This window comes from Serratia sp. 2880STDY5682894, assembly GCF_001537385.1.
Taxonomy (GTDB): domain Bacteria; phylum Pseudomonadota; class Gammaproteobacteria; order Enterobacterales; family Enterobacteriaceae; genus Serratia; species Serratia nevei.
In genome coordinates this window covers 219,157-276,827 of record NZ_FCJA01000005.1, presented here as the reverse complement: position 1 = coordinate 276,827, position 57,671 = coordinate 219,157, and the positions used below count along the sequence as shown (strand labels likewise).

At 56.0% G+C, this 57,671-nt stretch carries 50 protein-coding genes and 2 pseudogenes (1 of these 52 running past the window's edge); 18 read left to right on the top strand and 34 right to left on the bottom strand.

What is annotated here, in order from left to right:
- Positions 1–428, bottom strand: the 5' portion of a protein-coding gene (locus AWX27_RS13905) for a hypothetical protein (protein ID WP_060422980.1). The gene continues 280 nt to the left of window position 1, outside the view; the window shows 428 of its 708 coding nt (coding positions 1–428); the start codon lies at positions 426–428; the stop codon falls past the left edge of the window.
- 205 nt (positions 429–633) lie between these two features.
- Between AWX27_RS13905 and AWX27_RS13900 the strand changes: the two genes are divergently transcribed.
- The gene (locus AWX27_RS13900) at positions 634–2,361 is read left to right on the top strand and encodes an ABC transporter ATP-binding protein/permease (RefSeq protein ID WP_060422974.1); all 1,728 of its coding nucleotides are present in this window, start codon (positions 634–636) and stop codon (positions 2,359–2,361) included.
- A gap of 22 nt (positions 2,362–2,383) precedes the next feature.
- Here the strand turns inward: AWX27_RS13900 and agaF are convergent, their stop codons facing one another.
- From agaF to agaR, 6 genes are read right to left on the bottom strand one after another with little or no spacing between them, the layout of a single operon-like run.
- Entirely contained in the window at positions 2,384–2,818 is a 435-nt protein-coding gene (gene agaF / locus AWX27_RS13895; RefSeq protein WP_060422970.1) for a PTS galactosamine/N-acetylgalactosamine transporter subunit IIA, read from the bottom strand.
- A 10-nt stretch (positions 2,819–2,828) separates the two neighbouring features.
- On the bottom strand, positions 2,829–3,722 hold the full coding sequence (locus tag AWX27_RS13890; protein WP_016929936.1) for a PTS system mannose/fructose/sorbose family transporter subunit IID: 894 nt from the start codon (positions 3,720–3,722) through the stop codon (positions 2,829–2,831).
- Positions 3,712–4,491 (bottom strand): PTS N-acetylgalactosamine transporter subunit IIC, encoded by a 780-nt coding sequence (gene agaW, locus AWX27_RS13885; RefSeq protein ID WP_019455697.1) that lies wholly within the window; start codon positions 4,489–4,491, stop codon positions 3,712–3,714. Before agaW ends, AWX27_RS13890 begins: the two co-directional genes overlap by 11 nt.
- A gap of 14 nt (positions 4,492–4,505) precedes the next feature.
- Complete coding sequence (gene agaV / locus AWX27_RS13880; RefSeq protein ID WP_019455696.1) at positions 4,506–4,982, bottom strand: PTS N-acetylgalactosamine transporter subunit IIB; 477 nt, start codon at positions 4,980–4,982, stop codon at positions 4,506–4,508.
- A gap of 1 nt (position 4,983) precedes the next feature.
- Positions 4,984–6,267, bottom strand: coding sequence for a D-tagatose-bisphosphate aldolase, class II, non-catalytic subunit (locus AWX27_RS13875; RefSeq protein ID WP_060422965.1), 1,284 nt, complete (start codon positions 6,265–6,267; stop codon positions 4,984–4,986).
- Between the two features lie 23 nt (positions 6,268–6,290).
- Entirely contained in the window at positions 6,291–7,064 is a 774-nt protein-coding gene (gene agaR, locus AWX27_RS13870; protein WP_004931804.1) for a transcriptional repressor AgaR, read from the bottom strand.
- A gap of 503 nt (positions 7,065–7,567) precedes the next feature.
- Here agaR and AWX27_RS13865 point away from each other — a divergent pair.
- On the top strand, positions 7,568–8,788 hold the full coding sequence (locus AWX27_RS13865) for a CynX/NimT family MFS transporter (protein WP_060422961.1): 1,221 nt from the start codon (positions 7,568–7,570) through the stop codon (positions 8,786–8,788).
- 182 nt (positions 8,789–8,970) lie between these two features.
- Here AWX27_RS13865 and AWX27_RS24595 read toward each other — a convergent pair whose 3' ends face one another.
- The gene (locus AWX27_RS24595) at positions 8,971–9,084 is read right to left on the bottom strand and encodes a YmiA family putative membrane protein (RefSeq protein WP_072265486.1); all 114 of its coding nucleotides are present in this window, start codon (positions 9,082–9,084) and stop codon (positions 8,971–8,973) included.
- A 386-nt stretch (positions 9,085–9,470) separates the two neighbouring features.
- Positions 9,471–11,123, bottom strand: coding sequence for a multidrug ABC transporter permease/ATP-binding protein (locus AWX27_RS13860; protein ID WP_055313802.1), 1,653 nt, complete (start codon positions 11,121–11,123; stop codon positions 9,471–9,473).
- A gap of 376 nt (positions 11,124–11,499) precedes the next feature.
- On the opposite strand from AWX27_RS13860, the gene AWX27_RS13855 reads away from it, so the two are divergent.
- Entirely contained in the window at positions 11,500–12,051 is a 552-nt protein-coding gene (locus tag AWX27_RS13855; protein ID WP_055313679.1) for a tyrosine-type DNA invertase, read from the top strand.
- Positions 12,052–12,282: 231 nt separating this feature from the next.
- Here AWX27_RS13855 and AWX27_RS13850 read toward each other — a convergent pair whose 3' ends face one another.
- From AWX27_RS13850 to AWX27_RS24590, 17 genes are all read right to left on the bottom strand, one after another.
- On the bottom strand, positions 12,283–12,966 hold the full coding sequence (locus tag AWX27_RS13850; RefSeq protein ID WP_055313678.1) for a LuxR C-terminal-related transcriptional regulator: 684 nt from the start codon (positions 12,964–12,966) through the stop codon (positions 12,283–12,285).
- Positions 12,967–13,011: 45 nt separating this feature from the next.
- Positions 13,012–13,707 carry a LuxR C-terminal-related transcriptional regulator gene (locus AWX27_RS13845; RefSeq protein WP_055313677.1) on the bottom strand — a complete coding sequence of 232 codons (696 nt, stop codon included), beginning with the start codon at positions 13,705–13,707 and terminating at the stop codon, positions 13,012–13,014.
- A gap of 51 nt (positions 13,708–13,758) precedes the next feature.
- Positions 13,759–14,286 (bottom strand): fimbrial protein, encoded by a 528-nt coding sequence (locus AWX27_RS13840; RefSeq protein ID WP_055313676.1) that lies wholly within the window; start codon positions 14,284–14,286, stop codon positions 13,759–13,761.
- A gap of 56 nt (positions 14,287–14,342) precedes the next feature.
- Entirely contained in the window at positions 14,343–15,404 is a 1,062-nt protein-coding gene (locus AWX27_RS13835; protein WP_080432965.1) for a fimbrial protein, read from the bottom strand.
- 7 nt (positions 15,405–15,411) lie between these two features.
- Complete coding sequence (locus AWX27_RS13830; RefSeq protein ID WP_055315562.1) at positions 15,412–17,961, bottom strand: fimbria/pilus outer membrane usher protein; 2,550 nt, start codon at positions 17,959–17,961, stop codon at positions 15,412–15,414.
- Positions 17,962–18,067: 106 nt separating this feature from the next.
- Positions 18,068–18,745 (bottom strand): fimbrial biogenesis chaperone, encoded by a 678-nt coding sequence (locus tag AWX27_RS13825; RefSeq protein WP_060422955.1) that lies wholly within the window; start codon positions 18,743–18,745, stop codon positions 18,068–18,070.
- A 96-nt stretch (positions 18,746–18,841) separates the two neighbouring features.
- Entirely contained in the window at positions 18,842–19,363 is a 522-nt protein-coding gene (locus tag AWX27_RS13820) for a fimbrial protein (RefSeq protein WP_060422953.1), read from the bottom strand.
- Positions 19,364–19,843: 480 nt separating this feature from the next.
- Positions 19,844–20,392, bottom strand: a complete 549-nt coding sequence (locus AWX27_RS13815) for a tyrosine-type DNA invertase (RefSeq protein WP_044030581.1) — start codon at positions 20,390–20,392, stop codon at positions 19,844–19,846.
- 545 nt (positions 20,393–20,937) lie between these two features.
- Complete coding sequence (locus AWX27_RS13810) at positions 20,938–21,180, bottom strand: acyl carrier protein (protein ID WP_060422950.1); 243 nt, start codon at positions 21,178–21,180, stop codon at positions 20,938–20,940.
- An 11-nt stretch (positions 21,181–21,191) separates the two neighbouring features.
- Positions 21,192–22,445, bottom strand: coding sequence for a beta-ketoacyl-[acyl-carrier-protein] synthase family protein (locus AWX27_RS13805; RefSeq protein WP_060422947.1), 1,254 nt, complete (start codon positions 22,443–22,445; stop codon positions 21,192–21,194).
- A 2-nt stretch (positions 22,446–22,447) separates the two neighbouring features.
- On the bottom strand, positions 22,448–23,827 hold the full coding sequence (locus AWX27_RS13800; RefSeq protein ID WP_060422943.1) for an efflux transporter outer membrane subunit: 1,380 nt from the start codon (positions 23,825–23,827) through the stop codon (positions 22,448–22,450).
- Positions 23,824–25,782, bottom strand: a complete 1,959-nt coding sequence (locus tag AWX27_RS13795; RefSeq protein WP_080432963.1) for an ABC transporter permease — start codon at positions 25,780–25,782, stop codon at positions 23,824–23,826. Before AWX27_RS13795 ends, AWX27_RS13800 begins: the two co-directional genes overlap by 4 nt.
- The gene (locus AWX27_RS13790; RefSeq protein WP_369819316.1) at positions 25,772–26,959 is read right to left on the bottom strand and encodes an efflux RND transporter periplasmic adaptor subunit; all 1,188 of its coding nucleotides are present in this window, start codon (positions 26,957–26,959) and stop codon (positions 25,772–25,774) included. Before AWX27_RS13790 ends, AWX27_RS13795 begins: the two co-directional genes overlap by 11 nt.
- Positions 26,937–29,060 (bottom strand): peptidase domain-containing ABC transporter, encoded by a 2,124-nt coding sequence (locus AWX27_RS13785; RefSeq protein ID WP_060422938.1) that lies wholly within the window; start codon positions 29,058–29,060, stop codon positions 26,937–26,939. The genes AWX27_RS13790 and AWX27_RS13785 overlap by 23 nt, the downstream gene beginning before the upstream one ends.
- A gap of 19 nt (positions 29,061–29,079) precedes the next feature.
- On the bottom strand, positions 29,080–30,024 hold the full coding sequence (locus tag AWX27_RS13780; RefSeq protein WP_060422935.1) for a lysophospholipid acyltransferase family protein: 945 nt from the start codon (positions 30,022–30,024) through the stop codon (positions 29,080–29,082).
- Positions 30,024–30,689, bottom strand: coding sequence for a DsbA family protein (locus tag AWX27_RS13775; RefSeq protein ID WP_060422932.1), 666 nt, complete (start codon positions 30,687–30,689; stop codon positions 30,024–30,026). Before AWX27_RS13775 ends, AWX27_RS13780 begins: the two co-directional genes overlap by 1 nt.
- 176 nt (positions 30,690–30,865) lie before the next feature.
- Positions 30,866–31,069, bottom strand: a complete 204-nt coding sequence (locus tag AWX27_RS24590; protein ID WP_072265485.1) for a DUF4762 family protein — start codon at positions 31,067–31,069, stop codon at positions 30,866–30,868.
- Positions 31,070–31,495: 426 nt separating this feature from the next.
- Between AWX27_RS24590 and AWX27_RS13770 the strand changes: the two genes are divergently transcribed.
- The 3 genes from AWX27_RS13770 (at position 31,496) to lldD (ending at position 35,505) form a co-directional block, all read left to right on the top strand.
- Positions 31,496–32,416, top strand: coding sequence for a LysR family transcriptional regulator (locus AWX27_RS13770; RefSeq protein ID WP_033649471.1), 921 nt, complete (start codon positions 31,496–31,498; stop codon positions 32,414–32,416).
- Between the two features lie 323 nt (positions 32,417–32,739).
- Positions 32,740–34,323 (top strand): L-lactate permease, encoded by a 1,584-nt coding sequence (locus tag AWX27_RS13765; protein ID WP_060422929.1) that lies wholly within the window; start codon positions 32,740–32,742, stop codon positions 34,321–34,323.
- 42 nt (positions 34,324–34,365) lie between these two features.
- The gene (lldD, locus tag AWX27_RS13760; protein ID WP_047570674.1) at positions 34,366–35,505 is read left to right on the top strand and encodes an FMN-dependent L-lactate dehydrogenase LldD; all 1,140 of its coding nucleotides are present in this window, start codon (positions 34,366–34,368) and stop codon (positions 35,503–35,505) included.
- Position 35,506: 1 nt separating this feature from the next.
- Here lldD and AWX27_RS13755 read toward each other — a convergent pair whose 3' ends face one another.
- Together AWX27_RS13755 and AWX27_RS13750 are read right to left on the bottom strand one after the other, a co-directional pair.
- Positions 35,507–36,316 (bottom strand): MoaF C-terminal domain-containing protein, encoded by an 810-nt coding sequence (locus AWX27_RS13755; RefSeq protein WP_049273488.1) that lies wholly within the window; start codon positions 36,314–36,316, stop codon positions 35,507–35,509.
- Positions 36,317–36,352: 36 nt separating this feature from the next.
- Complete coding sequence (locus AWX27_RS13750) at positions 36,353–37,618, bottom strand: MFS transporter (protein WP_047729954.1); 1,266 nt, start codon at positions 37,616–37,618, stop codon at positions 36,353–36,355.
- 654 nt (positions 37,619–38,272) lie between these two features.
- Between AWX27_RS13750 and AWX27_RS13745 the strand changes: the two genes are divergently transcribed.
- Positions 38,273–38,704 (top strand): VOC family protein, encoded by a 432-nt coding sequence (locus tag AWX27_RS13745; protein WP_048234779.1) that lies wholly within the window; start codon positions 38,273–38,275, stop codon positions 38,702–38,704.
- Positions 38,705–38,710: 6 nt separating this feature from the next.
- On the opposite strand, the gene AWX27_RS13740 is transcribed toward AWX27_RS13745, so the two are convergent.
- Positions 38,711–40,255, bottom strand: coding sequence for a BCCT family transporter (locus tag AWX27_RS13740; RefSeq protein ID WP_060422926.1), 1,545 nt, complete (start codon positions 40,253–40,255; stop codon positions 38,711–38,713).
- A gap of 158 nt (positions 40,256–40,413) precedes the next feature.
- On the opposite strand from AWX27_RS13740, the gene betI reads away from it, so the two are divergent.
- Positions 40,414–41,010, top strand: coding sequence for a transcriptional regulator BetI (gene betI, locus AWX27_RS13735; protein ID WP_060422923.1), 597 nt, complete (start codon positions 40,414–40,416; stop codon positions 41,008–41,010).
- 9 nt (positions 41,011–41,019) lie between these two features.
- Here betI and AWX27_RS13730 read toward each other — a convergent pair whose 3' ends face one another.
- Positions 41,020–42,789: an ABCB family ABC transporter ATP-binding protein/permease gene (locus AWX27_RS13730; protein ID WP_060423122.1), complete on the bottom strand. Its 1,770-nt coding sequence runs from the start codon at positions 42,787–42,789 to the stop codon at positions 41,020–41,022.
- 181 nt (positions 42,790–42,970) lie between these two features.
- Here AWX27_RS13730 and AWX27_RS13725 point away from each other — a divergent pair, with 181 nt between their 5' ends.
- On the top strand, positions 42,971–43,828 hold the full coding sequence (locus AWX27_RS13725; protein ID WP_047729951.1) for an AraC family transcriptional regulator: 858 nt from the start codon (positions 42,971–42,973) through the stop codon (positions 43,826–43,828).
- Positions 43,829–43,862: 34 nt separating this feature from the next.
- On the opposite strand, the gene actS is transcribed toward AWX27_RS13725, so the two are convergent.
- Positions 43,863–44,618 (bottom strand): amidase activator ActS, encoded by a 756-nt coding sequence (actS, locus tag AWX27_RS13720; protein ID WP_048234629.1) that lies wholly within the window; start codon positions 44,616–44,618, stop codon positions 43,863–43,865.
- A gap of 149 nt (positions 44,619–44,767) precedes the next feature.
- Between actS and AWX27_RS13715 the strand changes: the two genes are divergently transcribed.
- The gene (locus AWX27_RS13715) at positions 44,768–45,337 is read left to right on the top strand and encodes an HdeD family acid-resistance protein (protein WP_033644791.1); all 570 of its coding nucleotides are present in this window, start codon (positions 44,768–44,770) and stop codon (positions 45,335–45,337) included.
- 135 nt (positions 45,338–45,472) lie between these two features.
- Positions 45,473–45,811 (top strand): hypothetical protein, encoded by a 339-nt coding sequence (locus AWX27_RS13710; RefSeq protein WP_049194795.1) that lies wholly within the window; start codon positions 45,473–45,475, stop codon positions 45,809–45,811.
- A gap of 20 nt (positions 45,812–45,831) precedes the next feature.
- On the opposite strand, the gene AWX27_RS13705 is transcribed toward AWX27_RS13710, so the two are convergent.
- Positions 45,832–46,320 (bottom strand): GNAT family N-acetyltransferase, encoded by a 489-nt coding sequence (locus tag AWX27_RS13705; protein WP_060422919.1) that lies wholly within the window; start codon positions 46,318–46,320, stop codon positions 45,832–45,834.
- A 232-nt stretch (positions 46,321–46,552) separates the two neighbouring features.
- Between AWX27_RS13705 and AWX27_RS13700 the strand changes: the two genes are divergently transcribed.
- The 4 genes from AWX27_RS13700 (at position 46,553) to AWX27_RS13685 (ending at position 50,992) form a co-directional block, all read left to right on the top strand.
- Positions 46,553–47,167 (top strand): 2OG-Fe dioxygenase family protein, encoded by a 615-nt coding sequence (locus AWX27_RS13700; protein ID WP_224217742.1) that lies wholly within the window; start codon positions 46,553–46,555, stop codon positions 47,165–47,167.
- Positions 47,164–48,396: a cysteine desulfurase-like protein gene (locus AWX27_RS13695; protein WP_060422916.1), complete on the top strand. Its 1,233-nt coding sequence runs from the start codon at positions 47,164–47,166 to the stop codon at positions 48,394–48,396. Before AWX27_RS13700 ends, AWX27_RS13695 begins: the two co-directional genes overlap by 4 nt.
- A gap of 95 nt (positions 48,397–48,491) precedes the next feature.
- Positions 48,492–48,839 (top strand): hypothetical protein, encoded by a 348-nt coding sequence (locus AWX27_RS13690; protein WP_230201007.1) that lies wholly within the window; start codon positions 48,492–48,494, stop codon positions 48,837–48,839.
- Positions 48,840–48,994: 155 nt separating this feature from the next.
- The gene (locus AWX27_RS13685; RefSeq protein ID WP_047729946.1) at positions 48,995–50,992 is read left to right on the top strand and encodes a BCCT family transporter; all 1,998 of its coding nucleotides are present in this window, start codon (positions 48,995–48,997) and stop codon (positions 50,990–50,992) included.
- A gap of 474 nt (positions 50,993–51,466) precedes the next feature.
- Here AWX27_RS13685 and arsC read toward each other — a convergent pair.
- Positions 51,467–51,802, bottom strand: a pseudogene (arsC, locus tag AWX27_RS13680) (arsenate reductase (glutaredoxin)); the annotation flags it as partial.
- 12 nt (positions 51,803–51,814) lie between these two features.
- Positions 51,815–52,046: pseudogene (locus AWX27_RS24585) on the bottom strand (ArsB/NhaD family transporter); the annotation flags it as partial.
- 297 nt (positions 52,047–52,343) lie between these two features.
- Between AWX27_RS24585 and AWX27_RS25115 the strand changes: the two are divergent.
- The 3 genes from AWX27_RS25115 to AWX27_RS25110 are packed head-to-tail and all read left to right on the top strand — an operon-like array spanning position 52,344 to position 57,376.
- On the top strand, positions 52,344–55,799 hold the full coding sequence (locus AWX27_RS25115) for a tetratricopeptide repeat protein (protein WP_154618194.1): 3,456 nt from the start codon (positions 52,344–52,346) through the stop codon (positions 55,797–55,799).
- Positions 55,774–56,238, top strand: coding sequence for a response regulator (locus AWX27_RS24580; RefSeq protein WP_072265483.1), 465 nt, complete (start codon positions 55,774–55,776; stop codon positions 56,236–56,238). Before AWX27_RS25115 ends, AWX27_RS24580 begins: the two co-directional genes overlap by 26 nt.
- Positions 56,231–57,376, top strand: coding sequence for a response regulator (locus AWX27_RS25110; protein ID WP_072265482.1), 1,146 nt, complete (start codon positions 56,231–56,233; stop codon positions 57,374–57,376). Before AWX27_RS24580 ends, AWX27_RS25110 begins: the two co-directional genes overlap by 8 nt.
- Positions 57,377–57,671 lie beyond the last annotated feature (295 nt).

Genomic DNA, 57,671 nt, shown 5'->3' with positions numbered 1-57,671 from the left:
TCGCTCCACACGCCGCGCCCGGCGTATTGCCAATACACGCCGCCCGGCCCCTGCGGCTGCGGCCGCTGCGCCAGCCGTTGGCGCAACAGGCTCATGTTGTGCTGCGATTTGTCATCGTGCGGCGCCAGCGCCAGATAGGCCTGCGCCTTGAGCAATTCGCCGGCGTGCATCAGCGACAGCGCCACGTTGTTGTAGGCCGTGGCGACGGCCTGCTCGCTCAGGCCGCAAAACTCGCTCCAGGCCGCCTGATCGCGAAAGATGTCGGCAGCTTTGGCGTAATCCTGCCGCTGATAGGCCTTTTTTCCCAGCTCGGCGTAGCTCGCCACCTTTTGGCAGTCGGCGGCGATGTCCGGCTCGTCAATGTGCGCCCAGGCCCGGGCGCTGGCGAAGACGCCGCAGGTCAGCAACAGGGGAACCCAAGCCTTCATCGTTTATCCTTTCTGCAAAAATTCGGCGCCAGTATAACCGCCCGGCGGCGGAGTGTATGCCGCAATTGCGCCCATCTGCGCACCGCTGACGATTCAACCGCCTTATTTCAAACGGTTAGCGAGGTCAAAACTGCTTACAGTCGCGGTTTGTTTGTTACCGGCCCGCGGCCCATGCTGAACAAAATGCCGCAATTAACGAGTCGCTATGAACGCAACCCCCTTGCAGAAACACGCCGTTTGGCAGTTGATCAAACCCTTTTGGGTGTCGGAGGAGCGATGGCGCGCCTGGATGATGCTGATCGCCATCGTCGTCCTGTCGCTCGGCCTGGTCTATATCAGCGTGCAGATCAACCAATGGAACCAGGTGTTCTACGATGCGCTGCAGAACAAAAACTACCCGGTATTCAAGGCGCAGCTGTGGCGCTTTACCTATCTGGCGCTGATCTTCATCGTGCTGGCGGTCTACAAGATCTACCTGACTCAGGGGCTGCAGATGCGCTGGCGGCGCTGGATGACGGAAAAGTTCATGGAAAAATGGCTGGCGCACCAGGCGTATTACCACACCGAGCAGCAGCAGATCGTCGATAACCCCGATCAGCGTATTGCCGAAGATCTCAACGTATTGACCCAATATACCCTGTCGCTGTCGCTCGGGCTGCTCTCCAGCCTGGTGACGCTGTTTTCCTTTATCGACATCTTGTGGCACGTCAGCGGGCCGATGACCTTCGCGCTCGGCCAGCACGCCATCACGCTGCCCGGTTATATGGTGTGGTTCGCGCTGCTGTATGCGGTGCTGGGATCGCTGCTGATCTGGTGGGTCGGCAAACCGCTGGTCATGCTGGGCTTCAATCAGGAACGGTACGAGGCGAACTTCCGTTTCGGCCTGATCCGCATCCGCGAAAACAACGACGCCATCGCGCTGTACCACGGCGAACCGCGCGAGGCGCAGCAGCTGGGCGATCGTTTCGACACCATTCGCAGCAACTGGTGGGCAATTATGCGCATCACCCGGCGGCTGAACATCGCCACCAACTTCTACGGCCAGTTCGCCATCGTGTTTCCCCTGCTGGTGGCCGCGCCGCGCTACTTCTCCGGCGCCATTCAGATGGGCGGCCTGATGCAGATAGCCTCAGCCTTCGGCCAGGTGCAAGGTGCGCTGTCATGGTTTATCGACGCGTTTAACGATTTGGCGACCTGGAAAGCCTGCGTCAACCGTTTGGCCGGCTTCAACGCCGCCGTCGATCAGGTGCATCATCAGCCGCGCGGCGTTCAGCTGCGGGAAGAGACCGCCCATCCGTTAACGCTGGATAACCTCAGCCTGAACTTGCCCGACGGCCAGCCGCTGCTGGCCGGCGCCGAGATGACGCTGCAACGCGGCGAACGCCTGCTGATCGTCGGCCCTTCCGGCTGCGGCAAGTCGACGCTGCTGCGGGCCATCGCCGGTATCTGGCCTTACGGCGCGGGGGCTATCGGGGTAGCGGCCAACGCCAACACGCTGTTCCTGCCGCAGCGCAGCTACATTCCGATCGGCACGCTGCGCGAAGCGTTGAGCTACCCGAGCCTGGCATCGGAATACAGCGATCCGCAGCTGATGCGGGTGCTGGAAAACTGCCGCCTGAAGCACCTGCAGCGCTGGCTGGATACCTCCGCCAACTGGAGCCATCGCCTGTCGCCGGGCGAGCAACAGCGGCTGGCGTTCGCTCGTGCCCTGTTGATTCGCCCGAGCATCCTGTTCCTCGACGAGGCCACCAGCGCGCTGGACGACGAAACCGAACAGTTGATGTACTGCCTGCTGGTGGATGAACTGCCGGACGTAACGCTGATCAGCGTGGCGCACCGCAACAGCGTGGCGAAGTACCACCAGACCTGCTGGCGCTTCAGCCGCAGCGAAGATCAACCGGCGCGCCTGGCGCTGAGCCCGCTGCCGGTATAACCCGCAGACCGACGGCGTTCGTTCAGATGCCGTCGGTTTGCACGTCTTCGCATTTCACCCGGCGGCGCTCATGCCACAGGCTCGTCAGGCCGCGTTTGCCGCACGCCAGCGCCACCTCGCGAAACTCATCCAGGCTCAACCCGTCGCGCTCCAGCATCATTTCCGCCGCCAGCTGCATATTGACGCCGGTCAGCACTTCGCAATCGCCCTGCGCATCCGCCAGTTCGCAGGCGCTGCGGAACGGCGAGCCGCCGAGCATGTCGGTGAGAAACACCACGCCGTCCGGTTGCGCCACCGCCGCCAGCGCCGAGCGCAAGGCGTCGTTGAGCTGCGCGGTGCTCATCTGTTCAGGGAAATCGACCGCCGCGCAGTGCGGCTGCCGCCCCACCACCTGCTCCACCGCCTGCAACAGCCCGGTGGCGAAGCCGCCGTGGCCGGTAATCACAATGCCTGGCATACCCCACTCCTCACAAAATGCCGATAAATTTGCCCGCTACGCCGATCGCTACGGTGACGCCAATCAGCTTCACCGGCGAGAAGCCGCGCTTCATCAGGAAGAAAATGAGCAGCGTGAAGCACAGCGGCAACAGGTTGGGCATCAACTTGTCCAACACGTCTGTCTGCAGCGCTACGCTGGCCTTGCCGGCATGCATGACCAGCGGCGTGGACAGGTGCACATACGAGGCCACCAGTGCGCCGATCACCGTCATGCCGACGATCGACGCGGCATGAGAAATGCGCCGGGTGTGGGTCTTCAACAGCGCCAGCGCGCTGGTGCCGGCCTGATAGCCGTAGTGCGCCAGCCCAAAGCGCAGGCCGAAGTGAAACAGGTTGAACAGCAGCAGGAAGACGATCGGCCCGAACAGGCTGCCCTCCAGCGCCAGCGAAGCGCCTATCCCGGCGCAAATTGGCAGCAGCGTCAGCCAAAACAGCGCGTCGCCGATGCCGCCGAGCGGCCCCATCAGCGCCACTTTCACCGCGCGAATGGTGGAGATCTTCTCCTTGTTCTGTTCCATCGCCAGCACCAGGCCGGACAGGAAGGTGACGTCGAACGGGTGCACGTTGATAAATTCCATGTGCATCTTCATCGAGTTGGCCAGATCCTGCGGGTTGCGGTGGATCTTGCGCAGCCCGGGGATCAGCTGATACAGCCAGCCGCCGGCCTGCATACGTTCATAGTTGAACGACGCCTGCAGCAGCAGCGAACGCCAGGCCATGCGGTTGATGTCGCCGCGCGTCAGCGCTTCGGCGGGTTGGCTGTCCAGATAGTCATCCTGCTCCACCTGGCTGGTGGCCAGCGCCTGCGCCATGCGTTGCTCGGCCTTTTGCGCCAGCAGATCGTCGGAATCGTTAAATGCCATCTTCGGCGTCCTCCTGCGGAGCGGGCCGGGCCGTCGCCTCTGCCGCGCCGCGTTGCGTGTTGAAGAAGTCGATCAGGGCGATCGCCAGGGCACCCAGCGCCACCGCCAGGATCGGCAGCTTGAGGAACGTGACCGAGATGAAGCCAAGGATAAAATAGGCCACGTAGGTTTTTTTCATCATCACCTTCATCAGCAGCGAGAAGCCGATCGCCGGCATCATGCCGCCCGCCACCGCCAACCCGTCCAGCAGCCAGCCTGGCGCCTTCTGCACCATGGCGCTGGCCGCATCGGCGCCGAAGTAAATTGGCAGGAATGCCACCACGAAATAGAAGATGAACAGGATGCTGATGCCGAGATAGTTCACCCGTTCGATGCCGCGCCAGTTCAGCTCCTTCACCATGCGATCGCAGCGGTGCATCATCGGCGAGAACAGCGTAAACAGCAGCGTGATGCAGCCCTGCACCGCAATCGAGAACGGTACCGCCACGCCGATCGCCACTTTCGGGTCGGCCTTGGTCAGAATGGCGAACGCGGTGCCGATCACCCCGCCAATCACCACGTTAGGCGGTTGGGCGCCCGCCAGCGGCACCATCCCCATCCACACCAACTCCAGCGTGCCGCCCACCAGCAACCCGGTGTAGACATCGCCCAAAATCAGCCCCACCAGCGGCCCCATCACCACCGGCCGGTGGAAGTGGGTCAGGCCGTCGAACAGGTCAACCCCCGCCAGCCCGGCCAACAGCGCAATCAATAACGCATCCGTCAACATGCTTTCCCCCTGGCTCAAAAGAGCAGTTTGCCGATCGCCTCGCCCGCCTCATCCGGCACCCGGCGCACTTCGCACTCCACGCCCAGCGCCGCCAGCGCGCGAAACGCGGCCACGTCGCCGTCGTCCAGCGACACCGTTTTGTGCACCTGCCGCTTCCCCTCGGCGAAGTGCATGTTGCCGACGTTGACGAACCGGATCGGCACCCCGCCACGCACCAGCGTCAACACGTCCTGCGGCGTTTTGCACACCAGAAAAATCTTCTGCCGATCCGCCGCCTTGTGGATCACGTCGATGGTTTTCTGCAGCGTGAAGTAGCGGGTCTGCACCCCTTCCGCCACCACCATGTCCATCAGGTTCTGCTGCACCGGATCGGCGGCCGCCTCGTCGTTGGCCACCACCACCAGGTTGGCGCCGAGGGTGTTGGTCCAGGTCACGCCCACCTGGCCGTGCACCAGGCGGTTGTCGATGCGGGTCATTAAAATGTTCGGCATGCTAGCGGCCCTCCGGGTAGCAGGCGGCGTGATAATCGTCGAGCACCTGCGTCACTTTATGCAGCACCCACTCCTGCGGATCGGCGCTCAATTCGCCGGCGTTCATCGCCCTCGCCTGATCCGGCAGGTACTGGCTGAGCAGCGCCAGCGGCGCCGGGCTGCGGCGCAGGTTGTCCAGCAAACCGTCGACCGCCTGCTGCACCTGCGGCTGCGGCCAGTAGTAACGCACCCGATCGCTCAGGCTGTAGTGGCGATCGAGATACTGCTGGTGCGGCGTGCCGTGGTAGTAGCGGCTCCACTGCTGCGGCTGCTCGCGCATCACCTGCTCCAGCGTGGCGCACAGCTGCGCCGACTGGCGTTCCCCCAGCCATTCACGCTCGATGCGATCGAGGGCGAACAGCGCTTCGCGCAGCGCGAAGGTCAGCGCCGGCCCCACCTTCAGGATGGCGAAGTGATCGCGCACCAGTTGGCGGTAGGCCTGCGGTGGTTGGTAGTCCGTAGAGTGCGCTTCATAGATCATGCCCGGCTGCCGTTCGATGAAATGGCTCAATGCGTCGGCGCGCTGCGGTTGGTAATGCTCAACGCTGTGGTGATCGAACTCGACGCCCGGCTGTACCACCAGCGCGATAGTTCGCTGCCAGGCATCGTTCAGCTCGGCTTTTTGCCAGGCGATGCGGTGCGTTTCCAGCGTTTGCGCCACCGCCTGCGGCGTGGTGACCTGCAGACCCGCCAGCGCCTCCTGCGCGCCGCCCGGCACCGGCACTTCGGTGCCGATCACATAAACCGGCGCTTCGCCGCCGCTCTGCGCCCAGGCCCGCTCCGCCACCGCGCACAGGCGCGCCGCACGCTCGGCGACCGTGGCATCCCCCAGGGGCGAGGGATCGCCGGCGCACGACATGGAACAATCGAGGTGAATTTTGCGAAATCCGGCGCGAACGTAATCGTCGATCAAGGTTTCCGCCAGCGCCATCGCCTCCTGAGCCGGGCGATCTTGCCAGGCGTTGGGCCCCAGATGATCGCCGCCCAGCCACACTCTCTCGCGCGCCAGGCCAACCTCATCCGCCAGGCGCCACAGCGCATCGCGGAACTGGGCCGCCGTTTGGCCGGTATAGCCGCCGAACTGATTGACCTGGTTGGACGTCGCCTCTACCAATACCGGCGTGCCGCGCGCTTTGGCCTGCCGCAGCGCGGCCTTCAGAACCCAGGGATGGGCGGAACAGACGGAAAAGATCCCGACCGGCATACCGGCCTTGTGCTGCTCGACAAGCTGTAACAACTGCTGCATGAAGCCCCCATGCAGGCGCCCTGCTACCGATCGGCGATGATGACCTCCACGCCCAGCTCGGTTAACGCCCGCTCGTAATCGTCCGGAAGACGGCTGTCGGTGATCAGCCGATGGATTTGTCCGGCTTCGCGAATCATGCAAAAGCTCTTGCGACCGAATTTGCTGGCATCCGCCACCGCGATAATCTCGCGCGCCACCTCGCACATTACGCGATTGAGGTGCGCCTCACCGGGGTGAGGCGTGGTGATGCCGGCGCTCAGATCGAACCCGTCGACGCCCAAAAACAGCTTGTCGAAGCGGTACTGACGCAATTGCTGCTCGGCAGCCGGACCGTAGAGCGAGTAAGAGTTGCGACGCACGCTGCCCCCCAGCACCATGACCTCCACCCCGTCGTTTCCCGAAAGCTCGTAGGCAATGTTCAGCGCATTGGTCATCACCACCAGATCGCGCCGCCCCTTCAGGAACGGCACGATCTGCGCGGTGGTGGAACCGGAATCGAGGATCAGCGCATCGCCGTCGCGCACATAGCCGGCCGCCGCGTTGGCGATCAGCGTTTTGACGTCGCGATTCAACCGCCCTTTGTCCCGCAGCGGCCGATCGAAAGCGAATTGCTGATTGAGCATCGCGCCGCCGTAAGCGCGCAGCGCACACCCTTTTCGTTCCAGAAAGCGCAGATCGTTGCGGATCGTCACCGTGGATACCGCAAACTGTTTGCTGAGCTGCTCCACGCGCACGCTGCCGTGCTCGCATAACAGATCGATGATGTGTTCACGTCGCTTTGCGGTATTCACTGGCATGAGCTGCGGTCCTCAGGTTTCCGGCATCGCCGGGGAGAAGATGGCTTTCGCTCTACTGCGCTGGCATTACAGCAAAGCGAAAGCAATGAAATTGTGATCGGGCTTACAGCCCCGTTTTAGCAAAAAAACCGCCAAAAAACCTTTCGAATCGAAACGGATCGAAAAGCCAAAAAGCGGAAAGGGGGAAAAGTGAAATGCCATGACGGGCGCGAACGCCGGGGGGCCACGGAGCCGGCGGTGAGGAAAGCGAAAGCGGCGCATGGCGCGCCCCGCGCCATGACTTTTAGTTCACTCAGTGACCAGGATCACATAATGGCAATTATCCTGCGGCCGGCAGGGGTTAACCGCCATCATCCCGCCGGCCCGTCCCCTTGTCAGCGTGAGCCATCTTCCCTACACTTGCGATCGGATACCGCCAATTTGTCGGTACGTAAGCGTTAACGTCAATCAACGCATCACGCCATGCAGCACTGATTGACTGCATGCCCTGGTGCGAGGAACCCATGCCGCAACCCGCTTCATCCCCAACGTCCACCGCGACCCCGCGTCGCCGTTTACACCGCCCTGTCCTGCTGATCGTCGGCATTATGCTGATCGCGGCCAACCTGCGCGCCGCCCTGACCAGCGTCGGCCCACTGTTGGAGCAGATCCAGCAACAGCTGGCGTTGTCCGCCACCGCCGCCGGCCTGATCAACTCGTTGCCGCTGATCCTGTTCGCCGTTCTCTCGCCATTGACTCCGGCGCTGGCGAAACGCATCGGCATCGAGCGCACCCTGGGCCTCGCCCTCGCGCTGCTGGTCTGCGGCATCGCGCTACGTTCCCTGCCGCAAGACGCCATGCTCTGGCCGGGCAGCATCCTGATCGGCGCCGCCATTGCCTTCGCCAACGTGGTGCTGCCGACGCTGGTGAAAAGAGATTTCCCGCATCGGGCCGCCGCGATGATCGCCGCCTATGCGGCGGTGATGTCACTGGTTGCCGCCATCGCCTCCGGTCTGGCGGTGCCGCTGGCTGCCCTGGCCGACCTCGGCTGGCGGTTCTCTTTGCTGTTCTGGGGTTTGCCCGCCTTGCTGGCGCTGCTGGTGTGGCTGCCGCAGCTACGGCGCTTGGCCACTCCCGCCACCAAAGAACCGAAGCCGACGGAGCCACAGCGCTATCGTTCTCCCTGGGGCAGCGCGCTGGGCTGGCAAGTGGCGATGTTCATGGGGCTGCAATCGATCGCCTTCTACACCATCATCGGTTGGTTCAGCGCCTTTGCCGCCAGCCACGGCACTTCCGCCCAGCAGGCAGGATTCGAGCTGTTCGTTTACCAGGTGGTCGCGATCGTCGCCAACTTTGTCATGGTGGTGATTTTGCCGCGGGCGCGCGATCAGCGGGCAATCGCGCTGGGCAGTTCCCTGCTGATCTTTATCGGCGTCGGAGGATTATTGGTGCAACCCGCCAGTTCACTGGTGTGGCTGACGTTTGCCGGGTTGGGGGCGGGGAGTTCGCTGGTGCTGGCACTGTCGTTTTTTGGCTTACGCAGTCAGCATCATCATCAGGCGACGCTGCTGTCGGGTATGGCGCAATCCGTCGGCTATTTGTTGGCGGCGCTGGGGCCCACGTTGTTCGGCCTGCTGCACGATCTGACGGATGGCTGGCGTTTGCCGCTGATCGTCCTGCTGTGCCTGACCGTTTTGCAAATGCTGTTCGGCGCGCTGGCCGGCCGCAGCCGCGTGATCAGCTAGCGCCGTTGGGCGATGGGCCGTGCCGGCTCAGGCGCGCTATCCTGCCACAAGTCTTCAATGAAGGCGCGTTGCTCATCGCTCAACACCCACGAAGGCGGAATTTTGGACTGCGCACGACGCTGTGCGCCCTCACGGTTTTTAGCCTGCTTTTTGTTCACAAGTCGCCTTCCTGCTTAACCTACTTAATTCAGTAACCAATAAATCACGGCGCCGATGAGTAGCCAAAACAGCCCACTCCCGATAAATACGCACAGCCATGCTTTACGTTTGATATCTGATCCATCCTTGCTCACCACAGCGCCCTCAACCAATAGATTAAACCATTCAAATTGAGATTATTGATCTATTTTAACGATCGATAAAGTCGTTTTTTCCTATGGCATTTTAAAAAACTGCTGCTACCCATAGACCTGCACTGCAGCCTCAGTAAGGACGGCACCGTGGATACCCTTGTTATCGGCAGCCGTTAACTTGTATTGATAGGCGAACGAATGTGCAGTGTGCCACACCTTGAGAGGTCAAAATTAAACCACTGGTAAATAATTCAGCAGTCAATTATTTGACTGGTCATAAGGCAAATCGGCAACAGACCGCGCTGAAGGGGGGAGAGAAAATGAAGCGACGTACTGAAATCCTGCGGGGGAGCACCGGCCCGTTTTAGTCTCGCCCGGGCCGGCGTGAGTTAACCGATTCTACTGACGGAATCCCGGCTGGCGTGTTCACGCTCAATGCCGGTCAACTCGCGTAAATGGCCTGAGCGCATCTCAAGCAGCCGATCGGCGTGTTCAAAGTAGTGATCGTCATGGCTGATGGCAAACACCGTTTTGCCCAGCGCGCGCAATTCAGGCAACAGCTCGCGATAGAAAATCCGCCGGAACTGCGGATCCTGATCTGCGGCCCATTCATCCAACAGCAGAATATCGCGCTGCTCTGCCACCGCCAACAGCAGAGCCAGGCGTTTACGCTGCCCCTGCGACAGCTGCGGGTTGGTCACCCTGGTGCCGTCGAACTGCAGTTTGCTTTTCATATTCAACCGCTCGAGCCAGCCGGCGACCAATTCCGCATCGGGTTCACCACCTTCCGGCCCCTGCAAGCGATCGAACTGATGAAAATCGGTGAAAATCGCCGAAAACAGCCGACGGTAGTCCGGCATATCCGCCGCGGTCTGTGCGACGCCATCCAGAACGATGTGCCCGCTCACCGGTTGGTACAACCCGGTCAACAACATCGCCAGCGTTGACTTGCCGCTGCCGTTGCCGCCGATCAGAAAGACCAACTCACCACGGCGCAGCGTCAGATTGAGCGGCCCGACGGCAAAACCGGGCTGCTGTTCGGTATCCGCATAGTGAAAAACCACGTCGCGTAGCTCCAGCGTCTGCCAGGAACGGCCAACGGCGGCAGGAAACGCCGCTTGATACTCGGCCAGGCGCAGCGTCTTCAGCTTGTTAAAGGCCACTTCGGCGCTGACCAGCGTCGGAAACGCCCCGACCGCCTGCAGTAATGGCGTGCGCAAGAACAGCAGCGTCAGTGAATAGGTAGCGGCCACCGCCGAGTCCGCCCATCCCAGACTGTTGGCCATAAAGAACACCAGCCCAATCGCGCCCAACATCATGATATTTGACCAGTTGAGCGCGCTCAGATGGAAGGTGTCGGCGCGAATGATATGGTAGCGATAAGCTTGCGCATCGGGCTGATAGGCCTGTTCGTACAGCGCCTGCGCCCGCTTGCGGTTCAACGTCAGCTCCTTACGACCGTCAATCACCGACTCATAACGATGATAGAGACGCTCTTCAGACTCACGCAAACTGGCCATATGACGATAAACCCGTGACACCAGGCAGCCGCTGCCCACGACGGTCACTGCCACCCAGACTGCCGTGACCGCCAGCATTTTCGGTGATAGCCACCCCAGATAGGCCGCCGCCCCCAGGGTTAAAATCACCCCTTGAACCAGCTCAGGCAAGCGCACGAAGGCGACGGTAATATTGCGGATATCGCTGGACAGGCTGGCCAACAATGAGGCGCTACCCAATTGTTCAAGGCGTTCAATATCGGTATCCAAAATGCGCTTCACCAGCTGCCCACGCAGGCGATAGACGAAGTAATGGCCCAATGTCGTCAGCGCCAATTGCGAGCCCAGCGTGACCGCCATCAGCAATGCCAGCAGGGCGAGAAACATCGGCAGCACGGCCAATGCATTGCCGCCGGCCTCCATCAGGTATTGATTGATAAATGCAATGATACCGATGCCTAAACCGGCGCTGGCCAGGGTCAGCGCCATGACAGCCAGAAATGGCCAACGGTACTGGTGATAAACCACCCGTAGCAGTTCCATGAAAAAACCTCTGAAGTCGCGATCTGGCAGGCATTGTAAGCGGCGTGAGAATGAGATCAAGACGAATTCTCATCACAATTTATCAAGCACCGATCAGAGAGAGAGGGTATCTCATGGCTGTCTGACGGATGAAAACTCTCCATGGGGCTCTTACAGAGATGCTAAATATTCGCTAATTAAATAGCCTCATGAAACAAATAAAATAACCATATAAAATACAAAATATATTCACTTGAAAAATGAAAAAATAGAAAAGATAAAAAAACCATCTATTAAAAAATGAAATTATTTATTTCCTTTGCCGCCCATTATGCTCCAATGCTTTAATAAAACTTCATGATATAAATCGCCAACATCAAAGACGCAGGAAAGAAAAATGAAAAAAAGGAAATTTCTCAGTCAGGTTGAAATTGAGCAACTGATTGCTGCCGTGCATGAGGGGAAAAATAGCATTCGAGATCGTTGTCTACTATTAATGTGCTTTATTCACGGTTTGCGGGTTAGCGAACTGCGTGCTTTACGCCTGGAGGATATTGAGCTTACCTCCAATCGGATCCATATATCCCGGCTGAAAAACGGGTTTTCCGTTCAGCATCCGATCCAACCGCGAGAACGGCAGGCGCTGTTACATTGGTTGGCCCAGCGGACGAGCTATCCTGACGCAGAAGCTCCATGGTTATTCCTGTCGCGCCACGGCGGACAAATATCACGTCAGCAGCTGTATCGATTAATGAGAATGTATGGCGAAATGGCCGGTATTAGCGTTCAGGTCCATCCTCACATGTTGCGACACTCCTGCGGCTACGCCCTTGCGGATAAGGGGATCGATACGCGTTTGATTCAAGATTATTTAGGACACAAAAATATCCAGAATACGGTGATCTACACCGCGACCAACGTAGAACGATTCCGCGCAATCAGCATTTAATCTCACAATGAGAATAACTACGCGGGACCTCGTCCTTTGCTAAACAGCGCATCGAGTTTGGTACAAACATCAGATGGGAAGATGCAGCCCGGCACGTCATCAACGGCCTACTCCAGCACGACTTTAACGCCGAGCTGCTTTTCATGCCTCAGCGCCCAGGGGCACGCCGCACTGGTTATGCTAGCGGTAAACCTGCCGATAAATCATAACGCCATACCCTTTCATTAAAGGCTAGGTCCCCTTTGACCATTTCCCCCCCAATTGCCGCGTAATATTGCCGTGCAAAGAAAACAGTTCGCTGTCATTCTTTACCTGCAGTTTACGCATGGCGCTGCATTTATGCGCGCTGATCGTCTTGATGCTGCGGCGTTGCAACTCGGCGATTTGCCGCAGGCTCATACCGTTAAACAAAAAGGCCAAAACGTCGCTCTCACAGCGGGTCAACTTTCGCGTGCTAACCTCCTCTCCACTCACGGAAGGCGCCAGAAAAGCCCCAATCTGCGGACTCAACACACGTTCCCCCAGCAACACGCGATTAAAAAACTCCGCCACCAGCGGCAAAGCGTCATCTCTGGCAACGATGCTGACATTAGGCTGGTTCAACAGGCGCCCTAACTCTTCTGCATTCTGGCAGCAGGTATAGACGATTACCCGCAAGTCGGGCAGCTGCGTGCTCAGAGCCAGCAATGTTTCTCTGCCCTGAGCCACGGTCTCATCTTCGCCGTCCATTTCGGTAATCAGCACGTCGGCCTGCTGATAGACCACGCTGTCCGCCACCGCGCGGACGCTGGTTTCCTTTACGACGACTTTTGCCTGGGTTGGCAGCGTTTTTAAAAAACTCGCCAACCCTTCCAACGTTAATGGACATCTGTCCATTATCGCTATGTTCAGCGGTTGCTGACGCCATAAATGCATAATCTGCTCCTGTGCTTGCTTAGCCGAAAGGCATTTCGCGCATGCCTAGCGAACAAAGGATGAACCTTGCGCAGCCATCCATTTCCCCTGAAGGTACAATTCCCCATCGCTGTGAAATCCCAACTTCAACATCGCATTGCGTTTATGGGTGCTGACGGTGCGTATATCACGGCACATCGTTAACGCCACGTTGGTTACGCTTTTACCGGAAAACAGCTGGGTCAGCACATCCAACTCCTTCGCCGTCAGGGGCTTGTCAGCCGTCGCTTCATGCAACTGACGTTGACGCACCCGATGGCTGAAACTGCTGCAGCCCGTCAAAACCTGTTGGACGCAGTGAGTCAACGCAATGGCCGGCTCCTGCTTCAACATCAGGCCGCTGATGCCGGAGGCGATCAGTTGCCGCAGCAGTCTGGGTTCATCCAGCGCCGTGCAAATGACTATCGCGGTGTCCGGCGAGTTTTCGCGGACTTCAGCGATCAACCGGAAACCGTCCAATACCGACTCTGATTTACCGCACAAATCCATCACCAATAAGCGGTGCACATGCTGAGTGAATAAGGTTCTCAATGCCACCAGGTTAGTCACCTGCCGAACGTTGTCGGGCTGCAGGCCGCAGGACTCAATCAAGCGATTTCTCATCCCCAACGCCGTGATGAGGCAGGGCTCCATGATGGCCACGGCCCCCGTCGTTGCCTTACCGGCCGCCAAAGTCGCTCTTGATGGATAATTACTATTCATATCATCACCTTAAATCTGTCGTTAGCATTCCACTTAGGACGGTCTTTTTGTCTACTGATAGACAAAAGTGACCTGCAGGACACCCTCTATCGAGCCAGGCGTAGAACCGCCATTGGTGCTGTATGCCCGCGCCCGCAAATTGAATTTGGCTTCATGCGTCGCCTGATTAACTGACTGGGTCATGCTCTTGCCATTGCCCAGGTTCGCTCCCTGGTTGTTTTGCAATTCAATTTGGACCCGACGAGAACCGCCGGTGCTTTTATATAAGCTGGTGCTTTCCTCAGCGGCCGTCCCGCTGAAGGTCGCGACAACTGACGTGGTGGTACTCGGACAGTTTTTTAGCGTCAAAGGGAACTCCACCCAAGGGCTGGAGGCCCCGGAGGTCGCCAGGACGGCGGCGGAAATGTCATCCCCCAGATTGACCGAAATCGAGCCGTTTGCGCCGTCGATTTCGCAGGGCGCCGCTTTGATGTTGCCGGTAATGACGAGTTTTGATGTGGCTTGCGCTGTCGGCATGGCCAAGAGCAACAGGCCAGCCAGCGCCAATTTGCAGCTGATACCGCTAATAACCTTCCCCATACTTTATTCCTTCTCGTTAAACGCCGGGCACGGCCCGCTACCGTTGAAATATCCGTTTATTGAATTTCTGCCTGAATGGTCGCCGTTGCATTGAACTGCCCGACGGCAGGGAGCTGGCCGGTGGTGTTGATCGGATAGATGCTGATCCGTGAACTGCCACTCTGATTGGGATATTGGAAGTTATCGATTGGCAAGCGCCCGCTCTGAGGCCGAATCACATTGCCCTGCATATCCTTAATCATCACGCCAATGTCGCGATTGCTGGTTTTCAGCGCCTCAGGCATGCTGCCGTCAGCCTCGCCGCGGAATGACAGGCTGACCTTGACGCCGGCGGAAATATTGCGACAGGCCAGCGTCAGCGTTCTCTCTTCTGGAGTAAAACGGGGCGGCATCGCGCCCTTGGTTTGGATATTCGAGGTCAAGATGTCGCCAAAATTGACCGTAACCACTTGCGGATCGATAACACAACTCTGCGGCACGGTGACGGTGCCACTCATGGATATCGTGGAGACCGGCACATCGCTTTTCACGCCACTCGCCACCGAGACATAGGTGTCCACCAGGCGGGTGCTGGGGATTGTGGTCACGCCAACGAAAGGGCGGCGGAAATACAGATGAATTCGCCCGCGAGCGCCGCTGTTGTAGGGCGTGCTGGCACAGGATTCGTCATCGCCATCCATATCGGTCTTAAAGTTAGACTCATTGGTGAACGGTGCGGCAATAAACTCATTGCGATATCCCGCCACGAAAACTTCGCTCGCGACCCCCAGGTATTCATTCAACGCGTAATACGTTAACCCCCCGCTGCTGAATACCGGCTCGCTCAGCAGCATTTTGGCGGTGACATAAGACGCCGTACGCGTCTGGCATTCGCACTTCACCCGATAAGAACCGGGCAAATTCCAGTTGCCGCCGTCAGCATTCTTAATAATCCGCCCCACCACGTTTTGCGACGGGTCGGTTAAAACCGGGGAAAAGAGGAATGAAAACCCATGAGTCCCCGAAATAGGAGCACACTGCCCGAAAGCCGCCTGTACTTGTGGTGCGCTGAACGTTGCGCACGCCAATAGCCCGCCGACGATGATCCCTCGTTGAATCGATATTCCTGTCGCCATCATATGTACCTTATAAACACTGCCCGTTAACGAGACGAATCCCACCGCTCTCGAGCTGATTAGCCAATTGATAGTTGACCTGACATTGCTGAGCCGCGTCATTGCCCCACTTCACCCGCAGCTGCCCACTCTCCGCCAGGCCGGCCAGATAAACCTGGCCACCGTCGCCGACGATGCCGGCATTGTCAGAGGGGCTGTTGAGATTGCTGACGGTGGCGCCGAACGGCACCGGGTCACCGCTGCGCGTCAGCAAGGTCAGCAACACGCGGGCACCGACGTCCGGATTGAAGCGGGCACGCACCACGGCGCCGCGGGTTGGGATCACCGTTTGGCTGCTCAGCGTCATGTCGACATCTTCAGCAAAAGATTCACCGTCCAATCCGACGATATTGCGCCGGTAAGGCGTCAGGTAAGGCACGACCGCATAGCCGCGCCAATCGGTGCTCACCCCGGTTTGGTTCAGGACATCCACCCCTGACGCGCCGGGCGCCTGCACCAACGCCACCGTATCGCCCAGCGGCTGCGACAGCGTGACGCCGTTTTGGTGCACCAGAACGCCACCCTGTACGCCGTAGTTCACCTGCCGGCGATGGCGATCGTAGCCATACCCCAGGTTCCACTCGGCGAGGGCGCCTTTGTAGTCTGCCTGAATATTGCCGTTCGCCCCCACGCCCCTGCCGGTATAGCCCTGGTTGATGCTGTAGTTGAGGTTATTGCCCGGCAAGGCGGTACCGCTCAACCCAAGGTTATTGCTGGTAGCGCCATTGCGGCTGGCGTTCATGCTGTAGGTGGCATAGCTGCCCGGCAGCCATTTGCTGAGCGGTACGCTGACGTTGAACGCTACGATATGGTCACGAATACTGCTGCGATTGCCGTTACTGTCGTAGCCGTTCTGGTTGAAGGTGTAATTCAGCCCGTAACTGACGGCCTCCCAGCTGTTGTTGTAGCTGAGGCTGACAGACTGCGAACGGCGGTTATCGTCCCAGTAGTCTTCGTTAAACAAGCTGAGCGACAACGTTCCCCCCTGCTCCCACAGGCTTTGGCTCATCGTCAGCTCGGCGCGACTCTTCTTGTGATCGTTATAGATAGCGCTGTTGCCGCCGTAGCTCTCCAGCGCCTCTTGCAGGTTATAAAAACCGCGCGTGGAATAGCGGTAGCTGGCCAGACTAAAGTTGGTGCCGGTTTCAATGAAGTTCTTGCCGTAACGCAAACGCCATGACTGCCCCTGCTCCTTCGGCCGGGTTTCCTGCTTGGTCCAGGCCTGGGTGACATCGGCAGACAGCGCGCCCACCGCCCCCAGGTTCTGCCCCCAACCCAGCGCCAGGGACTGATACTTACTGGCCGCCTGCACGCCGCCATACAGCGTGGCCCCCCACGGAAGACCGTAGATCCCGGTCGCCTGGCTGAACGGGCGTTCATCAACGCCACCGCCGTATGAACGGTATTTCCCGCTGGTCAGGCTGTATTTAAAACGCCCTTCGCGCTGCAATACCGGCACCACGGCGTACGGCACCACAAAATGCTGCTCCTGGCCGTCAGCCTCACGCACGTTCACATTCAAGTCGCCGCTGCCGCCCGTGGGATACAGATCGGTAATTTCAAATGCCCCCGGCGGCACATAGCTTTGATAAATCACATAGCCGTTTTGCCGGATTACGATTTGCGCATTAGTACGCGCGATCCCGCGCACCACCGGCGAGTACCCTTTCATGCTGTCCGGCAGGATGTCGTCCTCAGAGGCCAATTGCCCCCCACGGAACTGCACGCTATCGAACACATCGCTGGGCGTTGTGCTGTCCCCCAGGGTCAGGCGGCTTTGCAACGCAACGATATCGCGCTGCAGGTAGGTGTTGATTGAGCGCCAGGAAGAAGAACCGCCGGTGTAATGGTTCCAGATCGAATAGTTACGCAGGCGCCAGGCGCCCCAGTTGATGCCCGAGCGCAGATTGAGGTAATAGTTATTGTTGTTTTGCCGTTCGCTGTCGCGCATCTGGTTATTGGCGCCGCTGAAGTTGTAATTGACCAACAGCGCCGGTATGCCGGAGTCCCATTTATCCGGGGAAACGTAGTCGCGCGCATTCAAGCGCAGTGCCGCTTGCGGGATGCTCAAATTCAGCCTCAGCTGATTGAACAGGAATACCGCAGAGGCCTGTGGAATGGTCTGTGCCAGGTTGACGCAGCTATCCCCGGGCACCATCGCCGGAAACATGGCCACCCTCACGCCCAGTTCCGCCAATTTTTCCGTGCTGAAACAAGGCTGCAGCGCTTGCTTCCCGTCGGCTCCCGGCATAAGCCGAAACTCGACGTCAAGGCTGTCGATCTGTTCGCCGTTAAGGTAAAGATCGACCCGGTAGTTCCCGGGCGCCTGGCTGCTGTTCTCCTCAAACACCGAGAGATCGGCGCCGCGCAGCGCCGGATTATCAATTTCCAGCAGCGCCGGGTTGAAATAATCGCGCGCATGAGCCGTGCCGATCGAGCTCAGCAGCGCCATTTGGCAAGATATCAGGCCGGCCAGAACCGATCGCGCCCCTGGTAAACCAATGCAATTCGGGTTATTCATCCTTTTAACTCCCTGTCCCGATTGGCTCGGCCCGACGAAGAATCAGGTAAGCCGAACGCCTGCTCCAGCGTTATCCCAGAGCAAAAAAACACGCACCGCGGCCCGGTTATAACGTGCTGGTGAAGGTCTGGCCGGTGCCGCCATAGTCGTTGATGATTTGCCAGCTCAGGCTGCCACCTGCGCCACTTGCCGTCGGCAACGGGAAACTGGCGCTCGCCTGCGGCGCCACCATGGTGTTGCCGGTAATGGCGCGGCCATTCAGCTTCAAATTGAAAAAGGTGAGGTAGTAGGGAGAAGGGTTGGTCACCTGCAAACGATCGCCGCTGCGCCGCCACGTCACTTTACCGGCCGCCTCTTCCAGATTGCCGACGAGCCCCTGCGGGCGATAAATCAGCTTGATGCGGGTCTTGATCGCAATTTGCAGCGTGTTCTCTTTCTTTTCCACCGAAGGAATAGCCTTCACATTCAGCCAATACAGCGACTCTCTGTCCGTCGGTAAATTGCCGCCCGCACGTACCACGCGCAGCAGGTTATTTTGGCCCCCGTCTAAGCGAAATAGCGGCGGCGTGATAATAAAAGGTGCTTTCGCGCTATCGCCCTCTTGCGCATCGACCCAGGATTGGATCAGATAAGGCACCGCATCCGGATTGTTGATATTCAGAGCAGACTCTTTTTTACCGCCGTCATAGATGAGGCGCGTCCCACCCACTACCACGCCGGCCTGTACCGGAGCCCAAAGCGTCATCAACAACGCCGCCGTCAGCGCAAAGTATCCAGCTTTCATCTCTTTCTTCCCGTTCCCATCACCGATGAACAAGAGCCAGAGAACACGCCCTCTGGCTCATTTTTCTAACTGTTTCGCCGCCGTGACGGCATAGCCTTACTGATAAACGATGGTGAAGTTGGCCGTAGCGTTGGCGCTACCGACGGAAACGTCGTCATAAGCGAAATAGCGCGCGACAAAGCCCAGAACGTTGTCTTTGTTCTCTGCCAGCGTATAGACGCGGGAATCGTTGCCGATATTGAGCACGTTGCTGCCGTCGTCCAGCAGCTGTACGCCAATACCGCCCGCGACCCCGGCACTGCCGGCACCGGTCAGTTGCAACAGCCCGGACTGCCCCTGCACCTGAGTGCCGTCAAAACGCACGGTGGCGCCGGTGACGGTGGCCGGGCAGTTTTTCAGCACCAGGTTGAAGGCTTTGGCGCCGGCGGTTTTAGACAGGGTGAATGCGTCTTTAGCGATCTTACCCAGAGCGACCTGCTTGTTCTGGGAGTCCGGATCGACGGTGCAAGACTGATCGGTAATGGTGCCAGTGATATTCAGCGCGCCGTCAGCAGCAAATGCAGAGGGGATAAATGCGGACGCGGTCAATACAGCTACAGCCAACAGATTCTTTTTCATCCTACTTTCCTTAAAATTATGCAAAATATGCATGGGTTTATTTCCGACATATCCTTAATGTCATTCCTTTTATTTAGTTCCATGAATGTGAAGGGCCGTAGCCAGACTGATTAATGGCTTCGGGCTTATTCACCCAAACGATTCATTTTGAACTAAAGTGACTCCTTTGGTTTTTAAAACCAATAAAAACCCATTTAACAGGATTTAAAACCAGCTGAGTAACAAAGTGATATTAAATCAGACTAAAAAACCAAGACGTAAACTCAATGATTTAAATCCGCGGATTTTTGATTAGGATTTTGCTTAGATTAAGAGGAGGTAGGGGATACGAGAAAAAATCACAACACACTGTTTTCAAAAAGAATTAAGCTTTAAGCAGGAAAGAGGGCATGGGAATATTGACATTGTTTTTACGCGTCCTTACAGTATGTTTCAGTTTAGTTCAAAGTGACTCCTTATCGTTATTAACTTAAATCACACTTACCAAATTTCCTTAAAGCGCTGTGCATTGCTGGCGGTATAAATCACCGTATTCTGGATATTTCGGTGCCCGAGGTAATCCTGAATTAAACGGGTGTCGATACCGCGGTCCGCCAATGCAAATCCGCAGCCATGCCGCAGCATATGTGGATGAGCGTTGACCTCCAATTTGGCCACCTTGCTGTAATGGCGAATCAACCCGTAAATACGTTGGCGCGACAGACGGCCACCGCGGTTGGACAGGAACAGCCACTCTTGATCGGCCCAGCGGTGCCGTTGACGCTTATCCAACCAGCGCCGCAGACATTGTCTTTCGCGCAGATAGAGCGGATGGACGGTGGAAAAGCCATTTTTCAACCGATGTACATAGATATTACCGCCTTCCAGATCGATATCCGATAAGCGCCACCCCCCTATTTCGCTGGCGCGACACCCATGAATAAAACACATATAAATCAAACAATAATCGCGTTCTGGATTCTTTCCCTGCAGCGTGACCTCAAGCAGTCTCTCCACTTCGGAAGGCGTCAGATGTTTACGATTAGACATACAACCTCATTACTTTGCTCGGAAAAATGTGGCTGTCATTTTCCTTTTACGTCACCACAATGGACACTCAGGGTAGCCCCTGGCTTATGGATAGGTTCCTGCATCCAGCGCGGAGTATAGCGGATTTGCCGAATGCGAACAGCGCGACAGGCGTTATTATCACGGGCATCAACCACCCTTGTGAGTCGCTCTTGCGAATGGGTTCCGCAGATTCCCGGCATTATCACCACACGGCTTCCTGTTTGCTTTAGCTTGCGTTATCACTGCCTGGCACGATGTGGCGTAAGATTGATAAATTAACCGGCAAAACAAAGAATATTCCTAAAAAATATTGCCATGTCATTAACACTCGCCATTAATAACACCGCCAAAATGAGAATGAAAAACCGCCATCACGGGTTCATATTAACCTGACGGATAAGCATTAATAATTATGGATATCGATAACAGAGTGAAACTGGAAGGGTAAGAGATGAAATGGCAGTCACAACAGACGAAAAAAACCCAGGCCTGACCTCAACAAGCGATCGCCTGGGGGGATGAAATTATTGACGGATTATCACGTGGCACAATTCACCGAGCGTCAACTCAGGGTGTTCGATAAGCATTTCCGCAGTGAGCGTAATGCCGAATTCTCGCCGAACCACCAGCATCAGCTCCATATAATCCAGGCTGTCCAGCCCAAGCTGTTGTAGCGGCATATCTGCCGACAGCTGCGTTCTCTCCAGCCCTCTGGCTTCGTACAACATGCCGCAAATCGTCTCATATAACCGATGATACTTTTCCATAGGCCCTATCGCTATTCATTGTGATAACCAAATACCAGCGCCGCATTGGCGCCGCCGAAACCGAAGCTGAGGCTCATGACATTACGCAGACGGCCATGCCGATGCCCCTCGCGAATATAATCAAGATCGCATTCGGGATCGGTCTCGTGCAAATGGCAGGTTGCCGGCATCATTTGTTGCTGTAACGCTTGCAGGCAGACGATGGCCTCAAAACTGCCGGATGCGCCAAGCAGGTGCCCAGTATAGGATTTCGTGCTGGAAATCGGCGTGCGGTAAGCATCGCGCCCCAGAGCCGCCTTGATCGCCTCGGTTTCGCTCACATCGTTTTGCAGCGTAGAGGTGCCATGCGCATTGATATAGTCGATTTTATGACTGTCGAGCTTCGCCTGCTCTAAAGCCCGTCGTATGGTTTTCACTTTCGCCTGCTGATCCTCCGCCGGGGCGGTAAGATCGAAAGCGTCTGAAAAATTGCCGTACCCTTTGATCTCCCCCAGGATCGTCGCACCACGCGCTAAAGCCGCTTCCCGTTCCTCAAGGCATAACACGGCGGCCCCCTCCGCCAGGACGAAACCGTTGCGATCCCGGCTGAACGGGCAGCTGGCTTTGGTGATATCTTTCTGCTCCCGGCTCAACAAACGCAACGCATCCATATTCCAGATCGCACCGTTGCCGCTCAGCGATTCCGACGCGCCAGCCAGCATCATTGCGGCGCGGCCGCTGCGAATCACTTCAAACGCATCGCCAATCGCGATGCCGCCAGTCGCACAGGCCGCCGCCGGCGAGCCTTGATAACCCCGTAGCAGCCAATGCTGGCCGCATATGGCGGTCGCGATATTGGGCATCGCGTGAAAACAGCCAAACAACTGCCCCAATCCGGATTGCAGATAGTCCGCATTGTTTTGCATGATCTCATCCTGCCCTCCCCAGCCGCTGCCGATAATCGCCCCGCACTCCAACGACGAATAAAAGTGCGCAGGCCCCCTGTAAGAGGATGAAAACGCCATTTCGATCGCCTCTGCGGCGGCGGCAAGCGCCAACCTGGCGAATCTGGGTAGCCGGCGACTTACCCGCGCAGCAACGCCCTCCAGCGGCGGTTCAGACTCCAGCAAAGCAAAAAAGCGCGCGTGGATCCCTGCCGCCGATTTATCGTGATAGCGATAGGCCAGGCGGCTGGCCATGATAGCCTGCCAGTTTTGCTGCGCGTTGCCGCCCAGCGCGGTGACGGCACCGTAACCGGTGACCACCACTCGTCTTATTTTCTCCATGCTTATTCTCCTTGCCCCGATGCGAAAGCCTCGTTGCCGCCCAGCGCCAGCCAGAGCTGCATCGTGGCGTTCAGGTAGCGGTATTGCAGCGCCGACAGCGAATTTTCGCTGGTCAACACCGCCTCTTGCGCATCCAGCAGAGTTTGCAGCGCGACGGAACCGGCCTGATATTGATGCCGCGCCAACGCCACGGCTTGCCGGCTCATCGCCAGATGCCGCCGCTGGTTGCCGATTTGCCGCTGTGCTTCCAGGCGTTGTCGCATGGCGTTGTCCACATCGGCCAGCGCGCGGTAGACCGCATCGCGAAATTGAATCTCCGCCCGCTGCGCCTGCAACGCCGCTTTGTCACTGGACAAGCGCATCTTGCGCCATTCGATAAACGGCAGCGTCAACGTGGCCCCCAGCGAACGCGAAGGTTCACTGAACCACCGGCGGAAAAGCCCACTGCCGGCATCCAACCCGGCTTCCAGGCTCAGCGTCGGATAAAAACTCAACCTGGCCGCCTCGGCACCGGCCAGCGCCGCTCTCAGGCGGCGCTCTGCCGCCTGAACATCCGGCCTGCGTGCAATCACCGCCGCCGGCAGGCGCTGCGCGATAGCCACCTCTTCAAGCGGCAACGAACGCCGTTCGCTATAGCGCAGCAGCGGCGATCGCCCAAACAATAACGCCAGCGAGTTACGCGCGTCTTCCCGCTGCCGCTCCAGCTCATGCAGCTGATTCTCTCTCGCCAACAGGTTCTGTTCCGCCTGCAACAGCTCGAATCGGCCAACATCGCCCGCGGTGTGACGTGCCGCCACCAGCCGCAAAGTTTCACGCGCGATCGTCACCATCCGTTGCTGATGGATAACTTGCTGATTCAAATCGGCAATCTGCCAATACCCGCGCGCGGTAGCCCCTATCAAGGTCAACGCGGTATTGCGCCGGTCCAACGCCGAGGCGACGGCCTGCCATTCTGCCTGTTCGCGAATGCGCGCCAGCTTGCCCCATAAATCCAGTTCATAGCTCAGAGAAAGCCCTGCACGGTAGCTTTCCTGCGGCGTAGTCGTGCCCCGCAGCGCTCGGGTATTGCGGCCACTCAGGCTGGCGGCCAGATCCGGCGTCAAATTGCCCTGCGCTAATCCGGCCTCCAACATGGCCTCACGCCACTGCAATCCGGCCAGCGCCAGATCCTGATTCGCAATCAGCACGCCGTCGATCAGCGCCGACAGTTGCGGATCGTTGAAGTTTTCCCACCAGGCGATGCCCGCGCGCAGTGAACCGGAGCGCTCATCGACCACGCGCCACTGCGGCGGCAACGACGGTGGCGCCGTGGCGTCGATCGGCTGCCATCCGCAGGCGCTCAGCGACAGCATCACCAGCCCACAAACCCAAAGTCGGCTCATTCTCGCGCCAGCGCCTCCACCGGCTGCAGGCGCGCGGCGGTGCGGGCGGGAAAGAACCCGAACCCGACACCGATCAACGCCGAGAATCCGCAGGCCAGCAACAGCGGCGGCCAGGTAAAGATCATCGTCACCTGCGGCGCCAATCCGCTCAGAGCCCCTTTAACCAACGCGGCGCAGGCGATCCCCAACACGCCCCCCAGGCTGCAGATCACCACCGCCTCGATCAGAAACTGCCGCATAATGTCTCTCTCAGCAGCGCCCACCGCCAATCGAATGCCGATCTCATGGGTCCGTTCCGTCACCGAAACCAGCATGATGTTCATTACCCCCACACCGCCCACCAGCAGCGAGATGGCGGCAATCGCGGTAATCAGCAGCTGCATGGAGTCTGAGGCGCGCTGAATGGATTGCATCAGCTGATCGTCGGTCAGGGTGAAGAAATCCCGCCGCCCGTGTTCTACGATCAAACGCCGGGTCGCATCCCGCCCCGCCTCTTCCAGCGTCAGTTTTTCATTCACTCGCATCACAATGGATTCCAGCGGCATATCGCCGGCGATGCGGCCGGTGAGGGAGGTATAGGGCAGCCAGGCAAGCGGTTGAGAGCCGGCGTATTGAGCGCCGCGACGCTGCGCGACGCCAATCACCCGATAAGGCACGCCCGCTATCAGCAATACCGCGCCTACCGGGTCTAGCCGGGAAGAAAACAGCGCCTGCTTTAACAAGGGATCAATCACCGCTACCGGTGCACGCTCACTCAGATCCTGCGCGGTTAACAGGCCGCCGGAAAGCAGGCGAATGCCCTGCGTGCGGAAATACCCTTCGCCGACGCCCATCACGGCGAGTGGCACCTGTTTGCCTTCGCGAACGGCCAGCAGTTGGGTGCCGATCACCGGCGAGACGCTGTCGACGTAAGGCAGCGCCGCCAACAATGCAGCATCGCGCGCGCTCAGCGAACGCGCGAAATCAGGGCGCGATTTTTCCCACCCGAGGCCAGGGCGAATCTCCAACGTGCTGGTGCCAAGCTGGCTGATTTCCTTGAGAATATTACGCCGTGTGCCCTCCCCGATGGCGATGGCGGAGACCACCGCCGCAATGCCGATAATGATGCCGAGCATCGACAACACGGCCCGGACCCGATGCCCCAGCAATGCTCGCCAGGCCATACCGACAGCCTCTTTCAGCGCCACACCCGGTGCCATGCGCTTCAGGGGGGCTACCGGCGATAGCGGCCGTTCGAACGTAGCAGGCTGTCGGGAGGCCTCATGGCGACGATCCGCCACGATCTCGCCGTCGCCGATCTCAATGATCCGCCGTGCCTGCTCGGCGATCCGCCGATCGTGCGTCACGATAACGACGGTGTGCCCGACCGCGTTCAGCTCGTGCAAAATGGCCATCAACGCCTGACCGCTGGCGCTATCCAGCGCGCCGGTCGGTTCATCGGCCAAAATGATTTCCGCACCGTTCATCAGGGCACGGGCAATACTGACCCGCTGCTGTTGCCCACCGGAAAGCTGCGCCGGGCGATGACCGCCGCGCTGCGCCAACCCGAGCCGAGCCAACAAATACGCTGCCCGCTGGCGGCGCTCTGCGGCCGGCATGGCGGTATACAACGCCGGGATCGCCACATTCTCGCCGGCGGTCAGATAGGGCATCAGATGATAGCGCTGGAAGATAAAGCCGATATGCCGGCTGCGAAGCTGCGCCAGGCGATCGCCGTCGGCTTGCCCAATAGCCACCCCGTTGATGTACACATTGCCCTGAGAAGGCTTGTCCAGACAGCCGATGATGTTCATCAGCGTCGATTTTCCAGAACCGGAGGCGCCGACGATAGCGACCAATTCCCCCCGCTGAATGCTCAGGGATACGCGCTTGAGGACCGCAATTTTCTGCTCCCCGGCCTGAAACTCGCGCGAGACGTTTTCCAACGCAATAATGGGCTCGGCGTTAGCTGACATGGCCTTCCTCCGCATCAGGCTGCTGATCCAGCAGCACCCGTTCCCCTGCGCTCAGTCCTTCCAGCACTTCGGCATAGCGACGATCGCGGGTACCGATACGCACTCGGCGTACCACGGTCTGCTCGCCTTCCAACACCTTGACCTGGTAATCCCCTTCATCCAATGCCTCGCCCAGCGCAGCGATCGGCACCCGCACCACGCCCTGCGCGCGTTCGGTAATGATAAATACCTGCGCCGTCATCGAGGTGCGCAGTCGGCGTTCATCGTTGGCGACGGCAAACACGCCGTTGTAATACACCGCCGCCGTTTGCTGGCTTGAGTTCCTGCCCAGCGGGTCGGTTTCCAGCGCCTCCGCCGGCGCCTGCTGTATCGCACCCATGGCCCCCTCATATCGGCGGCTGGAATCGGCGGCGACGTAAAACCACAGCGGCTGCCCCGTCTTCACCTGCAAGATGTCATTTTCCGATATGCGGGTGTGCACCATCATGGTATCCACGTCTGCCATCACCAAAATGGTCGGCGCGCTTTGCGACGAGACGATGGTCTGCCCTTCCTGGGTGACAATGCCCAGCACCTCGCCGTCGATAGGGGCGGTAATACGGGTAAAAGCCAGATTGGCCCTGGCGGTTTCCTGCGCCACTTCGGCCTGGACGATCTGCGACTCGTTCACTTTCAACTGCGCCAGTTGCGCGTCGCGCTGCGCCTGCGCTTTTTCCAAATCGCTGGCCACGCCGGCGCGGTCGCGCGCCAGCGCCCTTTGCCGCGTCAGTTCCAGCTGGTACTGCTTCAGCTGCGCCTGGCTCGCCAGTTTCTGTGCCTGTGCGCTGCGTAATTCGGCCTGTGACTTGCGCAGCTCGTTAAGCTGCAGCGTCGGATCTATCTCGGCCAACAGCTGCCCCTGGGTCACCCTGTCCCCCTGTTTGACATACAGTTTTTTCAACTGCCCGTTGACCTGTGCGCCAACGTTCACCTGCCGGATCGGTTTTAGAATACCGGTCGCCAACACGCTTTTTTCGATGTCCCCGCGCTCGACGCGCGCCGTTTGCGGTGGTTGCATGTCAGGAGACCGATTCAGCAACGACAGCCCGCCAACCACCGCCACCAAAACGCCCAGCGCCAGCGCCACTCGCCGCCAGCGTCTCTTCCCGGACTCGTCACTCCACCGCAGCACAATCATTCATCCTGACGTCATGGGGGAATTCAGGCACCAACCGCCCCTGGGACATGCGCAAGACCCGATCGAACAACGGCAACAGCCGCGGATTATGGGTGACCGTCACCAGGGTTTTACGATTTTCACGGCAATGCGCTACCAGAGCCGACATCACCGTCGCCGCGGTCTTTTCATCCAGATTTGCCGTCGGCTCGTCCAGCACCAACACCGGGCAACGGCTGTACATGGCGCGCGCCAACAACAGACGCTGGCGTTGCCCCAGCGACAGCCCGGCATGGCTCTCCCGCACCAGGGCATTCACGCCCCCCGGCAGCTGCGCCACCGCGTCCGCCAACCCCAGGCTGCGCAGCGCCTGCTCCACCTGCCGTTGCTGGCCCGGCGCCGACGGCGCGAACAGCGTGATGTTCTGCAACACCGAGGCATTGAACAGAATGTCCTCCTGGCTTTGCAGGAAAAACAACCGCTGCGCGGCGGCGCTTGCCAGCACGCGCCCATCCAGCGCCAGCGCCCCCTGCTGCGGCGTCAGCAGACAGGCGAGCACCTTCAGCAACGTGCTTTTACCCGCGCCGGAACCGCCGCAAATGGCAATACACTCTCCCCGTTCCAGCGTCAGAGACAAATCGCGCAACACCGGTTGGCCGGCGTCGTAAGCGAAGGTCACCCCCCGATACGCCAGCTGCGCGTCAAAATGGCTCACGCTTTCGTCCTCAGACGGTGCCCGAACGGATACCGCAGGAAACAGGTCCCGCGCGCGTTCATCGATGACGTGCATCTGGTTTTTCTGCAAAACGGCGAAAAAGATCTTGCTGCTGTACGAGGTAAAGATTTCGCGCAGAAAGCTGTAGGCGAAGAATGCCCCCAGGCTGAGCTCGCCCTCCTTGAGCAGCGGCAACGCCAGCAGCATGAACAACACCATCTCCAGACTGCCGATCAGCTGGTAAATGCTGCCCTTTATCTGCTCATAGATCTTTTGCTGCTGCAGGCAGTTGAACAGCGAGCGGGCATGTTCGGCGAACCCTTCCTGCCGCTGGCCGGCCAGGCCGGCGGACTTGATGGTCGAAAACCCCTGGATGGTTTCCAGGATGAAGTCATTTTGCACCGCGCCTCGCACCTGCAGCTGCTGGGTGTAATGCCGATCGCGGTAGATGGCCCACACGCTGACCGCCCCCATCAGCAGCACGCCGACAACCGGCACCAGTGCCAGCATCGGGCTCAGATACCCCATCACCGCCAGCGCGATGGCCCCAATGATCCAGTCGGTGCGCAGGCCGTTATCCAGTTCGATTTTCTGGCCGGCGGCCATCTGCCAACTGGTGAAACGGCTGAAGATCTCGCCGGGGGCGCGTTTGCTGAAGAAATTGAGCGAGTTTTCCAGCAGGCGAGAAAAACCGGCGGCGCCGTGCAACAACACGAAATTTTTGATGAAGCGTTCGGTAAAGATGCGAGCAACCAGCGCCAACGCCGTGGACGCCACGAACGCCAATAGATAGTAGGCATAGGGGAACGCGACCTCGCCGGCCATGGCGAACACCTGATTGATCGCGCTGGCGACCATCATCGGCATGATGAACAGCGTCAGCGAGATAAAAAACGTCATCGCCGCCAGGCGATAAATGCCGGTGATGCCGGCGGTATCCTTCAGGCTTAAGCTGGCGAAAGCGCGCCGGCGGCCGCTGCGCGGGGCCGGTGCACCAGCCGGTATCTCATCGCGATCCAGCACCAACGCATAACCGCTGATTTCCGCTTTCAGGGCAGCGTACGGCAGCAGTTGCTGCCCCAATGCCGGATTCATTACGCATACGTACCCCCCCTGGCGATACGCCAGCAACACATAGTGGCCTGCGCCGTAATGCAAAATGGCCGGTAAAGGCAGCGCCGCCAGATCCTGATGCTCAAACGCCACCGGATAAGCCGGTAGCGCCAGCTCTCCCAAAATGGCGCACAGCGTCGCCAGCGAAGTGCCGTGCTGCGAAGCGGGATAACGCTCCCGCAGTTCCGTCAACGGTGCGCGAATGCCCTGAGTTTCCGCCAGCATGGCGATACAGGCCAGCCCGCACTCATTGATTTCGCTCTGCAAGACCGGCGTAGGAAGGATGTTTTCCATACGTAGTGATATTCCTGACTTATTCGTTGATGAAAAATAAAGAGTGCGAATGCCATAACAGCCAATCATCCGCATGCCGCCGGAGGGTTCGCTCGACGATCGCCGGCATGGCGCGGCCGACCCGGTCTGCAGCGACCGGCTCTTCGATGTGAATGCGGATGCCGCGATCGAAATAAAGCGAATAGAACACCACCTGAGCCCGTAGCGCCCGGGACAGCCGAACGAGGCCGCTGTGCAAATGCGCCGGCCGGCCGAACAGATGACAGGCCAGTTTGGCCGCAGCATCCTGATTGCTGTGCAGGGTGTAATCTGGCGTGATGTCCGGGAAGAGGATGATGTTGCGCCGATGTTCCGCCGCTTCCAGCATCGCCTGCGATAAGGTGCCGGCGATGTGCCGCGGATCGTCGTGAATCGAGCAATAGTCGAGCTGCTGCCGCCATTCGTCTTCCGATGCTCGCCGCGCAAACGCCTGCACATCGCCGGAAACGATCACCGTGGCTCGTCTGGGATAAACATTCGCACCGACCAGCGTCGCCAACACGTCGGAGACCGTATGCATCGGCGCCAGCAGCACCGGCACGCCCGCGCGATGCAGAGGTTCCACGACCCGATCGAGCTGCGCGGAACAGTGCGCCAAATGCTTCATCAGCGCCGCATTGCGAGCATAGACCGCCGCGAGATCCAGCCACTGCCGCCGCTGCATCAGCCAGGCGAAGTCCAGCTTGCCCTCCCCCAACAGGCTCTGGCGGTTCGCCAGCGCTACCGCATGCCGGTGGCGAAAGCGACGCTGCGGTCTGCTTCCCCTCAACCGCCGGCGCACTTCCAGCCACAGGCGATAATCCACGCGCCGCAGCACAGCACACGTCAGGCGGTTGCCCATCCCGGCCCCCGTTGCCGATAAGCGGGCCATCGCGTCCAGGCCGTTGCGCCAGGCCAAATACCCCCGAACCGCGAGCAGGCGCATCACGGGGCCAGCGGCTTATCGTGCTGCAGCAGCGACAGCAGCTGCCGGCTGAAAGCGGCAAACTCACGATCTTGCAGCGCCAGCCATTTGCGATTGACGATAAAACTGGGGGTCGCGTTGATCTGGTAATAACGGCTCACTGCCGTCATATACGCCAACAGCTCTTTGACCCGCTCTGACTCTCTGGCCTGCTGATAGGCGGCCTCATCGATACCGTTGGCCGTCAGCCAGGCGCTGAGCTGTTTGTCGTCCGCCAGGTTGAGGTTTTCTTTGATAATGGCGCGGTAAGCGGCGGGGCGATGCTGCGCTTCGATCCCCATGATCGTCAGCGTGGCGAACAGGGGCGCAAAGGCCGCCATGCCGGCTTGACTGTCGTCGCTGAGGTGCAAGCGCACCAATTTGGCCCCCGCCGGTAAACTTTTTTCCAGCTCGGCCACGCCGCTTTCGTTGACTTCACAATAGTGGCAGGCATAAGAGAAGACTTCGACAATAGTATTATCGTCTTGCAACGGGCTTTGCTCGATTTTTTCCGGGGCGATAAAGCTCAGGCTTTCTGCCTCCGGCGGTTGCATGACGTAATATTTAAAATAAAAGGCGGTCAGAAAAGAAGAGGAAAAAATAATGACAAGCGTGTAGCTAATGAAAAGCAAGGGACGTTTATACATAACGGACGCATCCTGCGCATATATTAATACTCACCCGGCAGGGTGAATACATGAAAAAGAGTTAATACCGTAAATAATGAGAACGTAAAGATGACTTTTCGCCCGGTATCAGGCGGGCCAGCGCGAACGCTGCCCGCCGACCCACCGCTAATCTAAATGCAGGGGATTAACCCGCCTCAGCTTGGCGTGGTTGGGTTAGACGGGCAGCTTGCTACCGGCGCCGGGTGATAAGTCTTTCTCACACCGCCAAACTTATCGGCACAGGTGGTGACCAGCTGGCAGGTGCGGTTATTGCCGCTGCCCACCCAGGCAAACTCCCTGGTACAAACAAAAGTACCGCCGACGATGTTTCCCGCTTCTGACAGATTGATTTTCTTCATTACAATATCCTTATATATATTAAAATATAAACACACTACCCATTACTCTGTCGGCAGACAGAGCAATTCTTCAATACATTTTAAAACCATCTAACTAATAACAATGAGAGCGCTTCGGGAAAAAGCATAGCCATCCCAAACGAGCAGATCAATACAATTATTTACACTGCAAGAGAAAGTTAATCGAATAAGTAAGCCGTGAACACAGGACTATTCCAATTTAAATTGGTCTAAAAACAAGAAAAGTAGATCAAAGCCTATTAAAGCAAGAAAAACATAAAAGGATATTTCTCAATAAAATGAAAAAACAAATAAGAAAAATTCAGATCTGACCAGTTGGCGACGACGTGCAACACGCTGAAAAGATTGCTTCCTGCCGCGCCGGATTTACACTGGGCAGCAGGACTCTCACTCTACAGGATGCCCATGCTCGCCACTCACGAATACGCCAACGACCTGATTCTGTTCGCCCTGATTGTCGACTGCGGCTCGTTCAGCAAGGCCGCAGAGAGCGCCGGCATCACCAGCTCGGTGATCAGTAAACGCATCGGGCGGCTGGAAAAATCGCTGGGTGCCCGGCTGTTATACCGCACCACCCGCAGCCTGACGCTGACCGAAAGCGGCCAGGCGCTCTACCAGCAGGCCAAAGAGATCGGCGCCAAAGTGCAGGAGGCGCTGTACGCCGTCAGCGAAAAGAGCGAAGAGTTGACCGGCACCATTCGCATGTCGGTGCCGACCATTTCCGGCGAGCTGCTGCTGAGCGAGAGCGTGGCGGAATTTTGCGCTCTGCACCCCAGCCTGAAGGTCGAGATGCGGCTGGAAAACCGCTTTGTCGATCTGGTGGAAGAAGGTATCGATCTGGCGATCCGCACCGGCACCATGCCGGATTCGAGCCTGATTGCCCGGCCGATCTTCGATTCCCGCTGGGTGATCGTCTGCTCGCCGGGGTACCTGGAAAGCCACCCGGAACCGCGTAGCGCCGAAGACCTGCTTGGCCACAACTGCCTGACCTACACCTACCAGGAGAGCGGCACCGCCAACTGGCTGATGAAACGACCGGGACGCAACGAAATCTACGAGCTGCAGGTTAACGGCAACCTGTCGGCCAACAATGCGCGAGCGATCCGCAAAGCGGTGATCGGCGGCCACGGTATCGCCATGGTGCCGCGCTGCATGGTGTATGAAGATTTGCAGGACGGCAAGCTGACCGAGATCTTGGCCGGCCACTGCGGCAAAGTATTGGGCATTTACGCCGTCTATCCTTACACCCGCAATCTGCCGTTAAAAACCCGTCTGCTGATCGAACATATCATCGGTTCCTACCAAAATATCAGCCATTATTTTTGAGTTCCCTGCTCTGATTATTTCCCCGCGGCCGCAAAAAGCCGCGGGGATTACCGCATTTTTGGACATAATCTATTGAACATTACCGCTTAATTAATGTGAACCCACGCATTTATCACACAAAATCGCTTCCTATCAAACTGATTTTAAAGCAGTTAATTTAACCCCTTCTGCCGGCCAGTTTCCCACCGCCGCCGCCGTTCGCCGATGTTAAAAAAATACCGCATGGCATCGTCACCAACGTTGTGATTAGAATGAAAATGTTGCGGTAATTAACCTTTCAGCTACATATCTCTGCCCATAAAAATAATAACCCTGAGGATCTTATGCCCCTGCTTTTCAGTATTGCGCCCATCGTCCTGCTGATTTGGATGATGACCAAAAGGAATGGCGTGCCCTCTTACCTCGCCCTGCCGCTGACGGCCGCCGTGGTGTATGCCGTACAGCTCCTGTGGTTCGATGCCTCGCTGCGGCTGCTGCATGCCAATATCATCACCGCGCTGGTGTCGACGCTGACGCCGATCACCATCATCGCCGGCGCCATCCTGCTCAACAAACTGATGCAGATAAGCGGCGCGGAAAACGTGGTGCGGCGCTGGCTGGAAACCATCAGCCCCAATCCCGTGGCCCAGCTGATGATTATAGGCTGGGCCTTCGCCTTTATGATTGAGGGCGCCAGCGGCTTTGGCACACCGGCCGCCATCGCCGCGCCGATTCTGGTCGGGCTGGGCTTCAACCCGCTGCGCGTCGCCCTGCTGACGCTGGTGATGAACTCGGTACCGGTCTCCTTCGGCGCCGTGGGCACCCCCACCTGGTTCGGCTTTGCCAACCTCGGTCTGTCGGACGCCAGCCTGCTGGAGATCGGCCGGCAGACCGCGCTGATCCACTTTGTCGCCGGCTTCGTCATTCCTCTGCTGGCGCTGCGCTTTATCGTTTCCTGGCAGGATATCCGCCGCAACCTGCCGTTTATCCTGCTCAGCGTGCTGAGTTGCACCGTGCCCTATCTGCTGCTGGCTCAGGTGAACTATGAATTCCCGGCGCTGGTCGGCGGCGCGATCGGCCTGGCGCTCTCGGTACTGTTGGCACGCTGCGGCATCGGCCTCACCCGCAGCGACAAATCGCAGAGCGCCGGGCAGGCGGTGCCGTTCTTACAGGTGGTCAAGGCCATGACCCCGACCCTGCTGCTGATTGCTATTCTGATAGTGACACGCGTCCACCAGCTGGGCCTTAAAGCGCTGCTCAACAACACCGCGCTGCTGTGGCAGGAAAACCTCGGCTGGCTCGGGGAACTGCGCATCAGCCGGGCGCTGATCGTCGAACTGCAGCAGGTGCTGGGTACCTCCGCCGCTGCCGGCTACAAAACGCTGTATGTCCCGGCGCTGATCCCGTTCCTGCTGGTGGTGCTGCTGTGTATTCCTCTGTTCCGCCTGAATGGCGACCAGGTGCGGCAAATGTTCAGCGAAACCGGCGGGCGCGTCGCACGGCCCTTTATCGCCCTGTTCGGCGCGCTGGTGATGGTCAACCTGATGATGCAGGGCGGCGACAACGCGCCGGTGATCCTGATCGGCAAAGCGTTGGCGGCGCTGACCGGCGAGAGCTGGCTGCTGTTCTCGTCGTTCCTCGGCGCGCTGGGCTCGTTCTTCTCCGGTTCCAATACCGTCTCGAACCTGACCTTCGGCGGCATTCAGCAGTCGATCGCCCGGAGCAGCGGCCTTGACGTCAATCTGACGCTGGCCTTGCAGTCCGTCGGCGGCGCCATGGGCAACATGGTGTGCCTGAACAACATTATCGCCGTCTGTTCGATCCTCGGGATCGGCAACGCCGAAGGCAAAATCATCAGAAAGACCGTGCTGCCGATGCTGGCGTACGGCGGGATTGCGGCCGGTATGGCAGCGATCCTCACGCTCTGACTGAACACTCGTTATCGCAAGCAAGACAAGAAGGTAAACACTATGATCATCTCCGCGTCAACCGACTACCGGGCCGCCGCCCAGGCCAAACTGCCACCGTTTCTGTTTCACTACATCGACGGCGGGGCCTACGCGGAGCATACGCTGAAGCGCAATACCGCAGATCTGGCCGATATTGCCTTGCGCCAGCGCGTGCTGCGCAATATGTCCGAACTCAGCCTGGAGACCACGCTGTTCGGCGAGCAGCTGGCGATGCCAGTGGCGCTGGGGCCGGTGGGGTTGACCGGCATGTACGCCCGCCGCGGCGAAGTGCAGGCCGCGCGCGCCGCGGCTAAAAAAGGCATTCCGTTCACGCTGTCCACCGTGTCGGTCTGCCCGATCGAAGAGGTGGCGCCGGCGATCGATCGGCCGATGTGGTTCCAGCTTTACGTGCTGAAAGATCGCGGCTTTATGCGCAATGCGCTGGAGCGCGCCAAGGCCGCCGGCGTGAAAACGCTGGTGTTTACCGTCGACATGCCGGTGCCGGGCGCCCGTTACCGCGACGCCCACTCAGGGATGAGCGGCCCTAACGCCGCGCTGCGCCGCGTGCTGCAGGCGTTTGCCCATCCGCAGTGGGCCTGGGATGTCGGCCTGCTCGGCAAGCCGCACGATCTGGGCAACGTCTCGGCCTACCGCGGCAAACCCACCAGCCTGGAAGACTACATCGGCTGGCTGGGTGCCAACTTCGATCCGTCAATTTCCTGGAAAGATCTGGAGTGGATCCGCGAATTCTGGGACGGCCCGATGATCATCAAAGGCATTCTGGATCCGGAGGACGCCAAAGACGCGGTGCGCTTCGGCGCCGACGGCATCATCGTCTCCAACCACGGCGGCCGCCAGCTGGACGGCGTGCTGTCGACCGCGCGCGCCATGCCGGCGATCGCCGACGCGGTGAAAGGCGACATCACCCTGTTGGCCGACTCCGGCATCCGCAGCGGTCTGGACGTGGTGCGCATGATCGCCCTGGGGGCCGACAGCGTGCTGCTGGGGCGCGCCTTCGTCTATGCGCTGGCGGCGGCCGGCGAAGCCGGGGTGGCTAACTTGCTGGATCTGATCGACAAGGAAATGCGCGTCGCCATGACGCTCACCGGCGCGAAAACCATCGCGGAGATCAACGCCGGATCGCTGGTCAGAAACGCCTGAATCAAAGCGGCTGCACGCCTTCTGGGTAGGCGTTGTAGCTCATCTTGCTGATGAAGGCCCCGGCCGGTGACACCAACACCCGGCCGGCGGCGTCCAGCCCGAGGAAGGTACCGGTGCAGCGCCCGGAAATAAAGTCGAAGAAGAACACCGAGCACACCGGGATAATCTTTTCCCGGAAGGTGAACAGGAACATCTCGTCCTCAAACTTGTAGTAGGTGGCGTAGTCCATATCGCCGTGGCCGAATTGCTCGCCGCGCAGGTTTTGCCAGGCATAGCGCTCGGTATTGACGTAGAAGTGTTCGTAATAGTGGTTGGGGCTGTAGACATTCAGCGTACGATAGCCGATCAGCTCGCGGGTCAGATGCGGCGCGACGCCACTCGGCGTGACGCCGACAATCCGGCCGACGTGGAAGCTTTGCTTGAGGCGCGAGCCCTTTTCCACCGTCTGTTCCGGCAACAGCGTGCTGCGCACCAGCAGCGCCCGGCCGCTGTCACGATTGAGTACCAGCGTCAGGCACTCGTTGCCCGGTGACTGCAGCGGAATATTGAAGAAATAGCGTGCGGCGGAGGTTTGCACCTCTTCGTAAGCGTCCTCACCGCTCTCCCCTCCCCAGGCCCACAGCACCCGTTGCCGATCGGCACTGAAGCGCAGCGTGATTTCCCCGTCGTTGTCAAAGGCGATCTGCAGCGTTTTGCCCCGCCAGTCCTGGGTGCCCGGCAGGCGGTTAGTGTCGATACCGCGCGCGAAATCGTCGTAATTCTTCCAGTCCGGCTCGGCATTTTGATTCAGTACGGATTGTTCTGCTGACATCTTCGCTCTCCTTGATTGAATGGGATGAAAACCGCCTCAAACGTCGGCGACGCTCGCCGGTTTCACCGCTCTGCGGCTCACCACCGCGGGGGCGGTTTCATCGAGAAAACAACTCAGTACGCCGGCGCACACGGCGCCCGCGGCCGCCAGCCACATCACGCTGACCAGCCCGTAGCGATCGGCGATCAGCCCGGCGATAAACGGCGCCAGACAGCCGCCAATCACCTCGCCAATCCCCATCACCAGCCCCAACGCGGTGGCGATACGGGCCGGCGATACCGTTTCCGACGGGATGGTGGCCATAAACAGCGTGAAGCAGCCAAGGCCGGTATAAGACAGGAACACCAGCACGCCCAGCAGCCACGGGTTATCGACGTAGCTCAGGAACAGCGGGCAGCACACCGCCAGCAGCGAAAAGAAGATCAGCGTCGGCTTGCGGCCGAGGCGATCGGAAATCGCCGGCACCGCCACGCCCCAGAACACCCAGGCGGCGCCGATGGCGCTCATGATGCCGCCCATCGTGCCTTCGCCGAAGCCGCGGTCGGTCACCAAAAAGTTGGGGGTGAAGGTAATGATGATCATGAACCAGGTGACGAACACGCAGGAGATCAGAATGCACAGCGCCACATTCTTGATTTTAAACAGCTCGCCGTAAGCGGCTTTGTTCGCCGCCTTGCCGGCCGCCGGCGCGGCGCTGAAAGCGGGATCCTTCTTGCCGTTCACATAGCGATAGATCAGCCACGCCAGAATGATGCCCGGCACGGCGGTCAGATGAAACGCCATGCTCCAGCCCCATTTCTGCGCCAGATAGATGATCAACGGCGGCGCGATAATGCCGCCCAGCAGCCCCGGCGCCGCCCCCTGGATCAGCCCCATGTTGAAGCCACGGCGCTGCGGCTGCGATTTTTCCACCATCAGCGATTGCGCGATCGGCAGCACCGGCCCTTCGGCGATCCCCATCAGCGCGCGGAAGATCAATAACATGGCAAAGCCGCTGACCAGCCCCGACAGCGCGGAGAACAGCGAAAACACCAGGATCGACAGGATCAGCATCGGTTTACGGATATTGAAGCGATCGGCAATCGCCCCCAGCCCCGCCCCGGACAGCGCCCAGGTCAATGCCAGCACCGCCGACAGCGTGCCAAGATGCACGTTGCTCAGCTTCAAATCGGCGGCGATCATCGGAAACAGGAAAGAGATAGTCAGGCGATCGACGAACACGCAGCCGAACACGAAGAATAAAATAATCAGCAATCGGTTCTCTTCGCTCAATCGCGAGCGCTGCCCTGGCGAGTTATTCATAGCGTCATTGGTCCATAAGTTAACTTATGAATGGCGAGCGGCCATGGCATAAGTCGATTAAGCGCGCAGCCAAGAGAAGCATTGGCCATCGGTCACGATAACAACTCATTAACATGTTAACGATATAAACTTATCTCAAGTAACGGGCATGTCAAACGGCCGTTGAAAACGACGACCGGGTGGCAAATCAGGTATTTTTCACAGAGCGCGAATGACATGAAAATAAATCAACATTATGTTTTTACTGATTTAAATAAAATTACCCGGCACTTTTTACTTTTATTGAAAAAGCCAAAATGCCGTGATTTATAAACAGGTTAATAAATAAAACTTAACCTTACCTTATAAATTGACGCTATTTCCCTTTTCATCGGTCGTATTACCCCACCCGCTTTATTATTTGAATCCGTTTGCTTTATCGCGGTTATGGCGCGAATGATTAACTCCATTGTGTTAATCAATAATCACGTCATGACATTATCAATGCTGAATAATAATAAAAGCGTAGGCCGTGACAGGAATCACAAACAGAACGCCCTTTAACGCCCTGTGAATGGGTTATTACCGGCGCGGCTAGCTTATGCCAACTCGATCCAACCCCGGATGAAAAAACGGCGGCATGATAAACGGCAGGTAACCAGCAAGGAGATGAACATGACGACAGCACTGACAAAAGCCGGTTTCTGGCGCAAAACCGCCGACTCTTCATCGCTGCGTGAGCCACGCGTGCTGATTCGGGTCTACGTTGGCGAAGGCGAAATCGATCGCACCATCGCGTTTTACGAGCAGCTGCACGGCGTAACGGCGGACATGCGCTTCGATTTTCCCGAGCATCGGCTGGTATTGGCGGCGGTGGGGCCGTTTCTGATCCTGGAGGGGGCGGAAGAGCAATTGCGCCCTTTCCGCAGCACCGTCGGCACGCTGCTGGTCGATGACATTTATCCCTACCACCAGCGGCTGCTGGCCGCCGGAGCAGAGATTTTCTTCGGCCCGGTGGAGGTGCCCACCGGCGCCTGTTTCAATGCGCGCCTGCCGGACGGCACGACTGTCGAGTACGTGCATCACCGGCCGCGTGCAGACGAATAAACCGCCTCAGGGCAGCACCGGCTTCATGGCGTAACGACACAGATCCTTGCGCAGGCTGACCATGTACAGCACGATCACCGCCGAGAACGGCAGGCCGCACAGCACCACCGCCGTCTGCATCGCGCTGAAACTGCCGGCATACAGCAGGCCGGCGCATACCAGCGTAGTCACCGCCGCCCAGAATACCCGCAACCAGGCCGGCGCGTCATCATGGGCGGAACCGCCCTGGCAGGAGAGGTTCGCTATCATCAGCGTGCCGGAATCGACCGGCGTCAGGAACAGCACGAAGCTTATCACCACCACAAAGCCGGCGGTCAGCTGGGTATAGGGCAAGTATTCGAACAGCTTGAACACCGCCATCGGCGGATCGCTTTGCGCCACCTGCCCCAGGATCGCCTGTCCGCCTTCCAGCACCAGGCTGATGGCGGTATTGCCGAAGATGGACAGCCACGCCAGCGTGAAGCCCAGCGGAATCAGCAGCACGCCGAAAATCAGTTCGCGAATGGTGCGCCCTTTGGAAATGCGCGCGATGAACAGCCCGACGAACGGCGCCCACGCCACCCACCAGGCCCAGTAGAACAGCGTCCAGGCGCCCTGCCACTGGCGCGCCTTGCCGTACAGATACATATCGAAGCTGCGGCTGACCAGCGAGGTCAGATAATCGCCGAGGTTCTGCAACATGCCGTTCAGCAGATTCAGCGTCGGCCCGGCCAGAAACACGAACAGCAGCAGCAGGCACAGGAAGCCGACGTTGATGTTCGACAACATGGCGATGCCCTTCTCGACGCCGGTGACCGCCGCCAGCGTGGCCACCACCATCATCACCACGATCAGGGCCAGCAGCACGCCGGTGCTTTGCGGAATATCGAATAGATAAAACAGCCCCGAGTTCACCAGCAGCGCACCGATCCCCAGGTTGGTTACCATCGAGATCACCGTCACCAGAATGCCGAAACTGTCCACCAGATGACCGACGCCGCCGTGGATGCGTTCACCGAAGATCGGGTATAACGCAGAGCGCAGCGCCAGCGGCAGGCCGCGACAATAGGCGAAATAGGCCAGCGCGGTGGCGATCAGCGCATACAGCGCCCAGCCGTGCAGCCCCCAGTGCAAAAAGGTCAGCGCCATCGCCTGTCGCGCCGCCTGCACGGTGCCGCCGCTGCCTTCCGGTGGCGACAGGAAGTGATCCAGCGGTTCATAAGCGCCGTAGTACACCAGCGCAATGCCGATGCCCGACGAGAACAGCATCGCCACCCACGAGGGATAGCTGAACTGCGGCGGCTCGTCATCCTGGCTGAGGCGAATATGGCCGAAGCGCGACAGCGCCAGCCAGAAGACGAATGCCATACAGGCGACCATCAACAGCATGTAGTACCAACCGAACACGTCGGCGACCCAGCTTTGCGCGGCGTTCAGCCACAGTTTGCTGGCGGAGGGAAACAGCACGACCAGCGATCCCAGCAGCAGGATCACCGCCGCCGAGCCGAAAAATACCGGAGCATTCAATCTGACAGGTTCTTCGTCAAGCGATGGAGGAGTTTTTGTTGTCATTGGCAGGCTTCCATGTTGCGAAAGACAGACGATTTCAATGCAACCTTCAGTTAACATTTTATCGTCATTTATTTGACATTTTTGCAGCATATAGAGTATTGATTGACCGTTCAATCAATCAAATCCAAAGTGTGATTGGCCTATCAGTTGGGGAAAATATGTACCGCAGAGATATTCCGGAGCAGCGTAAGGAGCAGCTGATTAACGCCGCCTTCGAGACCATTAACGTCGTCGGGCTGGCCGGCGTCACCCTGTCTCAGGTGGCGAAAGAAGCCGGGCTGTCGACCGGCATCGTCAGCCACTATTTTGGCGATAAAGAGGGGTTGCTGAGCGCCACCATGCGCAAAATCCTGCGCGATCTGCGCGACGCAGTGGCCGAATGCCGCGCGCAGGCGGCGAGCGACAGCCAGTCACAGCTGTTCGCCATTATCCAGGGCAACTTCCATCCCAGCCAAACCAACGCCGTGTCCATGCGCGCCTGGCTCGACTTCTGGGCCGCCAGCATGCACCAGCCGGTGCTGCGCCGCCTGCAGCGCGCCAACGATCGGCGACTCTATTCCAACATTTGCTGCCAGTTCCGCCGCGAGCTGCCGCTGCGGCAGGCGCGTGATGCCGCGCGCGGGCTGGCGGCAATGATCGATGGGCTCTGGCTGCGCGGCAACCTGGCCGGCGACGAGACAGACCTGAAGCAGGACTGCCGCATCGCCTGCGACTACGTGGCACAGCGGCTCAATGCCGCGCAGCCGCTGGGGTGAACGCCCTCGTCAGCGCGATTCCTGCTCTTCGCTGTACTGGGTTTGCCACATCGCGGCGTAGCGGCCGTTCGCGGCCAGCAGCGCCTCGTGCCCCCCGCGCTCGACGATCGCCCCCGCCTCCAGCACGATGATCTCATCGGCGTCCACCACGGTGGAGAGCCGGTGGGCGATCACCAGCGTGGTGTGGTTGCGGCTCACCTCGCGCAGGTGCCCCTGGATTTCGCGTTCGGTCTGGGTATCCAGCGCGCTGGTCGCCTCGTCGAACACCAGGATGGCCGGATTTTTCAGAATGGTGCGCGCGATCGCCACCCGCTGCTTTTCACCACCTGACAGCTTCAGCCCGCGCTCGCCCACCCGGGTGTCGTAACCGTCGGGCAGACCGACGATAAAATCATGGATATGCGCCAGCCGCGCCGCCCGCTCGATTTCTTCATCGCTGGAGCCGGTTTTGCCGTAGCCGATATTGTAGCGCAGCGTATCGTTGAACAGCACCGTATCCTGCGGCACGATGCCGATCGCCTGCCGCAGGCTGGCCTGGGTCAGTTGGCGAATGTCCTGGCCGTCGAGGGTAATGGCGCCGCTCTGCACGTCGTAGAAGCGAAACAGCAGGCGCGACAGCGTGGACTTGCCCGCGCCGGAGGCGCCGACCACCGCCACCGTGTGGCCCGCCGGAATGGTAAAACTCACCTGCTTGAGGATCGGCCGGCGCGTGTCGTAACCGAAGCTGACCGCATCGAACCGCACTTCGCCGCGATCGAGGCGCAGCGGCTGCGCATCCGGGCTATCGACGATTTCACGCTTTTCCTGCAGCAGATCGAACATGTTCTCCATGTCGATCAGCGCCTGGCGCACCTCGGAATAAATAAAGCCGAAGAAGTTCAGCGGCTGATACAGCTGCAGCAGGTAGGCGTTGACCAGCACGAAGTCGCCGACCGTCATCGTCCCCTGCGTAATGCCCTGCGCCGCCATGGCCATCATCACGATCAGTCCGATCGAAATAATGGAGGTTTGCCCCAGGTTGATCGCCGTAAAACTGAATTGGTTCTTGATGGCCGCGTATTCGTACAGCCGGCGCGACAGGTCGAAACGCTCGGCTTCGAATTCTTCATTGCCGAAGTACTTTACGGTCTCATAGTTCAGCAGGCTGTCGATGGATTTGCTGTTGGCGTCGGCGTTGGCCTTGTTGAGCTCGCGGCGAAAGCGGGTGCGCCAGCTGACCGCCAGTACGGTAAACAGGATGTAGCAGCCGACCGTCGTCAGGATCGCCAGCGCGAACCAGCCGTTCAGCATATGCCACATGATCGCCGTGACCAGCGAGAGCTCGAACAGGATCGGCACGATGGAGAACAACAAGCGCGACAGCACCGTGGACACCGCCTGGGTGCCGCGCTCGATGGACAACGACAGCCCGCCGGTCTGGCGCTCCAGATGGAAGCGCAGACTCAGCGCATGCAGCTGGCGAAACACCCGCACGCCCAGCAGGCGCGTGGCGTTCTGGCTGACGTGGATGAACATCACGTTGCGCAGTTCCTCAAACAGCGCGCCGCCCACCCGCGCCACGCCGTAGGCGACGATCAGCCCCAGCGGCACCGCCAGCATTTTCGCCGTCTCGCCGCTCAGCGCATCGACCATCGCTTTGTAGGCCAGCGGCACCAGCGTGGTGCTGACCTTGGCCGCCACCATGAACACGAAGGCCACCACCAGATACCCCCGCAGGCGCGGGTTGTCTTTCGGCCACAGGTAGGGCAGCAGGAATTTCAGCAAACGGGAACGATCCATCATGTAATATTCATCTTCTCGGTCGGGATCGCGGCACACGGCCGCGCGGGGGTTATGAGTTTGGCCTGGCCGGCGGCAAACGCCGCAGCCATCCCGTTGTCCTGCGGCGGCAACTCAGCATCATCCGTCAGGAGAAGCGGCGGCGGCTCGGGCAAAGTTCAGGCATGGAGGAGACAATCACATGACCCAGACGTATGCAAAGCGCTTTGCGCAGGTCTTTGACTATATCGATCGCCACCTGGACGAGGCGCTCACCGTCGAAAAACTGAGCGAAGTGGCCCACTTTTCGCGCTTTCACTTTCAACGCCAGTTTAGCGCGTATTGCGGCATCTCGGTGTGGCGTTATATCCAGTGGATGAGGCTCAAACGCGCCTCGTACCGCCTGGCGTATAACCCGCTGGAGCCGGTGATTGACATCGCGCTGGACGCCGGTTTTCAAAACCCGGAGTCCTTCAGCCGCGCCTTCAAACAGGCGTTCAGCCAAACGCCAAGCCAGTTTCGCAAACGGCCGGCCTGGATCGATTGGCAGCAGCGCTTTCCCGAGCCGAAACACAAAAGGAAACAACCCATGAAGGTAGACATTGTCGACTTCCCGGCCACGCCGGTGGCGATGATCGAACATCGCGGCCCGTCCGCGCTGGTCAACGAAACCGCCGCGCGCTTTATCGAGTGGCGCAAAACCAGCGGCCTGTCGCCGGTCAGAAGCAGCCGTACTTTCGGCATCGCACCGCACGATCCGGCCACCACCGAAGCGCAGGACTTCCGCTTCTTCATTTGCGGCGAGGTTACTGCGCCGATCCCCGAGGACAATGCCTTCGGCGTGGTGAACAGTACGCTGCCAGCCGGGCGCTGCGCGCTGCTGCGCCATCACGGCTCGCTGGATGGGCTCTCGGAAAGTGCCCATTATCTGTACCGCGAGTGGTTGCCGGCCAGCGGCGAGGAGCTGCGCGATTTTCCGCTCTATTTCCACTACCACAACTTCGTGCACGAAGTGGCGGAATATGAACTGGTGACCGATCTTTACCTGCCGCTGAAGTAACTGACATCTGGCTCCGCAAGGAGCCAGATTGACGTTAACAGGACGGCGACGAACCTTGCGGCGGCAGATAGCGCTGCGGATCGAGTGCGGTGGCGCGGTAGCGGATCTGGAAATGCAGGAACACCGAATCGGTGCCGGTGCTGCCCATGGTGCCGATCTTCTGCCCCGCCTTCACATCCTGGCCGTTGCGCACCAGCGTGGTGTCGTTGTGCGCATAGGCGGTAATGAAGTCTTCGCCGTGCTTAATCATGATCAGGTTGCCGTAGCCGCGCAGCTGGTTGCCGACGTACACCACTTTGCCCTTGGCGGAAGCGTAGATCGGCTGGCCGCGTTTGCCGGCGATGTCGATGCCCTTGTTGCCGCCATCTGAATTGGAGTAGGCCTGCACGATCCGGCCGCTGGTCGGCCAACGCCAACAGCGGGCAGCGCCCGGCGGCGGCGTTTGCTTGGCGATCGCGGCGGAAGACGAAGAGGTTTTACGGCGCGTTGCGGCGGTTTTGGTCGGTGCGCTGCCGCTCAGCCGCAGTTTCTGCCCCACTTCCAGGCTATAGGGCGGGCGTATCTTGTTGATTCTGGCGAGATCGCTGACTTCGCTGTCGGTGATCCAGGCAATGTAGTACAGCGTATCGCCCCGTTTGACGGTGTAGGACTTGCCGGTGTAGCTGCCCTTCGGCAGTTTGTCGTAATCGCGGTTGTAGGTGTTTTTACCCGAACACCCGGCCAACAACAGCCCCAATGTCAGACACACCGCGATGCGGCGCCACCCAGCCCATTTGCTTCCTGTGCTCAAATCCAGTCCTCAGTCGTCGTTTCGGTTCTGATACGCGTCAGCCGCACAGTGTAACATTTGCGCCGGGTCAGTCAAAAACCCCCAGACGGTCTATGCTAAACAGGTAAGGATGACTGATTAATTACCCAACGACGAAATGGAGTACTGTCATGTTGAACCTCGACCGCAATAATCTGCCCCTCCTGAGCGAAGAACTGCTCAAAAAGCAACGCACCACCCTGCTGATCATCGCCTTCCTGCTGCTGGCGGGCGGGATACTGTGCCTGGTCAATCCTTTCGCCTCCGGCGCAGCGCTGAGCATCGTGGTTGGCATCCTGCTGCTGTTGAGCGGCGCCGGGCTGATTATCGCCATGATCGCTAACCGGGCGCAGAATACCTGGCCGATGATCGGCGGCATTTTGCTGGGCGTAGCCTACCTGATTATCGGCTATGTGTTCATCACCAGCCCGCTGGCGGGCATTCTGGCGCTGGCGGTGTACCTCGCCGTGCTGTTCGCGCTCGGCGGCATCGCGCGCCTGGCGGCGGGCTACATGCGCCGCGGGCTGCCGGGCAACTGGCTGCAGTTCGTTATCGGCGTGCTCGATTTGATCATCGCCTGGATGCTGATCGGCTCAGGCCCGGCGGCATCGGTCACGCTGGTGACGGCCATCGTCGGCATCGAGATGCTGGTCAGCTCCTTTGCGCTGTTCCAGGCGGCGAATCTGTTTAAACGCGCCTGACGCTACCGGCCCGCCGCCGCGGGCCTCATCGCTTTCGTTGTTTCCAGACAAAACAAGGCGATACCCCCTCTGCTTGTCCGTGGTTATCTTCATCGGTAAGTGCCAATATAGGCGCAGACAAGGGAGCTGAAACCGATGACAACCCATTCCAACCCGTTAAACTCGCGGGAAGTCTGCCTGCAATTACGCCACTTCAATCAGGTAATCGGGCAACAATGCCGCAATATGGCGCGCCAAAAAACCACCTGCCCATGCTGCCTGACGGACATTGCCACCGGCTGCGACGCCGGTATCAAACTATGCGGGCAACAGTTAGCCAAACCCAGCCCGCAAACCCCGTTATTCCAGCAGATTCGCAACTTGCTGCTCGATCTGCGCGCCGAAGCGAAAGGGGTTCGCCGAATCGAGACGCTTAATCGCACCAACAACGAAATATCCTGGCTGTTGCGCGAGCTGTATTTCGAGACGTTCTGACCCCGCCTTTGTCGGGGCAGCTAAAGCGCCAGACTGTAGTAATGTTCTTCCTTTTCAATCTTGCCGGTAAAGCGAAAGCCGAAGGTGAGATACAGGCTTTTGGCGACGAGATTATGTTCATCAATCATTAGCGTCACCTGCTCTATGCCGTGCAACCTAAAATCCGCGAGTATCGCGGCGAAGCTCTCACGCCCCAATCCCTGCCCCATAAACTTATGGTCAAGCATATAGCGACACAGCTCGGCCTCATGTGGGTTATGCGGCCAGCACTTGTACATGAAAAAACCGATGAGCTCGCCGTCGCGGTAAAGCGCGCGGGGCTGGCATTCCGGAAAAAACGCCGCCTCGGAAATAGAGATGGCGTTACAGCAAATAAACGCCTCGAACACGGTGCCAACGCCGTCTTGATTCGACGTCAGTTCGCACACGTCAAACAGGTTATCGCGGTTAATCTCGCGTATTTCAATCATAACGGTATCCCAGTAGAAGTAAGCGGCGAACTCCAGCATTCACCCTGGCGCTAACCATTGCTCTGCAGTCAGCTCGCTACTTTAACGCATCGCCGCCGGCATACAACGCTCCCACTGTTCACCCCACTTTACGACCGCCGTCACACCTCACCACCGCCAAATTGCGTTGGTTATAGAGTCGTCTACAATTCAATCGAATTACCCCCTACAACATCAGAAATTATTATTATTAGAGGTGATTATGTTACAGAAACACGAAAACGTAATAAGTATGACTGTACTAAGCCCGCAAGCCACCCAACAACTGATGCCTTCGTTTTCCTCCTTGCCCCACACGCAACACGCCGACGGCAAATATCGCCTGCGCCGTTATTCGGTCGTCAAATACCTCAACCCCAACGTCGCCGAAGTGGGGCCGCGTACCTTCATGCAGTCCGATCAGATCAACCACTTCCAAGGCAACGTGGTGCGCCGCTTCGAGCCTATCGACAGCGCCGTGCTGCAGAGCGCCGGCATGGCGGAGATGTGCAACCTGTTTGCCGAAAATAACGAACTGCCGGAGGGTGCCGAGATAGAGATCCACCAAATGCGCGTGGTCGCCATCCAGAAAGATACGCTGGTGGCGCCGGAAGGCATTCACCAGGACGGTTTCGACCATATCGCCATGATCGCCATTCACCGGCACAACATCGTCGGCGGTGAAATCATGCTGTACGACGACAGCCACCACGATCCCTTCTTTAAAAAAGCGCTGGCGGACGGTGAGGCCGTGCTGCTGGCAGACAGCAAACTGTGGCACAACGCCACGCCGATCAACGCCGTAAGCCCGAAAGAAGAAGGCTATCTGGATCTCTTCGTCCTCACCGCGCGGGGAGAGAAAGCATGACCTTTACGCCCGAGCTCGCCCGCGCCCAGTTCAGCGCCCTGTCCCAGCACATCGACGGCAAGCCGGCGATCTTTTTCGACGGCCCCGGCGGCGCACAGGTTTCACGGGGCGTGCTGGAAAAGATGACGGACTACCTGGGGAAATACAACGCCAACCTGGGTGGCCACTACTTCTCCAGCCGAGTCACCGGCGAAGTGATGGGCCAGGCGCGAGAATCGGTGCGCGCCTTGTTAAATGCGCCTTCGCCCGACAACATCGTTTTCGGCATGAATATGACCACGCTGACTTTCCATCTCAGCCGCATCATCAGCCGCGACTGGCAAGCCGGCGATGAGGTCATCGTCACCGCGCTCGATCACTACGCCAACGTCTCCAGCTGGCAGCAGGCCGCCGCAGACCAAGGGGCCGTGGTGCATCAGATACCGCTGGAGAGCGCCGACTGCGCATTGGACGCCGCAAAGGTGTGTGAGCGCATCAACGCCAATACCCGCCTGGTGGCGGTCAGCTACGCTTCCAACGTCACCGGCAGCATCGTCGATATCAAAACCATCGTCGAAGCTGCGCATCGGGTCGGCGCGCAGGTGTATGTCGACGCCGTGCACTATGCGCCGCATAACCTGATTGACGTGCAGGCGCTGGGCTGTGATTTCCTGGTGTGCTCCGCCTACAAGTTCTTTGGCCCGCACGTCGGCATGGCCTATATCGCGCCGCAGTGGCTGCAAAGCCTGCGGCCGTACAAAGTCGAGCCGGCCACCGATGTCGGCCCCGGCCGTTTCGAGACCGGCACGCAAAGCTTCGAGGCGCTGGCCGGCGTCGCGGCGGCGATCGACTATCTGGCGCAGTGGGGGACGCCGGGCGCGCCGTTAAGGCAGCGTTTGCAGGAGAGTTTCGCCGCCTACCACCGGCATGAAGAGGCGCTGTGCCGCCACTTTTTGCAACGGCTGCAGCAACTCGACGGCGTGCGGCTCTACGGCCATTCACAGGCGGACAGCACGCGCCGCACGCCAACCTTCGCCCTGACCTTCAGCGGCCAGACGCCTGACGCGATCGCCCGCCGCCTGGGGCAGCACAACATCTGCGCCGGCAGCGGGCATTTCTATGCGCTGGGCCTGATCCAGCAGCTGGGGTTGCAAGACGGCGGCGTGCTGCGCATCGGCATGATGCACTACAACACCCAAGGCGAAATAGACACGCTGTTTAAGGTGATCGCCGAAGATATCCTCAGTTAACTCGCCACATCGGCCCGCTTACCTTATTGAGCGGGCCATCGCGGCACGCTGGGGGTAGAATCAAGGGAATTTTATTTTAGAAATGGATTTTTATTTTGCGAAAATATGCAGTTATCGCCGCCGCATTGATGATGTCTTCCTGTGCCACGCCGGAGAAATGGGAAGCGCAAACGGCAACCCCAACGCCCCTTGACGCGGCCAGAACCCACTGCCGGCAAGAAGCCGAACAGCGCTATCCCGTGAACCTGTCTTTGCACGCCAGCTCGCCGACCTTCTCCTCCATGACGATCAACGGCACGGAGATCCCCAACGCCGGTAGCGGCGCTTTCCCCTCGGACAGCAATGAAATGCGCAGAACAGAATTCGTTAATGCCTGCATGAAATTGGAAGGATGGGAAAATAAAAATAAGGTGACGGGATTATTGGCATTTTTATTTAACTAACGGCAACACAGAATAACTCGGAATTACCGCGCTCAGGCAGCGGTAATTCCGCCCTATTGACCGGCACCGACAGCCTGACTATTTTGCTACGATATAACAGGTTACACCTCTCCTCCATTCAGGGCGATAATCAAACAAATGGAATAAATCAATTTATGAGTGAGAAAGACACCCCCCTAAAAAAGCCGCAGAGCCATATCAACAAAGCGGTATTCTTCACCTCTGCAGTCCTCATTTTTCTTCTGGTCGCGTTCGCCGCCTTTTTCCCCGACGTCGCCGACAAGAACTTCAAGCTTCTGCAGCAACAAATTTTCACCAACGCCAGCTGGTTTTATATTTTGGCCGTGGCGCTGATTTTGCTCAGCGTGACGTTTCTGGGGCTTTCCCGCTACGGCGACATCAAACTTGGCCCCGATCATGCGCAACCCGATTTTCGCTACCACTCATGGTTTGCCATGCTGTTTTCAGCGGGGATGGGCATCGGCCTGATGTTCTTCGGCGTGGCAGAACCGGTTATGCACTATCTCTCGCCACCGGTCGGCACGCCCGAGAGCGTCGAGGCGGCCAAACAGGCCATGCGCCTGACCTTTTTCCACTGGGGGCTGCACGCCTGGGCGATCTACGCCATCGTGGCGTTGATTCTGGCCTTCTTCAGCTATCGGCATGGCCTGCCGTTGACTCTGCGCTCTGCGCTTTATCCGATCATCGGCGAACGTATTTATGGCCCTATCGGCCATGCCGTCGATATCTTCGCCGTCATCGGCACCGTATTCGGGGTCGCAACCTCGCTGGGTTATGGCGTGTTGCAGGTCAACGCCGGGCTTAACCACCTGTTTGGCGTGCCGATCAACGAAACCGTTCAGGTGATCTTGATCGTGGTGATTACCGGGCTGGCCACCATTTCCGTGGTTTCAGGGCTGGAGAAAGGCATACGCTTTCTGTCAGAGCTGAACCTTGGCCTGGCGCTGTTGCTCCTGGCCCTGGTCTTGCTGTTGGGGCCAACCGTCCTGCTGTTGAAATCCTTTGTGGAAAATACCGGCGGCTATCTGTCCGAGCTGGTCAGCAAGACGTTCAATCTGTATGCCTACGAGCCAAAATCCAGCAACTGGTTAGGCGGATGGACGCTGCTCTACTGGGGGTGGTGGCTCTCCTGGTCGCCTTTCGTCGGTATGTTCATCGCTCGGGTTTCCCGCGGCCGAACCATCCGCGAATTTGTCACGGGCGTGCTGTTCGTCCCGGCAGGCTTCACCCTCATGTGGATGACGGTGTTCGGCAACAGCGCCATTTACCTCATCATGGAACAGGGCGCGACAGACCTCGCCACTACGGTACAGCAAGATGTGGCGTTGGCGTTGTTTAACTTCCTGGAGCATTTCCCGTTCTCCAGCGTGCTTTCGTTTATCGCCATGGCGATGGTGATCGTCTTTTTTGTCACGTCCGCCGATTCCGGCGCCATGGTCGTAGATACGCTGGCTTCGGGCGGCTCCAGCAACACGCCGGTTTGGCAACGCATTTTCTGGGCGTCGCTGATGGGCATCGTCGCCATCGCCTTGCTGATCGCCGGGGGGCTCAGCGCGCTGCAAACCGTCACCATCGCCAGCGCATTGCCGTTCTCGGCCATCTTGCTGATATCCATTTACGGTTTGCTTAAAGCGCTGCGCCGCGACCTGACCAAGCGCGACAGCCAAAATATGGCCACCATCGCCCCCACCGCCGCCCGCAACCCCATTCCCTGGCAGCGCAGGCTGCGCAATATCGCCTATCTGCCAAAACGCTCGCTGGTTAAACGCTTTATGGATGAGGTTATCCAACCGGCCATGACGCTGGTGCAGGAAGAGCTGAGTAAACAAAACACGCTCAGCAGCATCAACGCCACCGCGGAAGACCGCATTCGTTTCGAGGTCGATTTGGGCGATGAGCTTAACTTTATCTATGAAGTCAGACTGCGCGGCTACAGTTCGCCGACGTTCGCCCTCGCCGGGCTGGATAACGATGAACAGCAAGCCGAGCAGCACAAGTATTATCGCGCGGAGATCTACCTGAAAGAAGGTGGCCAGAACTACGATGTCATGGGCTGGAATCAGGAGCAGTTGATCAACGATATTCTCGACCAGTACGAAAAACACCTGCATTTCTTGCATCTGGTGCGCTAAAGGCCGACATGCCGTCCCGAGGGGCGGCATTTTTTTGCCCTGCTTTCTTCACCACGGCGCTGATGATGCTGGTGGGATAGCGGACAACCAGTGATAACGCTTACAGGGGCAAAGGATTGGGTTGGGGTAATCTTTCGGAGAATCAGGATATTTTCAGGAGGGAGTGCTGGAGCGGGTGAAGGGAGTAGAACAAACCCATTAAAAAATTGAAATTATGAAATTTCAAGTTATATCTTTACTTATCCACCCAAACTTTAGGGCAGGATCGTCTACCGGGGTGGGGTCAGTCCAAACCTCTCGACAGAATCCGTAGGGACTATCTATCTGAAGTTGGTCTCACAGCATATTTTTCAGGGTGATACTCGTGAGCAGGATCTAGCTGGTGAAAACTGACTTTTAAATGATGTCTGGTATGAAATAAAAACAGCTGAATTTAATGAGCAGTTAAACAGTAAAATTGTACATTCTATCCGGAACTACCTCGCACGGACGGCACAGTTTAGTTCCCAGTGACGTCACCACAATCGGACGGTTAATCAGAGTCGGATGTTGCAACATAAAGTCGATGAGCTGATCGTCAGTAAATTTATCTTCTGCAAGAATCAGTTCCTCATAAGGCTCGACGTTTTTACGCAGCAACGCCCGGACTGAAATGCCCATATCTCCAATGAGTTTGACTAGCTCATCGCGTGAAGGTGGAGTCTCAAGGTAAAGAATTACGGTCGGCTCATTACCGCTATTGCGGATCATCTCCAGCGTATTACGCGACGTGCCGCAGGCTGGATTTTGATAAATGGTGATGTTGCTCATATCAGTATCTCATTACAAAGTGAAAGAGAGACGTAGCACCAGCGCGGCCAGCGTTACAAACAACACAGGCAGAGTCATGACGATCCCGGTGCGGAAATAGTATCCCCAGGTGATGGTCATGTTCTTCTGTGAAAGGTCATGTAGCCAGAGCAGCGTTGCCAGACTACCAATAGGTGTAATTTTCGGTCCCTGATATCATGTTGGCAGAGATCATCGCCACTTTGATAACGTCGGTTGCGGTGTTTCTTGTGGTGGGAGTTCTAGATCATTAGATCTATTCGACAGTGGCTAATGAACCACTCACACTGTCCCTTCGGAAGAATTATTACTAAAAACGAGATATTCACTTTATGAAATTTTAAACACTCATGAATATTTATTGTGAAAGTATAATTAAGTTCAACTATTTATATAACAATTGATTTAATTGAGTTGTAATGTTAGCATATGTAAACATGGTTATCATTTCATAAAATCCCATCAGGATTCCCTGAGGGCGGTAGCGTTTCTTGATTAAACCTCTCTGACAAGGATTATCTAAGTGACAAAGAAAAGAAAAAAAGGAATGAGTCTTGCGACTAAAATAAAACAACATGCAACCGCTCTAATTAAAAGAAATATCAATAACCGCTCAGTCATAAAAAAAGACAGAAAGGGTCGATTAATTATCCCTAAAAAAGGTATTAATGGTGCGGGCTTGCTTTCAGGTTTGAGGGATAAGGACTACAACGAATCGCTACACGAGTTGAAAAACACTTTAGAAAATAAGGATGTACGAAATTCAATTATACCATACGCCTTCCCTCATACTGTTGAAATAAAAGAAAGCGTTAGGTATAAAGATTCATTGCTTGGGTTATTTTACGACCTTGAATTTGAAACTATAATCCTCAATGCTTTTTCAGATGAAATAAAATATTTTCTAGAGTTACAACATGAATTTGATTGCTTGCTACTGAATAGTAGATTAGGTGAAGCTTCAGAAACTCTCCAAAAAATATTCGATAACTTTGGGTATAGTAATTGGTATATTTCTTCAAAGCTAAATTTATTTTTTGAAATGGGGAATTCAAAGGGTTTCTTAGAATACCATAAAAAAATAATATCCATGTTCAAAGAAAACCAATACAACAATTTATCAGAAGTTCATCTGAGTTACCCTTTCATAAGATGCGATAAAGGTGTTTCATTCGAAAGATATACGTTTGCAATTCAACACCAATCTGAAGAGTTCAAGATTTCTCGTAACGGCACAGCCATAGAACAAATTGATTTTTCACATTGTTACTCCCCGGAAAAAAATTATAACCACCTGTCTAAAATAATATGCGAGAATTCATCGAGCAACATAATTGATCGCTATTTGAATTTTAGAAGAATAATAATAAGTTGCCAACTTCATAATCGACTTGATGGATTCAATTTCTCAAGCATCAGAGATTTATATTATAATATCGACGATTCAATTCTGAGAAATATTCTATGTGCTAATAAAGTACTGGAGTTCAAGTATAATGTAAACGATGAGCGAATTGCTAAGGTTGGAGAACTCTATTTCAAGGGCCATTATGATGACGCCGCCATCCTATGTGAAAAAATACTTGATGAAAACCCGCTGTCGACTTCAATCATAGAAATTTATGTAAAATCATTAATCAGGTGTGGCCGTCGTTGTGAAAAAAAATCACTCCTAAATAATATAGTTAATAAAATTATTGATTTATATACTGAAAGTAATAAAAGTGAGTTAGTTAAGTTGCTAATGAAGGACTTTTTGCGTCTATATCATTGTAATTGGGCTTTTTTTATAAAACTCCAGTGTGAGAAATTTACAGTGACTTCTGAAAGCGATCCTAGCGAGTATTTATATAGTTTTTTAGATTTCCATACTTCACTCGCTAATTTATTTGGCAACGAGAATATAGAAATCAATCATTGTGGACAAGAAGTTATATACAAAAGAATTTTGTCGCTAAATGATGATGAGATAAATAATGATACATTCATTGATAAAGGTCGAAAACTAAAAACCCTCGGCGACAAATATTTTCAACAAAAAGAATATAACACTGCATATCAATACTACAATGAACTAGCCAACATTGAAGATCCATTATATAGTGAACACGCACTTTCACGCTTGGCTATGTGCCTTTTTAAGGAGAACCATATAGATCAAGCGTTTAATCGCATAGCAAATCTCATAAAAACGTCCTCCAACTCCATTTACTCTTGCCTTAAAGAATTCTCAATATTCATAATTAATAGTAATAATAATGATGTGGATTTAGAGCAGTTAATGGATAGAGTAATTATATTAAACACCTTTAACAATCTAAAAAACAATGAATATTCATATATCTTAACTTTAATCTGTGAAGATATCCTTGAACGGTTAGATATCTCACGCGCTGAAGAAATATATATTGACGCTAATAATTCCCACTTCTTCGAAAACGTGCTCAGTGAAGATATAATGGAAACATTTGATATATTCGAAAACAATAAAGAAATATTACTTTTCCGGATGGTTACATTACAAAAATTAGTTTCTTTTGATAATAAAAGTGATGAAGAAATAGATATATTAAGAGTAGAGATGTTTCGAACCTTGGAGAAGCTTGTTAAAGAAATATGCGTAACTGATTGCGGTTCAGGAAGAATTGAAGTTGACACAATATCAGTGAAAATAAATGCCGCCAGTAAATTCTCAGATGATTTTGAATCAATAAAAAAATCAGAAAAAATTCCATTTAGGGACTCAGATTACACCGAGATAACTAAGGATTACGAAAGTTTCAGCTACAGTTCCAATAATTACTATTCGAAAGTGTTAGATCTATTCTATAAAATCAGAGATGAATATACCATCAGCCCTCTTTATGGGTTGGATAACTTTCTCAATCTTAACATCCGGCATGGTGGAATAATAAACTTACTCTTAGGTCCAATTAAAGCTCACAAGTTATTCTATCTCAAAAATGACAAAGGTATTTATGAAAGAGAAAGCTATTGGTTTGAACAGTATGTATATTTGAGCAAAGTTAATCGTGAGTTAATTGATGATGCCTTTAGACAATTCTCAAGATCTATTGATAAAGAAGTGCAAACTGCCAAGGGATGGATTCATATCAACACTGGTGAGTTTAATGAAGGTGAAAAAGTATTCAACTTTTTCTCCGTTCCAGGTGTCATAGAAAAACTAGGCGAACATATAGATGACCAATCTAACTTCGAGGATTTTGTTAATTTAATTATAGATTACTTAATATCACAAACAAATGACGCTCTTGAAATCTTAAAAAATAAAGTTGATACCGACCTTAGAAAAAATATAAATAACTGTTTTGAGGTTTTATCTGCCGATATCACAAATATATCTAGACTTGATGAACTAAAAAGAAAAATTCGGCTATCACAGCGAGAGGCTAATGAAAAAATCAATGAGCTAATATCTTGGTTAGATTGGAAAAATGAGACAAACAATCCATTTTTAATAGGCTCAAGCTTTGATGCTGCGTTAGATATGACTGAGAGCTTGCATCCAAATGTTAATCTAGAAACTAATTTCATTGATGACACACATATAACAATTAAAGGTGATTACTTTAGACGATTTGTAACTATATTCTTAATATTAATTGAAAATTCAATAAATCACTCCTGCATGAAAGATGCCATCGCCATAAATATTGCCGTGACAAATTATGACTCAGAAAATATACTTATCAGCTTTTCTAACAAAGCATCTCTCGAAGCATTACAGAAAATAAAAGACAAAATTGAAAAACTTAACTCTTCAATAAATAGCAACTATATCATCGGAGCCAACGGTGAATCCGGAAGTGGATTATATAAAATAAAAAAATTGCTTTCCTACGATATGAGAGTTAAAAACCACCTAGATATATCCCTTGACTTCGATAATGAATCATTCAACCTATCACTTTATTTAATTCAGGAGCAGATTAATGCAAATCAAAATATTGTTAGCTGATGATAGCCCTGAAAAAATAACTTACATAAAAGAAGCCTTAGATAAAAATATCATCTATGATTCATTGGACATTACTAAGTCTTACAAAAGCACAATGATGGCTATTAAGGATAATACATATGATCTACTAATCTTAGATATGTCAATGCCGACTTTTGAATCTCGAGACGATAAGACGATGCTAACGCCAAGACCACTTGCAGGAAAAGATATATTAAGCAAATTGCATTATAGAAAAGTTAAACTCCCTGTCATCGTTCTAACTCAGTTTGATGTATTTGGTAGGCTAGTTGATGCCATAGGCTTAAGTGATTTAACAGAAGATTTGTCAAAATCATTTCCCAACAATTTTAAAGGATGCGTATTTTACGATCCGCAAAGCTCCAAATGGGTAAATGAACTTGTTTCAATAATAAATGGAATTGAATTCAGTGAGTAAATATCTAATTATTGAAGATGAGAAGAACAAGGCTGACGTAATTAAAGCTGAACTTTTAGATTTTGGCATTCATGAAACATCAATTAATCATGTAAAATCTATAAAGAGTGGTTTGGAATGTTTAAGGACTACTAAATATCGATTAGTCATTCTAGACTTGAACATTCCTGCAAAAGATGATGAAACCCCCAAAGAAAATGGAGGGGTTATTTTTTTAGGGAAGCTAATTCGAGATAAGAGTCGATATATCAGACCTAATCAGATCATTGGTCTGACGGCTTATCCAAAACTTATATCTCTTTACGAAACAAAATTTTCTGAGCTGGATTTCTCACTAAAAGATTTTTCATCTTCCTCATGGAAAACAACGATTAGAAATCGCATTGAATGGAGCGCTGAATCTTTTATTGGGAAGGAAAGATCTCCTGGTAAAAATATTATAGTGTCTATACACGGCATACGAACTTTAGGGAAATGGCAAAATAAATTTGAGAGTGAAGTAGCAAGTGAGTTACCTGAATTTATAATAAAAACTTATCGTTATAATTACTTTTCTTGCATTCAGCTATTATTACCTTTTGCCAGAGATAGGATTATAAAACATTTTAGAGAGGAGCTAATCCATATCATCAATAGCTATCCAAATGCAGAATTTCATTTTATTTCTCATAGCTTTGGTACATACGTGTTAGCCAATGGGATTGTCACCCTTCCTATAGATACAGAATTGAAAATTAAAAACATTATTTTAGCCAGCAGTGTTTTAAAAGAAAATTTTCAATGGACATCATTAAAAAACAAGTTTGACATAGAAAACATAATTAATGAATGTGGTTATAACGATAATGTATTACTTTTATCAAAAATCGCATGTATTGACATGGGGATGGCGGGACGCCGAGGGTTCATGGGTTGCGATGAAGTAGTTAACAGATTCTATCATGGAGGACATGATTTTTTTGATCGAGAATCAAATTTCATGAGAAAATATTGGCTTCCTTTTTTTGGTGGAGATGTAACTGCTCACGATGAACGGGATTTTGGAAATTTTCGCGAGAACATTGAGATACTTCTATCAACCAGAATAAATATCTTCTTAATTATACTGGCAATATGTCTTTTACTTATTTTCATCTAACCTCAATCCTTCATCAATGTTAATGAGTGTACTATTTTGGATTATTCCTTAAGCTAATACTTTGTAAAGTTTATTTTTGTATTCGCTTACTAGTTAAAGACGGTCCTCCAGCACAATAACACTGAAACTGACTAAACATTTAAGTACTTTATGCTGGTGATGGTATCGTGCACTGTGGCTAAAAAAGCGAAAAAATATTTTTCATGATCAATATAATTGACCATCCATTTTACCTATAAAAATGGATGAAAATAATACCTGCAGGATAATAATGCTCTACTTAAGATAAAAAGCT

Coding starts and splice junctions, on each gene's coding strand:
- AWX27_RS13900 (WP_060422974.1), top strand. CDS start 634: ATGAACGCAACCCCCTTGCAGAAACACGCCGTTTGGCAGTTGATCAAA.
- agaF (WP_060422970.1), bottom strand. CDS start 2,818: ATGCCAGGCATTGTGATTACCGGCCACGGCGGCTTCGCCACCGGGCTG.
- AWX27_RS13890 (WP_016929936.1), bottom strand. CDS start 3,722: ATGGCATTTAACGATTCCGACGATCTGCTGGCGCAAAAGGCCGAGCAA.
- agaW (WP_019455697.1), bottom strand. CDS start 4,491: ATGTTGACGGATGCGTTATTGATTGCGCTGTTGGCCGGGCTGGCGGGG.
- agaV (WP_019455696.1), bottom strand. CDS start 4,982: ATGCCGAACATTTTAATGACCCGCATCGACAACCGCCTGGTGCACGGC.
- AWX27_RS13875 (WP_060422965.1), bottom strand. CDS start 6,267: ATGCAGCAGTTGTTACAGCTTGTCGAGCAGCACAAGGCCGGTATGCCG.
- agaR (WP_004931804.1), bottom strand. CDS start 7,064: ATGCCAGTGAATACCGCAAAGCGACGTGAACACATCATCGATCTGTTA.
- AWX27_RS13865 (WP_060422961.1), top strand. CDS start 7,568: ATGCCGCAACCCGCTTCATCCCCAACGTCCACCGCGACCCCGCGTCGC.
- AWX27_RS13860 (WP_055313802.1), bottom strand. CDS start 11,123: ATGGAACTGCTACGGGTGGTTTATCACCAGTACCGTTGGCCATTTCTG.
- AWX27_RS13855 (WP_055313679.1), top strand. CDS start 11,500: ATGAAAAAAAGGAAATTTCTCAGTCAGGTTGAAATTGAGCAACTGATT.
- AWX27_RS13850 (WP_055313678.1), bottom strand. CDS start 12,966: ATGCATTTATGGCGTCAGCAACCGCTGAACATAGCGATAATGGACAGA.
- AWX27_RS13845 (WP_055313677.1), bottom strand. CDS start 13,707: ATGAATAGTAATTATCCATCAAGAGCGACTTTGGCGGCCGGTAAGGCA.
- AWX27_RS13840 (WP_055313676.1), bottom strand. CDS start 14,286: ATGGGGAAGGTTATTAGCGGTATCAGCTGCAAATTGGCGCTGGCTGGC.
- AWX27_RS13835 (WP_080432965.1), bottom strand. CDS start 15,404: ATGATGGCGACAGGAATATCGATTCAACGAGGGATCATCGTCGGCGGG.
- AWX27_RS13830 (WP_055315562.1), bottom strand. CDS start 17,961: ATGAATAACCCGAATTGCATTGGTTTACCAGGGGCGCGATCGGTTCTG.
- AWX27_RS13825 (WP_060422955.1), bottom strand. CDS start 18,745: ATGAAAGCTGGATACTTTGCGCTGACGGCGGCGTTGTTGATGACGCTT.
- AWX27_RS13820 (WP_060422953.1), bottom strand. CDS start 19,363: ATGAAAAAGAATCTGTTGGCTGTAGCTGTATTGACCGCGTCCGCATTT.
- AWX27_RS13815 (WP_044030581.1), bottom strand. CDS start 20,392: ATGTCTAATCGTAAACATCTGACGCCTTCCGAAGTGGAGAGACTGCTT.
- AWX27_RS13810 (WP_060422950.1), bottom strand. CDS start 21,180: ATGGAAAAGTATCATCGGTTATATGAGACGATTTGCGGCATGTTGTAC.
- AWX27_RS13805 (WP_060422947.1), bottom strand. CDS start 22,445: ATGGAGAAAATAAGACGAGTGGTGGTCACCGGTTACGGTGCCGTCACC.
- AWX27_RS13800 (WP_060422943.1), bottom strand. CDS start 23,827: ATGAGCCGACTTTGGGTTTGTGGGCTGGTGATGCTGTCGCTGAGCGCC.
- AWX27_RS13795 (WP_080432963.1), bottom strand. CDS start 25,782: ATGTCAGCTAACGCCGAGCCCATTATTGCGTTGGAAAACGTCTCGCGC.
- AWX27_RS13790 (WP_369819316.1), bottom strand. CDS start 26,959: ATGATTGTGCTGCGGTGGAGTGACGAGTCCGGGAAGAGACGCTGGCGG.
- AWX27_RS13785 (WP_060422938.1), bottom strand. CDS start 29,060: ATGGAAAACATCCTTCCTACGCCGGTCTTGCAGAGCGAAATCAATGAG.
- AWX27_RS13780 (WP_060422935.1), bottom strand. CDS start 30,024: ATGCGCCTGCTCGCGGTTCGGGGGTATTTGGCCTGGCGCAACGGCCTG.
- AWX27_RS13775 (WP_060422932.1), bottom strand. CDS start 30,689: ATGTATAAACGTCCCTTGCTTTTCATTAGCTACACGCTTGTCATTATT.
- AWX27_RS24590 (WP_072265485.1), bottom strand. CDS start 31,069: ATGAAGAAAATCAATCTGTCAGAAGCGGGAAACATCGTCGGCGGTACT.
- AWX27_RS13770 (WP_033649471.1), top strand. CDS start 31,496: ATGCTCGCCACTCACGAATACGCCAACGACCTGATTCTGTTCGCCCTG.
- AWX27_RS13765 (WP_060422929.1), top strand. CDS start 32,740: ATGCCCCTGCTTTTCAGTATTGCGCCCATCGTCCTGCTGATTTGGATG.
- lldD (WP_047570674.1), top strand. CDS start 34,366: ATGATCATCTCCGCGTCAACCGACTACCGGGCCGCCGCCCAGGCCAAA.
- AWX27_RS13755 (WP_049273488.1), bottom strand. CDS start 36,316: ATGTCAGCAGAACAATCCGTACTGAATCAAAATGCCGAGCCGGACTGG.
- AWX27_RS13750 (WP_047729954.1), bottom strand. CDS start 37,618: ATGAATAACTCGCCAGGGCAGCGCTCGCGATTGAGCGAAGAGAACCGA.
- AWX27_RS13745 (WP_048234779.1), top strand. CDS start 38,273: ATGACGACAGCACTGACAAAAGCCGGTTTCTGGCGCAAAACCGCCGAC.
- AWX27_RS13740 (WP_060422926.1), bottom strand. CDS start 40,255: ATGACAACAAAAACTCCTCCATCGCTTGACGAAGAACCTGTCAGATTG.
- betI (WP_060422923.1), top strand. CDS start 40,414: ATGTACCGCAGAGATATTCCGGAGCAGCGTAAGGAGCAGCTGATTAAC.
- AWX27_RS13730 (WP_060423122.1), bottom strand. CDS start 42,789: ATGGATCGTTCCCGTTTGCTGAAATTCCTGCTGCCCTACCTGTGGCCG.
- AWX27_RS13725 (WP_047729951.1), top strand. CDS start 42,971: ATGACCCAGACGTATGCAAAGCGCTTTGCGCAGGTCTTTGACTATATC.
- AWX27_RS13715 (WP_033644791.1), top strand. CDS start 44,768: ATGTTGAACCTCGACCGCAATAATCTGCCCCTCCTGAGCGAAGAACTG.
- AWX27_RS13710 (WP_049194795.1), top strand. CDS start 45,473: ATGACAACCCATTCCAACCCGTTAAACTCGCGGGAAGTCTGCCTGCAA.
- AWX27_RS13705 (WP_060422919.1), bottom strand. CDS start 46,320: ATGCTGGAGTTCGCCGCTTACTTCTACTGGGATACCGTTATGATTGAA.
- AWX27_RS13700 (WP_224217742.1), top strand. CDS start 46,553: ATGACTGTACTAAGCCCGCAAGCCACCCAACAACTGATGCCTTCGTTT.
- AWX27_RS13695 (WP_060422916.1), top strand. CDS start 47,164: ATGACCTTTACGCCCGAGCTCGCCCGCGCCCAGTTCAGCGCCCTGTCC.
- AWX27_RS13685 (WP_047729946.1), top strand. CDS start 48,995: ATGAGTGAGAAAGACACCCCCCTAAAAAAGCCGCAGAGCCATATCAAC.
- AWX27_RS24580 (WP_072265483.1), top strand. CDS start 55,774: ATGCAAATCAAAATATTGTTAGCTGATGATAGCCCTGAAAAAATAACT.